The 57,671-nt window shown below is 33.5% G+C and carries 61 protein-coding genes, 2 tRNA genes and 3 riboswitches (1 of these 66 running past the window's edge); of the genes, 45 read left to right on the top strand and 18 right to left on the bottom strand.

The genetic code is table 11. The annotated features are described in order from the left end of the window. The 4 genes from CHB72_RS03940 to CHB72_RS03925 form a co-directional block, all read right to left on the bottom strand. Positions 1-544, bottom strand: the 5' portion of a protein-coding gene (locus CHB72_RS03940; protein ID WP_089281570.1) for an ABC transporter ATP-binding protein. It extends 167 nt beyond the left edge of the window; only the first 544 of its 711 coding nucleotides appear in the window; the start codon lies at positions 542-544; its stop codon lies off the left edge, out of view. A gap of 2 nt (positions 545-546) precedes the next feature. Beyond that, positions 547-1,236, bottom strand: a complete 690-nt coding sequence (locus tag CHB72_RS03935; protein ID WP_176431182.1) for an ABC transporter permease — start codon at positions 1,234-1,236, stop codon at positions 547-549. A gap of 15 nt (positions 1,237-1,251) precedes the next feature. Beyond that, entirely contained in the window at positions 1,252-2,157 is a 906-nt protein-coding gene (locus CHB72_RS03930) for a substrate-binding domain-containing protein (RefSeq protein WP_176431181.1), read from the bottom strand. Between the two features lie 185 nt (positions 2,158-2,342). Then, positions 2,343-2,466: riboswitch (molybdenum cofactor riboswitch) on the bottom strand. A gap of 86 nt (positions 2,467-2,552) precedes the next feature. Then, on the bottom strand, positions 2,553-3,035 hold the full coding sequence (locus CHB72_RS03925) for a metal-dependent transcriptional regulator (protein WP_089281569.1): 483 nt from the start codon (positions 3,033-3,035) through the stop codon (positions 2,553-2,555). 148 nt (positions 3,036-3,183) lie between these two features. Here CHB72_RS03925 and CHB72_RS03920 point away from each other — a divergent pair, with 148 nt between their 5' ends. Together CHB72_RS03920 and feoB are read left to right on the top strand one after the other, a co-directional pair. After that, a complete protein-coding gene (locus CHB72_RS03920; protein WP_089281568.1) occupies positions 3,184-3,432 on the top strand; it encodes a FeoA family protein in 249 nt (82 codons plus the stop codon). A 12-nt stretch (positions 3,433-3,444) separates the two neighbouring features. After that, positions 3,445-5,595, top strand: a complete 2,151-nt coding sequence (gene feoB, locus CHB72_RS03915; RefSeq protein ID WP_089281567.1) for a ferrous iron transport protein B — start codon at positions 3,445-3,447, stop codon at positions 5,593-5,595. A gap of 132 nt (positions 5,596-5,727) precedes the next feature. On the opposite strand, the gene CHB72_RS03910 is transcribed toward feoB, so the two are convergent. Genes CHB72_RS03910 through yedE form a run of 3 tightly spaced genes read right to left on the bottom strand, consistent with a single transcriptional unit; the run spans position 5,728 to position 7,312 of the window. Then, positions 5,728-6,012: a DUF3343 domain-containing protein gene (locus CHB72_RS03910; RefSeq protein ID WP_089281566.1), complete on the bottom strand. Its 285-nt coding sequence runs from the start codon at positions 6,010-6,012 to the stop codon at positions 5,728-5,730. After that, positions 6,013-6,225: a sulfurtransferase TusA family protein gene (locus CHB72_RS03905; RefSeq protein WP_089281565.1), complete on the bottom strand. Its 213-nt coding sequence runs from the start codon at positions 6,223-6,225 to the stop codon at positions 6,013-6,015. Then, positions 6,218-7,312, bottom strand: coding sequence for a YedE family putative selenium transporter (gene yedE / locus CHB72_RS03900; protein WP_089281564.1), 1,095 nt, complete (start codon positions 7,310-7,312; stop codon positions 6,218-6,220). Before yedE ends, CHB72_RS03905 begins: the two co-directional genes overlap by 8 nt. 564 nt (positions 7,313-7,876) lie before the next feature. Between yedE and CHB72_RS03895 the strand changes: the two genes are divergently transcribed. After that, positions 7,877-8,491, top strand: a complete 615-nt coding sequence (locus tag CHB72_RS03895) for a DNA-3-methyladenine glycosylase (protein ID WP_089281563.1) — start codon at positions 7,877-7,879, stop codon at positions 8,489-8,491. A 229-nt stretch (positions 8,492-8,720) separates the two neighbouring features. Here CHB72_RS03895 and CHB72_RS03890 read toward each other — a convergent pair whose 3' ends face one another. Together CHB72_RS03890 and CHB72_RS03885 are read right to left on the bottom strand one after the other, a co-directional pair. Then, positions 8,721-9,947: a sensor domain-containing diguanylate cyclase gene (locus CHB72_RS03890; protein ID WP_089281562.1), complete on the bottom strand. Its 1,227-nt coding sequence runs from the start codon at positions 9,945-9,947 to the stop codon at positions 8,721-8,723. Positions 9,948-10,025: 78 nt separating this feature from the next. Beyond that, positions 10,026-10,742, bottom strand: coding sequence for a lysophospholipid acyltransferase family protein (locus CHB72_RS03885; RefSeq protein WP_089281561.1), 717 nt, complete (start codon positions 10,740-10,742; stop codon positions 10,026-10,028). Between the two features lie 162 nt (positions 10,743-10,904). Between CHB72_RS03885 and CHB72_RS03880 the strand changes: the two genes are divergently transcribed. The 3 genes from CHB72_RS03880 (at position 10,905) to CHB72_RS26975 (ending at position 13,793) form a co-directional block, all read left to right on the top strand. Next, positions 10,905-11,729 carry a carbon-nitrogen hydrolase family protein gene (locus CHB72_RS03880; RefSeq protein WP_089281560.1) on the top strand — a complete coding sequence of 275 codons (825 nt, stop codon included), beginning with the start codon at positions 10,905-10,907 and terminating at the stop codon, positions 11,727-11,729. A 36-nt stretch (positions 11,730-11,765) separates the two neighbouring features. Next, entirely contained in the window at positions 11,766-12,788 is a 1,023-nt protein-coding gene (locus CHB72_RS03875; protein WP_176431179.1) for an alpha-hydroxy-acid oxidizing protein, read from the top strand. Positions 12,789-12,887: 99 nt separating this feature from the next. Next, positions 12,888-13,793 carry a cell wall hydrolase gene (locus CHB72_RS26975; RefSeq protein WP_207652491.1) on the top strand — a complete coding sequence of 302 codons (906 nt, stop codon included), beginning with the start codon at positions 12,888-12,890 and terminating at the stop codon, positions 13,791-13,793. Positions 13,794-14,026: 233 nt separating this feature from the next. Here CHB72_RS26975 and CHB72_RS03865 read toward each other — a convergent pair whose 3' ends face one another. Then, a complete protein-coding gene (locus CHB72_RS03865; protein WP_089281558.1) occupies positions 14,027-15,346 on the bottom strand; it encodes a bifunctional folylpolyglutamate synthase/dihydrofolate synthase in 1,320 nt (439 codons plus the stop codon). A 268-nt stretch (positions 15,347-15,614) separates the two neighbouring features. On the opposite strand from CHB72_RS03865, the gene CHB72_RS03860 reads away from it, so the two are divergent. The 15 genes from CHB72_RS03860 (at position 15,615) to CHB72_RS03790 (ending at position 29,865) form a co-directional block, all read left to right on the top strand. Beyond that, positions 15,615-15,983 carry a demethoxyubiquinone hydroxylase family protein gene (locus CHB72_RS03860; RefSeq protein ID WP_242975027.1) on the top strand — a complete coding sequence of 123 codons (369 nt, stop codon included), beginning with the start codon at positions 15,615-15,617 and terminating at the stop codon, positions 15,981-15,983. 18 nt (positions 15,984-16,001) lie between these two features. Beyond that, a complete protein-coding gene (locus CHB72_RS03855) occupies positions 16,002-16,838 on the top strand; it encodes a family 1 encapsulin nanocompartment shell protein (RefSeq protein WP_089281557.1) in 837 nt (278 codons plus the stop codon). 222 nt (positions 16,839-17,060) lie between these two features. Beyond that, positions 17,061-17,244: riboswitch (Lysine riboswitch) on the top strand. Between the two features lie 176 nt (positions 17,245-17,420). Beyond that, on the top strand, positions 17,421-18,419 hold the full coding sequence (locus CHB72_RS03850) for an aspartate-semialdehyde dehydrogenase (RefSeq protein ID WP_089281556.1): 999 nt from the start codon (positions 17,421-17,423) through the stop codon (positions 18,417-18,419). 55 nt (positions 18,420-18,474) lie between these two features. Beyond that, positions 18,475-19,347, top strand: coding sequence for a 4-hydroxy-tetrahydrodipicolinate synthase (gene dapA / locus CHB72_RS03845; protein ID WP_089281555.1), 873 nt, complete (start codon positions 18,475-18,477; stop codon positions 19,345-19,347). Between the two features lie 12 nt (positions 19,348-19,359). Next, positions 19,360-20,088 carry a 4-hydroxy-tetrahydrodipicolinate reductase gene (gene dapB / locus CHB72_RS03840; RefSeq protein WP_089281554.1) on the top strand — a complete coding sequence of 243 codons (729 nt, stop codon included), beginning with the start codon at positions 19,360-19,362 and terminating at the stop codon, positions 20,086-20,088. Positions 20,089-20,215: 127 nt separating this feature from the next. Then, positions 20,216-20,929 carry a 2,3,4,5-tetrahydropyridine-2,6-dicarboxylate N-acetyltransferase gene (gene dapD / locus CHB72_RS03835; protein WP_089281553.1) on the top strand — a complete coding sequence of 238 codons (714 nt, stop codon included), beginning with the start codon at positions 20,216-20,218 and terminating at the stop codon, positions 20,927-20,929. A gap of 6 nt (positions 20,930-20,935) precedes the next feature. Beyond that, complete coding sequence (locus tag CHB72_RS03830; RefSeq protein ID WP_089281552.1) at positions 20,936-22,156, top strand: aspartate kinase; 1,221 nt, start codon at positions 20,936-20,938, stop codon at positions 22,154-22,156. After that, positions 22,153-23,334 (top strand): aspartate aminotransferase family protein, encoded by a 1,182-nt coding sequence (locus CHB72_RS03825; protein WP_089281551.1) that lies wholly within the window; start codon positions 22,153-22,155, stop codon positions 23,332-23,334. Before CHB72_RS03830 ends, CHB72_RS03825 begins: the two co-directional genes overlap by 4 nt. A 135-nt stretch (positions 23,335-23,469) precedes the next feature. Then, positions 23,470-23,545, top strand: a tRNA-Val gene (locus CHB72_RS03820). A gap of 242 nt (positions 23,546-23,787) precedes the next feature. Further along, entirely contained in the window at positions 23,788-24,369 is a 582-nt protein-coding gene (locus tag CHB72_RS03815; RefSeq protein WP_089281550.1) for a response regulator, read from the top strand. 428 nt (positions 24,370-24,797) lie between these two features. Next, positions 24,798-25,613: a VanW family protein gene (locus tag CHB72_RS03810; RefSeq protein WP_089281549.1), complete on the top strand. Its 816-nt coding sequence runs from the start codon at positions 24,798-24,800 to the stop codon at positions 25,611-25,613. 40 nt (positions 25,614-25,653) lie between these two features. Beyond that, positions 25,654-26,508, top strand: a complete 855-nt coding sequence (locus CHB72_RS03805; RefSeq protein WP_089281548.1) for an MBL fold metallo-hydrolase — start codon at positions 25,654-25,656, stop codon at positions 26,506-26,508. Then, entirely contained in the window at positions 26,505-26,981 is a 477-nt protein-coding gene (ybaK, locus tag CHB72_RS03800) for a Cys-tRNA(Pro) deacylase (RefSeq protein ID WP_089281547.1), read from the top strand. Before CHB72_RS03805 ends, ybaK begins: the two co-directional genes overlap by 4 nt. A 232-nt stretch (positions 26,982-27,213) precedes the next feature. Continuing rightward, positions 27,214-27,711, top strand: coding sequence for a hypothetical protein (locus CHB72_RS03795; protein WP_089281546.1), 498 nt, complete (start codon positions 27,214-27,216; stop codon positions 27,709-27,711). 285 nt (positions 27,712-27,996) lie between these two features. Further along, on the top strand, positions 27,997-29,865 hold the full coding sequence (locus CHB72_RS03790; RefSeq protein ID WP_089281545.1) for an LTA synthase family protein: 1,869 nt from the start codon (positions 27,997-27,999) through the stop codon (positions 29,863-29,865). A 196-nt stretch (positions 29,866-30,061) separates the two neighbouring features. Here the strand turns inward: CHB72_RS03790 and CHB72_RS03785 are convergent, their stop codons facing one another. Then, complete coding sequence (locus CHB72_RS03785; RefSeq protein ID WP_089281544.1) at positions 30,062-31,348, bottom strand: [Fe-Fe] hydrogenase large subunit C-terminal domain-containing protein; 1,287 nt, start codon at positions 31,346-31,348, stop codon at positions 30,062-30,064. 298 nt (positions 31,349-31,646) lie between these two features. Here CHB72_RS03785 and CHB72_RS03780 point away from each other — a divergent pair, with 298 nt between their 5' ends. Continuing rightward, positions 31,647-32,792: a dicarboxylate/amino acid:cation symporter gene (locus CHB72_RS03780; RefSeq protein ID WP_089281543.1), complete on the top strand. Its 1,146-nt coding sequence runs from the start codon at positions 31,647-31,649 to the stop codon at positions 32,790-32,792. Positions 32,793-33,124: 332 nt separating this feature from the next. Next, positions 33,125-34,402: a dicarboxylate/amino acid:cation symporter gene (locus CHB72_RS03775; RefSeq protein ID WP_089281542.1), complete on the top strand. Its 1,278-nt coding sequence runs from the start codon at positions 33,125-33,127 to the stop codon at positions 34,400-34,402. Positions 34,403-34,458: 56 nt separating this feature from the next. On the opposite strand, the gene CHB72_RS03770 is transcribed toward CHB72_RS03775, so the two are convergent. Then, positions 34,459-35,262, bottom strand: a complete 804-nt coding sequence (locus CHB72_RS03770; protein ID WP_089281541.1) for an NAD(+)/NADH kinase — start codon at positions 35,260-35,262, stop codon at positions 34,459-34,461. Between the two features lie 552 nt (positions 35,263-35,814). Here CHB72_RS03770 and CHB72_RS03765 point away from each other — a divergent pair. The 5 genes from CHB72_RS03765 to CHB72_RS03745 all read left to right on the top strand — a co-directional run bounded on the left by CHB72_RS03765 (position 35,815) and on the right by CHB72_RS03745 (position 41,444). After that, a complete protein-coding gene (locus CHB72_RS03765) occupies positions 35,815-36,729 on the top strand; it encodes an RluA family pseudouridine synthase (RefSeq protein WP_089281779.1) in 915 nt (304 codons plus the stop codon). 267 nt (positions 36,730-36,996) lie between these two features. After that, the gene (gene pepV, locus CHB72_RS03760; RefSeq protein ID WP_089281540.1) at positions 36,997-38,364 is read left to right on the top strand and encodes a dipeptidase PepV; all 1,368 of its coding nucleotides are present in this window, start codon (positions 36,997-36,999) and stop codon (positions 38,362-38,364) included. A gap of 110 nt (positions 38,365-38,474) precedes the next feature. Next, positions 38,475-39,635 (top strand): DUF819 family protein, encoded by a 1,161-nt coding sequence (locus CHB72_RS03755; RefSeq protein ID WP_089281539.1) that lies wholly within the window; start codon positions 38,475-38,477, stop codon positions 39,633-39,635. Between the two features lie 199 nt (positions 39,636-39,834). After that, the gene (locus CHB72_RS03750) at positions 39,835-40,176 is read left to right on the top strand and encodes a DUF3870 domain-containing protein (RefSeq protein ID WP_242975026.1); all 342 of its coding nucleotides are present in this window, start codon (positions 39,835-39,837) and stop codon (positions 40,174-40,176) included. A gap of 179 nt (positions 40,177-40,355) precedes the next feature. After that, on the top strand, positions 40,356-41,444 hold the full coding sequence (locus CHB72_RS03745) for a dipeptide epimerase (RefSeq protein WP_089281538.1): 1,089 nt from the start codon (positions 40,356-40,358) through the stop codon (positions 41,442-41,444). 542 nt (positions 41,445-41,986) lie between these two features. Here CHB72_RS03745 and CHB72_RS26265 read toward each other — a convergent pair. Both CHB72_RS26265 and CHB72_RS03740 read right to left on the bottom strand, forming a co-directional pair. After that, positions 41,987-42,160 carry a hypothetical protein gene (locus tag CHB72_RS26265; RefSeq protein WP_176431178.1) on the bottom strand — a complete coding sequence of 58 codons (174 nt, stop codon included), beginning with the start codon at positions 42,158-42,160 and terminating at the stop codon, positions 41,987-41,989. Further along, entirely contained in the window at positions 42,150-42,392 is a 243-nt protein-coding gene (locus CHB72_RS03740; protein WP_089281537.1) for a helix-turn-helix domain-containing protein, read from the bottom strand. The genes CHB72_RS26265 and CHB72_RS03740 overlap by 11 nt, the downstream gene beginning before the upstream one ends. Before the next feature lie 238 nt (positions 42,393-42,630). Between CHB72_RS03740 and CHB72_RS26260 the strand changes: the two genes are divergently transcribed. The 9 genes from CHB72_RS26260 (at position 42,631) to CHB72_RS03705 (ending at position 48,805) form a co-directional block, all read left to right on the top strand. After that, on the top strand, positions 42,631-42,798 hold the full coding sequence (locus CHB72_RS26260) for a hypothetical protein (protein ID WP_176431177.1): 168 nt from the start codon (positions 42,631-42,633) through the stop codon (positions 42,796-42,798). Positions 42,799-42,815: 17 nt separating this feature from the next. Continuing rightward, on the top strand, positions 42,816-43,094 hold the full coding sequence (locus CHB72_RS03735) for a hypothetical protein (RefSeq protein WP_089281536.1): 279 nt from the start codon (positions 42,816-42,818) through the stop codon (positions 43,092-43,094). 28 nt (positions 43,095-43,122) lie between these two features. Next, the gene (locus CHB72_RS03730) at positions 43,123-43,347 is read left to right on the top strand and encodes a hypothetical protein (RefSeq protein ID WP_089281535.1); all 225 of its coding nucleotides are present in this window, start codon (positions 43,123-43,125) and stop codon (positions 43,345-43,347) included. Between the two features lie 263 nt (positions 43,348-43,610). Continuing rightward, entirely contained in the window at positions 43,611-43,763 is a 153-nt protein-coding gene (locus tag CHB72_RS26255; protein ID WP_176431176.1) for a hypothetical protein, read from the top strand. Positions 43,764-43,823: 60 nt separating this feature from the next. Further along, the gene (locus CHB72_RS03725; RefSeq protein ID WP_089281534.1) at positions 43,824-44,549 is read left to right on the top strand and encodes a zonular occludens toxin domain-containing protein; all 726 of its coding nucleotides are present in this window, start codon (positions 43,824-43,826) and stop codon (positions 44,547-44,549) included. Between the two features lie 43 nt (positions 44,550-44,592). Next, positions 44,593-45,990: a hypothetical protein gene (locus CHB72_RS03720; RefSeq protein ID WP_089281533.1), complete on the top strand. Its 1,398-nt coding sequence runs from the start codon at positions 44,593-44,595 to the stop codon at positions 45,988-45,990. Between the two features lie 19 nt (positions 45,991-46,009). Continuing rightward, positions 46,010-46,258 (top strand): hypothetical protein, encoded by a 249-nt coding sequence (locus CHB72_RS03715; protein ID WP_089281532.1) that lies wholly within the window; start codon positions 46,010-46,012, stop codon positions 46,256-46,258. Between the two features lie 631 nt (positions 46,259-46,889). Then, positions 46,890-47,870, top strand: coding sequence for a rolling circle replication-associated protein (locus CHB72_RS03710; protein ID WP_089281531.1), 981 nt, complete (start codon positions 46,890-46,892; stop codon positions 47,868-47,870). Beyond that, positions 47,867-48,805, top strand: coding sequence for a tyrosine-type recombinase/integrase (locus CHB72_RS03705; protein ID WP_089281530.1), 939 nt, complete (start codon positions 47,867-47,869; stop codon positions 48,803-48,805). The genes CHB72_RS03710 and CHB72_RS03705 overlap by 4 nt, the downstream gene beginning before the upstream one ends. Positions 48,806-48,899: 94 nt before the next feature. Here CHB72_RS03705 and CHB72_RS03700 read toward each other — a convergent pair. Beyond that, positions 48,900-48,975 (bottom strand) — tRNA-Ala (locus tag CHB72_RS03700). Between the two features lie 480 nt (positions 48,976-49,455). Between CHB72_RS03700 and CHB72_RS03695 the strand changes: the two genes are divergently transcribed. From CHB72_RS03695 to CHB72_RS03670, 6 genes are all read left to right on the top strand, one after another. Continuing rightward, positions 49,456-49,650: a hypothetical protein gene (locus CHB72_RS03695; protein WP_089281529.1), complete on the top strand. Its 195-nt coding sequence runs from the start codon at positions 49,456-49,458 to the stop codon at positions 49,648-49,650. A 59-nt stretch (positions 49,651-49,709) separates the two neighbouring features. Beyond that, positions 49,710-50,069, top strand: coding sequence for a hypothetical protein (locus tag CHB72_RS03690; protein WP_089281528.1), 360 nt, complete (start codon positions 49,710-49,712; stop codon positions 50,067-50,069). Positions 50,070-50,201: 132 nt separating this feature from the next. Then, on the top strand, positions 50,202-51,986 hold the full coding sequence (locus CHB72_RS03685) for an ATP-dependent metallopeptidase FtsH/Yme1/Tma family protein (protein ID WP_089281527.1): 1,785 nt from the start codon (positions 50,202-50,204) through the stop codon (positions 51,984-51,986). Positions 51,987-52,430: 444 nt separating this feature from the next. After that, positions 52,431-52,823 (top strand): hypothetical protein, encoded by a 393-nt coding sequence (locus tag CHB72_RS03680; RefSeq protein WP_242975025.1) that lies wholly within the window; start codon positions 52,431-52,433, stop codon positions 52,821-52,823. Between the two features lie 466 nt (positions 52,824-53,289). After that, complete coding sequence (locus CHB72_RS03675) at positions 53,290-53,538, top strand: type II toxin-antitoxin system Phd/YefM family antitoxin (RefSeq protein WP_089281526.1); 249 nt, start codon at positions 53,290-53,292, stop codon at positions 53,536-53,538. A 386-nt stretch (positions 53,539-53,924) separates the two neighbouring features. Then, complete coding sequence (locus tag CHB72_RS03670; RefSeq protein ID WP_242975024.1) at positions 53,925-54,302, top strand: reverse transcriptase domain-containing protein; 378 nt, start codon at positions 53,925-53,927, stop codon at positions 54,300-54,302. 76 nt (positions 54,303-54,378) lie between these two features. On the opposite strand, the gene CHB72_RS03665 is transcribed toward CHB72_RS03670, so the two are convergent. Together CHB72_RS03665 and CHB72_RS28070 are read right to left on the bottom strand one after the other, a co-directional pair. Next, positions 54,379-55,086 carry a B3/B4 domain-containing protein gene (locus CHB72_RS03665; protein ID WP_089281525.1) on the bottom strand — a complete coding sequence of 236 codons (708 nt, stop codon included), beginning with the start codon at positions 55,084-55,086 and terminating at the stop codon, positions 54,379-54,381. A 44-nt stretch (positions 55,087-55,130) separates the two neighbouring features. Next, a complete protein-coding gene (locus tag CHB72_RS28070) occupies positions 55,131-55,250 on the bottom strand; it encodes a DMT family transporter (protein WP_334293323.1) in 120 nt (39 codons plus the stop codon). Positions 55,251-55,373: 123 nt separating this feature from the next. Then, a riboswitch (guanidine-I (ykkC/yxkD leader) is annotated at positions 55,374-55,469 on the bottom strand. Positions 55,470-56,026: 557 nt separating this feature from the next. On the opposite strand from CHB72_RS28070, the gene CHB72_RS03655 reads away from it, so the two are divergent. Continuing rightward, positions 56,027-56,224, top strand: a complete 198-nt coding sequence (locus CHB72_RS03655; protein WP_089281524.1) for a type II toxin-antitoxin system HicA family toxin — start codon at positions 56,027-56,029, stop codon at positions 56,222-56,224. A 54-nt stretch (positions 56,225-56,278) separates the two neighbouring features. After that, positions 56,279-56,686 (top strand): type II toxin-antitoxin system HicB family antitoxin, encoded by a 408-nt coding sequence (locus CHB72_RS03650; RefSeq protein WP_089281523.1) that lies wholly within the window; start codon positions 56,279-56,281, stop codon positions 56,684-56,686. Between the two features lie 245 nt (positions 56,687-56,931). Here the strand turns inward: CHB72_RS03650 and CHB72_RS26970 are convergent, their stop codons facing one another. Beyond that, positions 56,932-57,138 carry a site-specific integrase gene (locus CHB72_RS26970; protein ID WP_207652490.1) on the bottom strand — a complete coding sequence of 69 codons (207 nt, stop codon included), beginning with the start codon at positions 57,136-57,138 and terminating at the stop codon, positions 56,932-56,934. Positions 57,139-57,671: the final 533 nt, after the last annotated feature.

The raw sequence follows: 57,671 nt of genomic DNA, 5'->3' as shown, positions 1-57,671 counted from the left end.
TAGCTTTACTTTCTTCATGGAAGTGTCTAACTGTTTTTTCCATCATAAAAATGGAAGCAGGATCAATATTTGCAGTAGGTTCATCTAAGATTAACAGGGAAGGTTGGAAAATAATAGCTCGAGCTAAAGCAACCTTTTGTGCCTCCCCACCAGAAAGAGTCCAGGCATTTTGGTTTTTGATATGCTGGATATCCATTTCTTCTAGTAGTTGATTGACCTTTTCCTCAATGCTTCTATGATCAACCTTTCTAATTTTCAATGGATATGCAATATTGTTAAAAACAGAGGTTCTAAGTAAATAGGGTTTTTGAAACACCATGGTCATTTTTTGATAAATACTGGTGTTAAGAGGGGTGCTATCATATTGGATCTCACCAGTGGTGGCTTGATCAAGCCCTGCAATGATCTTAACCAAAGTGCTTTTTCCTGCTCCGTTAGGACCGATAACACCTAAAAAGCAACCGCTATTAACATGGGAATCGTCTATTTTTAACACTAGTTTTTCTTTGTAGGATTTTGTTAAATTGCTTATCGTTATATTCATAATTATTCTCCCAGTTGAAAGTGATATAGCAAAGAGTTAATAATAAAGGACAAGAATAGCAGGACAATACCAATAGCAATTGCCATAGCATAATCCCCTTGGTTTCTAAGCATCGCTATAGCAGTGGTCATCACCCTTGTATGACCTTTAATATTGCCACCAACAATCATAACCGCCCCTACCTCTGAGATCGCTCTACCATAGCCTGAGACGATACCTGTAAAAATATTAATCCGAAGTTCTTTAATCATTAGGATTAATGTTTCGACTTTATTGGCTCCTAAGGTTTTAGCCAATTTTTTTATTTCTTCTCCTTTTTCTTTTGTACCATTGTAGACAATTCCTGTGATGATGGGAGTGACTAACAAAACCTGTGCAATAATCATAGCGGTGGGTGTAAAAACAATCCCTAGATAGCCTAAGGGTCCTCGTCTCGATATAAATAAGAATACCACTAAACCGACGATTACTGGAGGTAAACTCATCATAGTATAGATCAATCGCACCACCAATTTTTTAAAGGGAAAGCTTTTTGCTCCAATAACAACCCCTAAAGGTACTGCTAATATAGTTGAAATAAAGGTGGAGGCGAGGGAAACATAGATAGATAACAGTATGATTTCATATATTTCCTTGTCCAATGATACCAACAGTTCTATAGCCTTATGAAAGCCTTCTACAATCTCACTCACCTTAGTTCCTCCTATCTATTTTGCATTTGGAATAAATAGTGATTGTCCAAATTCAGCTTTGCCAAACTCTCCAATTAATTGCTGCCCCTGATCAGATAACATCCATTGAATAAATACTTCAGCAGCTGGTGCATTAATTTTGTCATTTTTATCTGGATTTACAGCTATTATACCATATTGATTGAATAGCTGAGTATCTCCTTCAGTAACAACAGTTAAATCTAGGTCACTCTGCATAGATAAATAAGTTGCCCTATCAGTTAGGGTATAACCTTGCATTTCATCCGTCATTTGGATAACGGCACCCATACCTTGTCCAGCCTCAACATACCAGTCGCCTGAAGGTTCAAGTCCTAATTCTTTCCAAAGAGTCAATTCCATTTTATGGGTACCAGAATCATCTCCTCTGGAAACAAAGGTTAGCTTTTTATCATGGATCAATTTGAAGGCTGCCAATATATCTTTTGGTGCATTGGCTAAAACATCTGCTGGATCTTCATCTGGCCCTAGCAGCACAAAATCATTGTACATCACTTCAAATCTTTCAAGACCATGACCTTCTGCAACAAATTCTTCTTCAGAAGCCTTTGCATGAACCAACAGTGCATCAGCATCTCCATCTTTGCCCATTTGGAGTGCTTGTCCAGTTCCTACTGCCACCACCTTTACTTTTATACCAGTCTCTCTAGTGAATATTGGTAGAATATAGTCTAATAATCCGCTATTTTCTGTACTGGTGGTGGTAGATAGAAGTAGGGTTTTGTTAGTGATTTCAGGTGCTGTATTTTCTTCAATAGATATGTCTTCAGCAGGTGTTTCTGGTGTAACTGTCTCCTGTGGCTTGGTACATCCGACAAATATTATCATTAATACTAACATAAAAATCATTATGGATAAAGTTTTACTTTTTTTAAAAATCATTTTTCATCCCCCGTTTCTAATTTATAGTTAATTTGATGCTATTCTTTTATGTAGCTACTAATTATTACCTATTCACCTCCTTATTCCTATAAATAAAAAAGACCTTCTAACTAGGGAAGGAGTCTGTGAATTATTATCACAAAAAAAGGCCTTAGGAAGGCATAGGCGCTATAGATAACAGCGACAACTGCTATCATAGAACTCCTTTCCACAATGGGAGGCGTAATTGTTTCCAAGTACACCCTATAGGCCTAATTTCCATAAAGTAATAAACTCTTTAGGAAGTTAGGCTCGGAGATATTTAGTTTTTATTTTATATATAGTTTAGTGTATTTTAAGAGGGTTGTCAATAAATTAACGGATATTTATTAGAATCATTGAAATATACTGTCAAATCACAAGTGATTGTGATTAATTTTATACTCTTTAAATTTCTCTTCTATGTCAGGATGACTCTTGAAAAATTGGTTTAATAAATCAATATACTTTAGCACATGAATATTTATTCCATGCTCTATCATTTCTGTATTGGTTAAAATCTTCTCCTCAACTCCTAAAAGCTTTAAAAATTCTAGAACAATGTTATGTCTATTGTAGAGGAAAGCACCAATTTCTTTACCTTTATCAGTTAAATGGACTATACCGTATTTTTTGTAGTCTACCAATCCAACACTCGCTAGCTTTTGCACCATTTTGGTAGCAGAGGAGACCTGTACGTTTAGTTGTTGTGCTAGTACGTTCATCCTCACATACCCCTCCTTCATAGAAGTACGGTAAATCATCTCGAGATAATCCTCCATACTATGGGTTAACAACTTTTGACCTCGTTTTTGCAATTCATAGCCTCTGACAGTATGATATTTTTCTTTATTATTCATGTAGAATCACACCTCTTTTATTATTATATTAAAATCTATACATCTTTTTACATTATATTCGTAACACATTTCATATATTTCTCATATATTGGTGGTAGGAAGATTTCTTTCCCATGAACAACATTATTCCTGTAAGGAGGTATTTTTTATGGATAAAAAACTAATTCCTTTACACCTACTGCCTATAGGTGGCTTTGGAAAGGTAAGGCAGCTGATATCAGAAGGAAATGCGAGAAGACGTATGCTGGATTTAGGACTAATCACAGACACAAAGGTGGAATCTCTAAGGAAAAGTCCTTCAGGAGATCCAATAGCTTATGAAATTAGAGGTACTGTTATTGCTCTACGATCAGAAGAAGCATCTAAAATACTAGTAGAGGCAATGATCAATGAATAGGAGGGATAAAGCGTGGGGCTTACACATCAATCAACTGGTAAACAGGTTCTTAATGAAATGTTTAATGTACAATTAGAGTCTCCAGATGAAGTAGTGATTGCTTTAGCAGGTAATCCTAATACTGGGAAAAGTACTGTATTTAACAGCTTGACAGGACTTAATCAACATACAGGAAATTGGCCAGGAAAAACTGTTACAAATGCACAGGGAAGATACAGCCATAAGGATAAAAAGTTTGTATTGGTTGACCTGCCAGGTACTTATTCTTTGTTGGCAAACTCTGTAGAAGAGGAGGTAGCGAGGGACTTTATATGCTTTGGCAAGCCACAGGCAACGATAGTGGTAACAGATGCCACCTGTTTAGAGAGAAACTTAATTTTGGTACTCCAGATATTAGAAATAACGGATAGGGTTGTCCTTTGTGTAAATTTGATGGATGAGGCCAAAAGAAAAGGAATTCAAGTGAACTTGCAAGCATTATCTAAGACTTTAGGGATTCCAGTGGTGGGAACTAATGCCAGAGATGGTGTAGGACTAGGAGAACTAAAAGATGCTATAGAAAGTGTAGCTTTAGGGGAGACTGTTGCAAAACCGATAAAACTGCAGTACAAAAAGGATATTGAAGAACTATTACAAACGGTTGAAGAAGAAGTAGATAAAGTAGTAGAGGGCAAGATTAATAGTCGGTGGGTGGCATTACAATTACTTAATGGAGATCATAGTATACGGCAGTCATTAAATACTTTTTTACAAGAACATATAGTTGATGCAAATGGTTTAGAGACTACTTTAAAAAGAATAGAAGACTTAATAAATGGAAAAAATCTACAACAACAGGAGATTCAAGATGAAATAGTAGCATCGATTGTGAAATTATCAGAAAAGGTATATGGAAAAATTGTCCTTGTTGAAAATGAAAAATATAATGAATTAGACAGAAAGATTGATAGTGTATTAACCTCTAGAATCTTTGGAATTCCTATTATGATAACATTATTAGGTGTAGTCTTTTGGCTTACGATACAAGGGGCCAATTATCCTTCGGAAGCTTTAGCTACTCTGTTTTTTACAATAGAAGGGCATTTAAGTAACTTTTTCTTAAACACGCAACTGCCTGAATGGGTTCATGGAATTTTAGTTCTTGGAGTTTATAGAACCTTAGCGTGGGTTGTATCAGTAATGCTACCTCCTATGGCAATTTTCTTCCCGTTATTTACCTTGCTGGAGGATTTAGGCTATTTACCTCGTGTAGCATTTAATTTAGATAATTTCTTTAAAAAGGCTTGCGCTCATGGCAAGCAGGCATTAACCATGTGTATGGGGTTTGGCTGTAACGCAGCAGGAATCATCGCCTGTAGAATTATTGACTCCCCTAGGGAAAGGCTAATAGCCATCATTACCAATAACTTTGTGCCATGTAATGGGAGATTTCCTATCTTGATATCTATGGCACTAATATTTATAGGGGGAGCAGCAGCAGGCATTACACAATCTATTGTTGCAACCATGATGGTACTGGGAGTAATTGTGTTAGGTGTTATTATGACATTAGTTACATCAAAGATATTATCCAAAACGGTCTTGAAGGGATTACCCTCCTCCTTTACATTGGAATTACCTCCCTATAGAAAACCGCAGATAGGAAGAATTATAGTTCGTTCTATACTAGATAGAACCTTATTTGTATTAGGTAGAGCGGTGATGGTGGCGGCTCCTGCAGGTGTAATCATTTGGATTATGGCAAATATAATGATTGGAGATGTAAGCATATTGGACCATGGTGCAGCATTGCTAGATCCCTTTGCTCAATTAATTGGCATGGATGGTTATATTGTTATGGCTTTCATTCTAGGGTTACCTGCTAATGAAATTGTCATTCCAATTATTGTTATGAGTTATATGTCAACAGGTGCTATGTTAGAGCTAGATAGCATAGAGGCTTTGAGAGAATTGCTGTTAACTAATGGATGGACCTGGTTAACAGTAGTATCGGTTATGATTTTTACACTAATGCATTTTCCATGTGGAACCACGCTTTTAACCATTAGGAGAGAAACTCAGAGCAAAAAATGGACCTTCGCTTCCTTTATGATTCCAACAGTAGCGGGAATTGTGGTTTGTTTCATTGTAGCTCAAACTGTAAGATTACTGGGATTGGTATAAAAAAACTTATGGCATAAAAACCTCTCTACGTTCTTCATTCCAAACTAGAGAGGTTTTAAATCGTGAAAGTGGCTTTACAGCATCTTAAAAGTATAGGAAAATGTAGAATCTTTCCTATACTTTTAGAGATAATTACTTATTCATGCTTATTAGCTTTGTAAACCAGTTGTTTTTGCTATCTTTTTCGATTTGATGAACATCATCAAATTCGATATGGTACTCCTTACAAAGCAATAAAATTTTTTCCTTTTCTTCACAGGGGAACTCCGCAGCTATACCACAGCTAGAACTAACCTGTCTTGGAACAGGCATTAATTTTACAGGCACGTTCCTTTCCTTTAATACTTTTTCAGTATTTAAGGCGTAATGGGTAGTATGAAAGGTTAGGACACAATAATAATTCTTCAAAACAATCACCTATTTCTTTATAAACAGAGAATACTCCTCATCTGTTTCTGATACTTCTACAAGAAAACCCTGATTTCCTGCAAAGCGCTTGATGTTTTCTACAGCGACCATTGTGTCTACTAATACCTGTATGGTTCCTCCTGAATAGGTTTCAATAGCTTTTCGTGTCATTACAACCGGTTCGGGACAAGATCTGCCTCTTGCATCAACAATATTAGACATTGGCGCCAACACCTCCTTTAGCTTTTATTTCAGCTGTAGCTTTTAGGACCCCGTAACCAATAGATAAAACGATAACTAAACCAATAACAACAGCTACTTTGCCATTCAGTCCAACCCCTTGAGGACTGGCTGCTAAACCAAAGTTATGGGCAAAGGCAGCACCTGCCATTAAACCGAAAATAGTTACAGTTGCATCGGTATCTCCTTCACCAGCTAAGATGGATTGTCTTAATGGGCATCCTCCCAATAATACTGCTGCAATACCAGCTAACGCCATTCCAAGAAAGTTCCAGAGATGATCATTGTGGGCAATGGGTTGACCCTCAAAGCCTATTTTAAAGGTTTCAAAATTGAAAATAAGATTTCCCAATAGTGCAAATATGAATATACCAATAAGTCCCCAAAGATAATGAAAATCTTTAATGAGCATAATATCTCTGATACCACCAGCTGTGCAAAGTCTAGTTCTTTGCAGCACAGCACCAACGGCTAATCCAGCTCCTAATGCTAAAACAACTGGTGCTGCCATAGAACCTGGGCCACTTTCGCTAAAGAAGATAAAAGCTGGTGCAGTTAATAATAAGATTAAAAGTGCTATTGCCACGAAAGGCATGGTATAACCAGAAACAGCAGCTTGTTTTGTGCTTTTTCCTAAGGTAAAGCCTTGCTTTAAGAATTGGATCCCTATCCAAATACCAGCTACATAGCCAAACAAACCCACAAGGGCATTGAGGTCACCATTAGCAAGACGCAAGATCATTCTTAAAGGACAACCTAGAAAAACTAAGGCACCAACCATTAAGAAAAATCCTAATATAAAGCGAAGTAATGGTGAAGATCCACCTCTAGATTTAAACTCTCCCTTAGCCTTTGCCATACCAAAGGAACCTAAGATAAAACCAGGAATTTCAGGTCTCAAATACTGTACCACAGCAGCCCTATGTAATCCTAATCCACCCGCGATATCCCTGAAAAAACATGCTACGCATATCCCCATGTTCACAGGGTTCCCAAATTTCACAAGAAGTGCTGCTAAAACTCCGATTAATCCACCGGATGCAACGATTTTAACTTTATCATCCTTCATGTTTCTACTACCTCCTATTTGAAATATATTCCAATTTAATTATAATAAGATAATTATATATTTAACAATTAAATTATTTAATGATACTTCAAGGTATAATAGAAAAATTCTATAGATATGATTATCTTATTATGTATATCATTGAACTAGAAACCGTATAAATTTAGGGCTTTCCTTTATAGATAAACCGCTATCTATAGATATAGGCCTTAGTGTATTAAGATATATAAGCATATATCTGTAGTAAAAACCCAAAAAGGAGGAATTGTATATAGTCATAAGTAAATGCAGTAATTTATCAAAGGACTTCGACGGAAAATGAAGGTGAATTTGTTGAAGAATAGCTGACAATAGTATAGGACAAACCCTACTGTTTCATACTATAATAAATAGGAGGTGATACTGTGACAAAGGCAATTGGCAAAAATAAACGTGAAGAAAATAGATCTGGTAAAATAGGAAAGGATATGCATCAAATTGATACAAAGGGAGCCACGGGGACAAAAAAAGCAAATAAATGATATAATCATAGAGGGAATATTTTTTGACGGGGGAGGCAAAGGAATGAAAAAGCTATCTAGAGATTTTTATGATAGAGATACATTAGAAGTTTCTAAAGATTTGCTGGGAAAATATCTAATTCATCATACAGACGGTGAAAGATTAGTTGCGAAAATTGTTGAGGTGGAAGCTTATATTGGGGATATAGATAAGGCTTGTCATGCCTATAATAATAGAGTCACCAATAGAACAAAAGTCTTGTATGGGTCTCCAGGGATAGCTTATGTCTATTTAATTTATGGTATGTACTATTGCTTCAATGTTGTTACAGAGAAAAATGGTAAGGCAGCAGCTGTATTGGTTAGAGCTATTGAGCCAATGGAAGGTATAGAAAAAATGGTGGGAAATAGATATGGGAAAAAGCTAGAAGAAATATCGAAAAAGCAGATTATTAACCTAACAGATGGACCGGGTAAGCTCTGTATTGCTATGGGGATTACAAAGGATCATAATGAAATGGATCTCTGTGGAGAAAAGCTATATATCGCTGAAGCTGAAGAAAAGATAAAGCATCCAATAGTCACCACAACCCGCATCAATATTGATTATGCTGAGGAAGCCATAGATTTTCCCTGGAGATACTATATTAAAGACAACCCCTATGTATCAAAAAAATAATCCATTGATTTATGGGGAATGGATCATTTTTTGTGAAACTTATATTTCTCCTTCGCCACATCCTGAAAGTAAATTCGGCTATAATTCAGAGGGAGCAAAACCTCTCTCTAGATAAACAAACTAAGTGACCAACACGAAAGTGACAAACCAAACTTTCGGTTGCCTACTTATAGATAAACAAACTAAGTGATCAACACGAAAGTTGAAAACCTAACTTCCGGTTGCCTACTTATGAATTAAGTCTCATTTTGTCTTTATGAAGATACATTCTGTCATCTGCAACCTTTAACAGTGTTTTCATATCGCCTCCATCGGAAGGAAAATGAGCTATACCATAGCTAAATTGTATAGATATACACATATTGTGAACACATAAAGGTTTTTCTAAAAAGTACTTATTAAGGTTATCAGTGATACGCTTAACATCGTCATGATCTGCATATAGATAAACTGCTACAAATTCATCGCCACCAAAACGGGCAAAAATATCGGTTTTTCTAGCGTTCATTTTAAGGCCTTCTGCGAACCGTTGGATAAGCTGGTCTCCTATCTGATGTCCAAAGGTATCGTTAGTCATTTTTAAATTATTTAAATCAAACATAACTAGGGAAAAAGATTCATTGTATCTCTCTGCCCTATTAAATGTGGACTCAAATAATTCTTCGAAATGATAGCGGTTGTAGATGTCTGTTAAATTGTCATGCCTTAACAAATACAGCATTTTCTCTAGTAGTTCATGATTTTTGATAACAGTACTTATTTGATTTGCAAAGTATTCTATAAAGGATATATCTATATCAGTAAAGCCATCGCATTTATCACTGTCTACATTGATCATGCCGTAAAATTTGTTATCTACTTTGATAGGAGCACTTATTGCTGCTTTCGTGATAAACGCATCTGCATTATGCAATTTCTCATAAGTTTCTTTATTTAAGTTCTTCTTGTCGAATTCCTCTACATTTCTTATGATACAAGCTTTTGTGGTATCACCATCATTATATTTGTATAGAAAACAATCTTCTAATTTTAGGTTTACCTTTCTAAACTTCTCAAAATCATATCCTACCATAGCTTTATATTTTAATTCATTATGATCATTTAATATCAACAGACTACCCATTTTTGCATCATCTATGCATTTTACAGCCTTTTCAAGAATCAACTGGAAAAGCTGTTGTGTATTTTCAATGGTTAGAACAGAATTGCTGATTTCATTAACGCTTTCTAAAATCTCTTTAGTTTTTGCATGATTCATATTTTGTATTCTTATGCTTAATGTTAAGTAACGATAGGTGCCGTAGCATATGCTTAATGTTACCAGTGTCATAAAAGAAATAATAAGAAGGCCATGTTCAAGCTTAAAGGAGGCTGACAAAAGAAAAACATATACAGCCAACATAATGAGGTATATAAATAGTGTACAGAAAATAAAAATAGAAATATTTCTTTTCATAAAAGCACCTCATAATTCACAAATGGATTTTCAAAGTAAGTTCAAGTGCTTATTATAATAACAGGTATAACTCTTTTGCTATAAATGACTTTGTATAACCTGAAAAACTTTAGTTGTTAAGTCACCAGAGTTGTCATTAGATACATCATTGACATCAATAGCAGGAGAAATGGTGATCCTTACATGAGCAGGTTTTAGATCCCGATCGTTATTTGCTTCTAATATTTTATAAGTATTTTCAATAGTTATCGGAATAATTGGAACATTTGCCCTTTGAGCAGGTTTTAAACTACCAGGTTTAAATGCACCTAATTCACTACTTTTACTTCTTGTGCCTTCAGGAAAAATTACGATGGACTGACCTGACTTTAATGTTTCCGTAGTAGCCTTAATGGCAGTTAAGGACTGACGTATGTCATTTCTATCAATAAACACGCCTTCAAGACAGAGAAGCCATTTCCCTATAACAGGCCATTTTTTGATTTCTATTTTAGCCAAAAATCCAAGAGGGTTTGGAAGATATTGTAACAAGATAGGTATATCAAAGTAACCTTGATGATTACTTACAAACAATACAGACCCTTCTTGAGGGATGTTTTCTAAACCAATTACTTCTACCGTACTTCCAGTAGCACCAATTAATATTTGCCCCCAACGTTTACTAATTTCGTCAGTATATTTTCTCTTTTCCTGGATAGCTCCTGCTTTATCTAAACGGTTAACCTTTGGTATCGCAACGACATAAACATATACACCATAAAGTATAAAATATATTATTCCTAACACTTTTCTCATAACTATTCCCTCCAATACAATAGGTTAGATGCTATTATACTATCATAAAATAATAGCTAATTAAAGAAAAGATTTTGCTTTTAGTTCTTTTAATGTTAAACAGGAAATATTTAATTTATGAAGAATAATATACTAAACTGTTTTCATGGAGGAGTGAAAAGAATGAAGAAGTTCAAAATAGCAGTGTGTCAAATACTTGTTACAGAAGACAAAGGAAGAAACTTAAAAAAGGCGGAAGCGATGATACGTGAAGCTAAATCCCAAGGAGGAGAAGTGATTGTTTTACCTGAGATATTTAATTCTCCATATAATAATGATTGTATGACTCAGATGGCGGAAGATTATCCAGGAGAATCAACAAACCTGCTTTCTAGTCTAGCTAAGGACTTGCAAGTGTATATTATAGGAGGATCAATACCGGAAAAAACAAAGGATAAGATTTATAATACTTCTTTTATCTTCAATAGAGAAGGAGAACTAATTGGTAGTCATCGGAAAATGCATTTGTTTGACATTGACGTTAAAGGGAAAATAACCTTTAAGGAATCAGATATTGTCGACTATGGTCAGCAAGTAACGGTGGTAGACACGGAGTATTGTAAAATCGGTGTTGCTATATGCTATGACATGAGATTCCCAGAGCTTATGCGATTAATGGCATTAAAAGGAGCTGAAGTAATTGTGGTGCCAGCTGCCTTTAATACTACAACAGGGCCTGCCCACTGGCATGAAACCATTAAAGTTAGAGCTATAGACAATCAAGTGTATTTTGTTGCGGCTTCACCTGCTAGAAATATGGAATCCAGCTATCATGCTTATGGATTTTCAACAATTATGAGTCCATGGGGAGAGGTGGTAGCCACTACGGAGGAAAAAGAGGACATCATTTATGGGGAAGTTGATTTAGACTATGTTGCAAAAGTAAGACAAGAGCTTCCTTTACTGAAACATAGAAGAACAGATATCTATTCTTTGGAAGAACAATAAAATATAGACAAATTTTGTAAGAATGGAGAGATGAAAATGAATTACACTGATGTTTTGAACAACGCAAGAGAAATTTTTGCAAAAAAATGCAGGGTATGTAAGGAATGTAATGGAATCGCCTGTAAAGGAGAGGTACCAGGGGTAGGGGGAAAGGGTACGGGAGCAGGTTTTATTCGCAATCGAGAAAAAATAAATGAAGTAAAAATCCACTTAGATACCATTGTACCAACAAAGGAGATAGATACTTCTATCGGTCTATTTGGTAAAACTCTCAAGTTTCCTATTTTGGCGGCTCCTATTGGAGGGTTAGATATGAATTATAACGACTATTTAAATGACCTAACCTACTCTCAAGCTATTATCGAAGGATGTATTAACGCTGGAGTTTTAGGCTGTACTGGAGATGGTGTAAAGGATGAATATTATGATGTTCCATTAGGAGTTATTGGTGATAATGAAGGGATGGGTATACCTACAATCAAGCCCTGGAAAAACGAAGAAATTATTAAAAAAATTAAAAAGGCTGAAGAAAAAGGAGCTCCTGCAGTTGCTATTGACATCGATGCAGCAGGATTAGTTGTATTAGCTATGCTTGGTAAACCTGTTGCAACAAAGTCTGTAGAAGAATTGAAGGAAATTACCTCCTCCACAAAGCTTCCGGTAATCTTAAAGGGAATTATGACGACTGGAGGCGTAGTGAAAGCCCTAGAATCGGGGGCTCATGGAATCGTGGTATCAAACCATGGTGGAAGAGTTCTAGATCATACTTTAAGTACAATAGAAGTGTTACCGGAGATCGTGAAAGCAGCGGGAGGAAAGTTAAAGATCTTTATTGACGGCGGTTTTAGAGATGGAATTGATGTATTTAAGGCATTGGCTATGGGAGCAGATGCAGTATTAATTGGAAGGCCTTATGCAATAGCTGCCTATGGTGGGGGACGAGAAGGGGTAGAGATTTATACCCAAAAAGTAGGACAGGAGTTAAAGGAAACCATGATTATGGCAGGATGTCATCAATTACAAGATATTGGTAAACAGCATGTAAGCCATAGCTTTTAAGGGGCTTCCCCCTTACCAAATCTTACAATCCCTTAAAACATATACACCCTATCTTACTTATGCTAAAATTTTAGGATGACATAAGAAAGGTTGGTGTATATGAAGATTCAATCGAGAAAAATAACTACTGGCTTGTTAGTCTTAGCCTTTATGGTCATGATAGTAGCTTCAATTCAGATAGCAAGTGCTCCTAATACAGATATAGAAGGAATCGTTACTGGAATTGAAGAGGATCTAACAGATCATGAAGAAATAGCTGAAGAGGAAGCAACTGAGGAAGAAATAGAGAAGGAAGAAAAATACTTAAGGGAGAAAGTGCAGGAGAATGCTTTATTGTCTACCTCAGATGACTCTGAGACAGAAAAGAGCATAGTCACTGGAGCTAATAAAAACAATAATGCTGTACCTATAGTAGATATGTCTCCAATCACTGGGGAACGTTATACTGTAAAAAATGGAGATACTTTGTTTCTGATCGCTCAAAGGGCCAATACTACCATTAACGAATTAATAAGTATGAACAGCTTAAAAAATGATATGATTCAAGTTGGACAAGTAATTCAAACGAAAAAAGCATCTCAAGTTTCAAATATAGCATCATCAGATACTAATCAGAGTGTTTCAAGAGGGAGTCAAAGAGATGATGATATCTATTGGCTAAGTCGAATTATTCATGCAGAAGCACAAGGGGAATCATATCAAGGAAAGATAGCTGTAGGGAATGTTATTTTAAACAGAGTACGTAGTGGTAATTTCCCTAACTCTATTTATGGGGTTGTCTTTGATAAGCAGAATGGATACACTCAATTTTCACCAGTAATAGATGGAACTATTTATAACACTCCTGGAAAGGATAGTGTACAGGCAGCTACGGAAGTGTTAAATGGGGCTAGACCTGTAGGAGAAGCCTTGTACTTTCTAAACCCTAGAAAAGCTACAAATTTTTGGATTGTTGCTAACAGGAAATATATGCAAACAATTGGAGATCATGATTTTTATTATTAAGCTAAAAACGCGAAGACTTTTCTTCGCGTTTTTACTATATCCTAATCTTATTAGCAAAAGCCACTGATCAGTAGCTTTAGATTGTTGAAAAACCTCCATCTTCTTCGTTGCTTTGAAAACCCAGCCCCCTTACGTATTTACCCGATGGCTAACAACTCTATTTATGTATACGCTTCGGTCGCTGGGTTTTCTTGCGTCTTGAATCTGAAGGCTTTTGAACAGTCTGTATTTTTTTAACTAGCTTCTTTTTCGTTATTCAGATAGTTCAATAAAATCGTTTTCACATCACCAATGAGATAGAGGGAACCAGTAAATATAGTTATTTCATCTATGGCAGTATTATGAAGTCCGTAGAGTACGGCTTCCTCTAAAGAAGGGATAATGGAAGTTTCCTTACCAAACAATCGACTATTGTTGTATAATTCTTCAGGTTCCATAGCTCTTGTACTATTGGGGCTGGTAAAAACTACTTTACTACATAAGGGAATTAAGGTATTTAATACACCTTCGACATCCTTATCCCTCAACATGCCAATAACCATATTTATTTTTTTATTACCAAAATATTCTTCGATTGCTTCTTTTAAAACTTCAGAACCCTGTAAATTATGGGCACCGTCGATAAATATATAAGGATTTTGAAGAAGTAATTCGAGGCGACCGGCCCAAAAGTTATTATAAAGTCCTCGATAAATATTTTCATCGGAGATTGATATAAGATCATTTTCTCTTAAAGCCAGCAATGTTAGAACAGCTAATGCAGCATTATTGACTTGATGCTTGCCTAACATTTTTATTTTAAGATTTTCATAATTTCCTAAGTAAGTATTTAAGTGAAATATTTGTTCTTTTATATCAGTTTGGATTAACTCTATGTCTTTCGCTTGAAGAGAATAAATCTTAGCATTTTTTTCTAAAGCGACCTCTTGAATGACTGTTTCAACATCAGCTTCTTGCCAATGATAAACTACCATACCTTTTGATTTGATAATTCCTGCCTTATGATAGGCAATTTTTGTAACATCATTACCTAGTACATCAATGTGATCTATGCCAATAGGCGTGATAACAGATGTTAGTGAAGTTTTAATAATATTGGTGGCATCATTTAAGCCGCCTAATCCTACTTCTAGAATCACATAGTCTACCTTTTCTTGTGCATAATAAACAAAGGCCATTAAAGTCATTATGTCGAATAGTGCAGGTGGATTAAGTCCTTTTTCGATTAAGGGCAATATTTTCTCTGAAATAATTTCAGCTATTGAAGCAAAATCCTCTTGAGAAATATTGATGCCATTAATTCTTATCCTGTCTGTATGGCACTGTAGGTGTGGCGAGGTAAAAAGCCCAACCTTATATCCTTCAGCAGTTAACATACTGTGAAGAAACGAAGAGGTGGATCCTTTGCCGTTTGTTCCAGCAACGTGAATAAATTTCAAATGTTCGTGGGGGTTCCCTAAAAGCTGTAGGATTTCTCCTATACTTTCTAGGTCTAATTTTGTACCATACGCATGATTTTTTTCAATAAACTGAATGGCCTCCCAGAAGTTCAACTAACACTCCTCCTAATCATTAATAATTCTTTTTATTATCTAATAATAGATTCATTATACAATCAAAAAACCTCCTATACAATAGGGAAAAATGCAGAAAAAAATGGTTAAAAAAAATAATTTTTCGACAAGGAAAAAACTAGAGAAATAAAGGATTTATACATATTTTTATAGAAGGTAAAATATATAAAAAGTGAGATATTGTGTTTTTTTTGGGTAAACTTAGGTTAGATAAATATTTACAATAATTATAAGGAGGTTTTATGTCATGCCAAATTTTGCTAATCCTTTTAGTGGAAATGTACCAAGAAAAATATCTAAGGAGGAGCTAATACAAGCTGTAAGGCTAGATATTGCTGGGGAGTTAGAGGCTATCTTTGTATACGATGCTCATGTCCAAGCGACAGACGATCCCAGAGCAAAAAAGATATTAGGGGATATTAGGGATGAAGAAAAGGCTCATGTAGGAGAATTGATGGAGCTGCTAAGAATTCTAGATCCAAAGGAAGGAGAATTTTTTGAAGAGGGTGTAGAGGAAGTAAAGGAATTAATGGAGGAATTAGCAGCGGAGGAAGGACAGATTCCTGAAGAAAAAAAAGATCATTTAAGAAAAACTGTAGGTAGTTTGTTAGAATAATAAAAGGGAGGGAAAAATATGGATTATTTACTTAGGGACGATGCTCCATTTAATCAGGAGGCGTGGAAAAAAATTGATGAGCAAGTGGTAAAGGTTGCTTCACAACAATTAATTGGCAGAAAAATATTGCATATGTATGGACCATTAGGAGCAGGCGTTCAAACGATTCATTTAGACACTTTAAATTTTGAGGAAAAGGGAGAAATTGATTTATTTGGTGATAGTGAAGTTTGTGAAATAGCTGCTGAAAAGAGAAAATTTGTTGCCATTCCTATGATCTATAAAGATCTTTCTATTTCATGGAGAGACGTAGAAACCAGTAAACAAATGGGACTGCCTTTAGATTTATCACCTGTAGCTGCAGCTGCGGCAGCATGCGCAAAAAAGGAAGACAGTTTAATATTTAACGGTAGTCCAGAGTTTGATTCTCCAGGGCTTTTAAATATAAAAGGAAGACAGATTGTCAAAAAACAAGACTGGTCTAAAGAAGATCATCCTTTTAACGATGTGGCAAAGGGAATAGAAAAGCTTATTGAAAAAGGAATTTATGGACCCTATGCACTGGTAACCAGTGCTGACTTGTATACTCAAATGCAGAGACTGCAGGAAGGAACTGGTGTATTAGAAATATCAAGGGTAAAGGAACTTATCGATGGAAAGGTGTATGTATCACCTGTTATTCCCCAAAATAAAGCTCTGCTGGTTGCTATAGCACCTCATAATATGGATTTAGTTGTAGGGCAAGATATGGTAACTGCATATGTTGGACCAGAACAGCTAAATCATAAAATGAGAGTATTAGAAACTGTTTTACTAAGAATTAAGCGACCAGATTCTATTGTTACTTTTGAGTAAAATGAGAACTAAAAAAACTAACCCTAAATTCTCAGGGTTAGTTTCATTTTTATAAAGAATTTCATACTATAGATAGAAAGTATAAAAGTTTACAAAGGATAAAATTAAAGTTGACAGAATCATCGAAAGTATGATACACTACCTACAATGTTAGTAAATGGATGTTTTATAGCATTGTTATTAATTTATTGGCCAGAACTAATATTGTAATTAAATATAGAATTAATAAATAGAGGTGCACTGAAGAAGAGTATATAGCAGGTGTTAAGAGGGAAACCCTCAATACTGGTATAAAAAGGCTGACGTGCCGAAGTTGTTGAACAGTTGTCGGTTGAACAGCTGGTGGTTTAGTGAATAACTAAATCACTGTCATGGGCAAACTAATCCATGGAGCGCTATTTGTTAATTGCAATGATTTTAGATAAGTAAACGGCTTATTTAATTTATTTTTGTGTAGGCTGTTCACATGTCTATATTACTATTGCATTAACAAACTCCTAGGATACTCCTAGGAGATTTTTAATATCTTCAGAAGATGATAATAATTAACTAAATAACAAGTTTATGGAAGGGGAATGAAGAATGGGATTATCAATTGGTGTAGTAGGAGCAACAGGTGCCGTAGGACGTAAAATGGTGGAAATTTTAAAGGAGAGAAATATACCTGTAGATTCATTAAGAGCATTTGCATCTGAAAGATCAGCAGGAGAAAAATTTGATTTCAACGGTAAGGAAATCACAGTGGAATTGCTAACGGAAGAAGTAATGAAGGAAAAATTCGATTATCTTTTATTTTCAGCAGGTGGAGGTGTATCAGAAAAATTCGCACCAATAGCAGCGGAAGCAGGAAATATCGTTGTAGATAATTCTTCCCAATGGAGAATGACAGAGGGTATTCCTTTGGTAGTACCAGAAGTCAATGCCCATGCGTTAGAGGGATACAAAGGAATTATTGCAAACCCCAACTGTTCAACAATTCAAATGATGGTGGCTTTAGCGCCACTACATAAACGATATGGCATAAATAAAATCGTTGTATCCACTTATCAGGCAGTATCAGGAAGTGGTCATAAGGCAATTGTGGAGTTAGAAGGTCAAATGAAGGATGAAAGTTATCCTAACAAAGTGTATCCAAGGCGAATTGCTGCCAATTGCATTCCACACATTGACGTATTTAATGATAATGGATTTACTAAAGAAGAATTAAAAATGGTGTATGAAACCCATAAAATATTAGAAGACAGCAATATTGAAGTAAATGCTACTACAGTAAGAATTCCAGTGTTCTATGGACATAGTGAGTCTATCTACCTTGAATTTAAAGAAGAACCAGATGTGAAGGAAGTGAAAGAAATACTTGCAAATGCACCAGGTGTTGTTGTAGTAGATAACCCAGAACAAAATGAATATCCAACTCCACTAGAAGTTGCTAATACAGATGACACTTATGTGGGAAGAATAAGAAAAGACCTATTCAATGCAAAAGCATTATCATTATGGGTAGTAGCTGATAATTTAAGAAAAGGCGCAGCAACCAATGCAGTTCAAATTGTAGAAGCAATGGAAAACATGAACAAGTAGAACAATTTTAGATATTATTATCTTTGCTCAGCATAATAAAAAAGGAGGCAAAATTATGTTTAATGGTTCAGGTGTTGCTATTATTACCCCTTTCAAAGGCGGCAAGGTAGACCTAGAGGCCTTTGGAAAATTAATTGATTTTCAATTGGAAAATGACACACAAGCTTTAGTAGTACTAGGTACCACTGGAGAAGCATCAACACAAAATTATGAAGAAAGAGAAGCAGTAATCAAAACTGCAGTTGCAAAGGCAAATAAGAAAGTTCCAGTTATTATTGGAACTGGTTCAAATGATACAGAAGCAGCAATAAAGTACACGAAACAAGCAGAAACACTTGGAGCTGATGGTGTATTACTAGTGACACCTTACTACAACAAATGTACACAAAAAGGATTAATTCAACACTACACGAAAATAGCAAAGTCTACTTCCTTACCAGCAATTTTATATAATGTTCCTGGCAGAACAGGAGTAAACATTGACCCACAAACTGTTGCTGAATTAGCAAAGGTAGACAATATCATTGGAATCAAAGAAGCTAGTGGTAATATGACACAGATATTAGAAATAAAAAGACTAGTATCAGAAGAGTTTAAGATTTGGTCTGGTAATGATGATAACATTTTACCAATCTATTCTTGTGGAGGTCATGGAGTAATATCCGTACTAGCTAACGTAGTACCAAAGGAAACACAGGCTATGTGCAAAGCATTTGAAACAGGAGATGTGAAGGAAGCTATTAGACTTCAGGTGGCTTATAAGAAATTTATCAGTTTATTATTTGTAGAAGTAAATCCTATCCCTACAAAGGCTGCTTTAAGTGTAATGGGCTATATTGATAATGAATTAAGACTTCCTTTGACAACGATGGAGGAAGTGAATATGAATAAGTTAGTGGACGAGATGAAACGGTTACTAATCGTATAAGGAGAGGGTTCGATGAATTTAGCAATTTGGGGTATAGATGGAAAAATGGGACAAATGATTGTTGACATAGCAAAGGATAATGACTATTGGACTTCAATAGAGGGAGTGAGTGAAAATATACCGGTAAGTGAGTTATCAAAGAAACCAGACATTGTTATAGACTTTTCCCATCCCACTGCAATAAATGAGGTGGTAGCTTATTGCAGAGAAAACAGTATACCTCTAGTAATTGGGACTACAGGGTTTACAGAAGAAGGGCTTAAGCTGATTGAAGATGCATCCTTGAAAATTCCAATTTTAAAAGCAACAAATATGTCAATAGGAATGAATATATTATTTTCATTGGTAGAGCAAGCAGCAAGAATACTAAAAAACAGATGTACTCTGGACATTGAAGTGATAGAGTCACATCATAATAGAAAAAAGGATGCCCCCTCAGGAAGCGCTAAAACGATTGTAGCATCAATAGAAAAGGGTTTAGGAGAAGAAAGAAAGCATGTCTTTGGCAGGTCAGGGCAGTGTCCTAGAGAAAAAGGAGAAATTGGCGTACACGCAATTCGTGGTGGAAACATCGTAGGAGTGCATGAAGTAGATTTTATTGGTGAAATGGAAACCATTAAAATAACCCACGAAGCCTATGATCGTTCTATTTATGCTCGAGGTGCGCTGCAGGCAGCCAAATTTTTGATTGATAAACCAAGTGGTATGTATAATATCAAGGATGTTTTAAATATACAATAAGTTAAAAATACTAACTGCCTTTTTTCTAAAGGCAGTTAGATATTCCATCCTGCCAAATAGATTGTAAGATTTATTGCTTAAAGGATGCTTAGGATAACAATAACAATAAACAGGAGGAAGAAAAGTTATGGATGCAAGAGAAATTATTCAATATATTAAGGATAGTGAGAAAAAAACACCAGTAAAGGTATATTTAAAAGGACAGCTGGATCAAATAGAATGGAACAAATGGCAAGTGAAGGACTTTATTACTGGTAATACAGGAGTTATTTTTGGAGAATGGAAGGAAATTTCAGTATTATTATCAGAATGTAAAGACAAAATTGAAGATTTTATTTTGGAAAATGACAGAAGGAATTCAGCGATTCCCCTATTAGATATGAAGGACATTCCTGCTAGAATTGAGCCAGGCGCGATTATTCGTGAAAAGGTAGAAATTCATAAAAATGCTGTTATTATGATGGGAGCAGTGATAAATATTGGTGCCATCATTGGTGAAGGAACCATGATTGATATGAATGTAGTCGTTGGAGGCAGAGGAATTATTGGTAAAAATTGCCATATTGGTGCCGGCACAGTAGTAGCAGGAGTAGTTGAACCGCCATCAGCAACACCAGTTATCATCGAAGATGATGTTGTTATAGGAGCCAATGCTGTTATATTAGAAGGCGTTAAGGTTGGCAAGGGTTCTGTTGTTGCAGCGGGAGCTGTTGTTACCCAAGATGTACCTGAAAATGTAGTAGTGGCAGGTACACCAGCTAAAGTAATCAAAGAAATTGATGATAAAACAAAATCAAAAACTGAAATAGTCCAAGAACTTCGAGACTTAATGGGGGCGTAAGAATAAATGAAGATTGTAGTACAAAAATATGGGGGCTCATCTGTAGCTACAACAGAGAAAATTAAAGAAGTTGCAAAAAAAGTTATTAGAAAAAAAGAAGAAGGATATCATGTGGTGGTCATTGTTTCAGCTATGGGAAAAACTACTGATGAACTAATTTCCTTGGCAAAAGGGATAACAGATCATCCGGTTCCAAGGGAAATGGATATGCTGTTGACAACAGGAGAACAGATTTCCATAGCCTTGTTATCTATGGCTCTAAACGCCAGTGGATATTCAGCAGTATCCTTTACTGGACCACAATTAAATATCCAAACTACTTCTATTCATCAAAAAGCACGCATTAAAGATATCGAAGCGTCTAAGCTTTTGAGAGCTCTAGAAGAGGACAAGATTGTGGTAGTAGCAGGTTTTCAAGGGGTAACTGAAGATAACGAAATTACAACGCTAGGACGTGGAGGCAGTGATACTTCAGCGGTTGCTTTAGCGGCAAAATTAGGGGCTAGCTGTGAAATATATACTGATGTAGATGGAATTTATACGATGGATCCTAGAAAGCTAAAAAGAGCAAGAAAAATAGAAAAAATTAACTATGAAGAAATGATGGAAATGGCTAGCTTAGGAGCGGGTGTAATGCATTACCGAGCTGTGGAGCTAGGACATAAATATCGGATACCAATTTATGTTGCTTCTACATTTTCAGAAGAAATAGGAACAATTATAACAAATGGGGGAGACGCTTCTATGGAAGAAACCTTAGTGACCGGAATGGCTTCAAGCTTAGATGATATACAAATTACATTATTAAATTTACCTTCTTCTACCAGTAGTCTATATAGATTATTTGGAGAACTCGGTGAACAAGAAGTAAACGTAGATATGATTTCTCAAATGTTAACAGAAGATCATAGAATGAATGTAAGTTTTACTATATCTAAAACCGATCTTCATGTAGCTGAGGAAATTGTTGAAAAATGGAGACAAGAAGATAAAAGTGTTCAATGGGAAGTGAATACAGATATTGCAAAAATCTCTGTAGTAGGTTTGGGGATGCGTTCTCATTCAGGTGTTGCTGCTAAAGTATTTGAGCTTATGGCTAATAATCATATTGAGATTAAAATGGTTACAACCTCTGAGATTATCATCACATGGGTAATAGACCAAAAGGATGAACTAAAGGCTATTGAATTAATAGGTAAAGGTTTTGGATTGGAGATGGAAGAATGATAAAAGATTGGATGATGCTGGATCAACAATATATTCTGCCAACCTATGGTAGAATGCCAATTGTGGTGAAGAAGGCAGAGGGGATGTATATTACTGATGAAAATAATGAAACCTATTTAGATTTATTTTCAGGATTAGCAGTTAATGCATTAGGTCATTGTCATCCTCAGCTTTTGGAGGAGATGCAGCGGCAAAGCAGTCAGTTTGGACATATTTCTAATTTCTTTTATAACAAACCTGCAATAGAATTAGCAGAAAGACTTGTAAATTCAACTTTCCCTGGAAAGATATATTTCGCTAACTCTGGAGCAGAAAGTACAGAAGCAGCTATAAAATATATCCATAAATATAGTAAGGATGTAGGGCAGGAGGGTGTTGTAGTATTTAAAAACAGTTTTCATGGCAGAACGCTAGGCGCCTTAAAATTGACAAGAATGGAGAAGGTTCAGCAGGATTTTCCTTCCATTAATATGCCGGTGTATGAACTGGAGAAGGAAGACTTACAATTACTAGAAATGATCTTTCTAAAGCATCAGCCAGCAGCATTATTATTTGAACCAATTTTCGGTTCAGGTGGAGTACAGGTGATTTCTAAGGAGTTCATTGAAGAAGCTAGAAAGCTTTGTGATAGATATAATGTATTATTATGTATGGATGAAATACAAACAGGAATGGGAAGGACTGGAGAACTCTTTACTTATCAACACACCAATATTACCCCTGATATCTTGCTCTTTGCTAAAGGGATAGGAGGAGGGCTTCCTCTAGGAGGTATTTTGGTTGCAGAAAAGATTGCCCACTATTTTAAAGGGGGAGATCATGGTACCACTTTTGCTCCAAATCCCATAGCAGCAGCATTAGGGAAAAGAACAATAGAAATCCTTCAAGAAAGCATATTATCTCAATCGAAGGAAATGGGAGTATACTTAAAAGAACAGTTGGAAGCATTAAAAAGCCAATATCCTGAGTTCATAGGAGAAATTCGTGGCAAAGGTCTGATGATTGGTGTAGAAATATTGAAAAATCATGATATATTGAACAAGCAATTTCATGATAGAAAAATATTGGTGAATGTAACCAATGTTAATATATTAAGATTACTTCCATCCTTAATCATAGAAAAGCAACATGTCGATACATTTATTAGTAATTTTTCTCAGATTGTAAGTGGATGGTAAGACAGCAATAAAAGGGCCTAAGGGCCTAAGGGCCCTTTTGGTGCTTAATCAAACTTGTCGTAATAAATCCTTTTAACTCATTAGTATAATATAGTTGCGAAAAGGGCAGAGGATGTGCTATAATTACATTTACACGGGCAATTAACTCAGCTGGTAGAGTGTCTCCTTGACGTGGAGGAAGTCAGGGGTTCGAGTCCCTTATTGCCCACCAATAATGGTAATTTGCGCGAATGTTGAACATTTCATAAAAAAATGATTGGATTATATCCAATCATTTTTTTGGTCAATAGGAAGTTATGTCCTATGTTTTTTAAAACTTCAAACTCATCTCTATTCTTTATCATTTTTTATCCTGTTTATTGGAGTTGATAAGATACAATTTTTATTTTGCCTCTGAAAATAGATTGAATGATCACAAGGTAGAATAAGTAGTTAAATAGAGGAGACGTTAAAATGAAAAAAGTACTAATAGCTGATGATACAAAAAACATCAGAAAATTACTAACTACATGGTTGCAGCATGAAGGATATGATGTTATCAGTGTAGAAAATGGCATAGCAGCTCTAGAAGCATTTCAAGCAATGTGCTTTGATTTAGCTTTTTTAGATATTAAAATGCCCCAAATGAGCGGGACTGAAGTTTTACGTCAAATTCGTACAATGGGTATAGAAACCCCTGTAATAATTATTACAGCATTTCCAACAGTAAAAAATGCAGTTGAATGTACACAAATGGGAGCTATTGCTTATTTGCAAAAACCTTTTACAACCAATAGAGTAAAGCAAGTGCTAATAGAAGTTATGAATACTAATGAACAATACAAATCTTTAGAAAGCTTATTAAAAGGTGCGCAGGATAAACTCTCTAATAACAATATTGACGAAGCTTTAGTGATTTTAAAAAATGCTTTGGCAATTGATCCTACCTATGGACACACTTATTATTTGTTATCAGCTGCATATGAAAAGAGCGGTGATATCAATGAGGCAGAACGTTTTCGTGAAATCTATGAACTATTCAATATAAAAAAGTAATAAATACCAGTTTAATAATAAGCAATATTATTGTAAGTTTCAATAAAAGATGACTAGAATATTTATTTTTGTCATCCTTTTTAATATAACATTTTTAACAGGAATTATAATAACCCGATGACGAAATATAAACAATTTTGGCGAAAAAAGTTGAAACTATATTTGATTAACTAGAGAAAGGTACTAATTGTGTCGGTAATTTCTATGCTAAATACTTTCTAAACATTCAGCAAAATAGATGAAATGTCGAATACTTAGATGAAAAGCACGAATGGTTTAAATGTAACAGAAACTTTCTATTGCATTGTTGATATATGTGAAAAATAATGGAATAAATTGAAGGGTTTTTAAAAGAAAAATTGAAATTATGATTAAATATCTATGGAGCAAGAAAAGAAAATTTGATATTGTGTGGAGAGAGGGAAACTATGCAACCGAAAAAGAGATCAAATTTACGCATAATTTTGGGTAAGAATTATTATACACTAAGGAGATATCTTGAATGGTGCTTTGGTAAAACAAAATTTGCTATGAGCGTAAATACTGAGTTAGAACCATATATTGTGTTTAAACATCAAACTCCCCTATTAAGGAAGCTAAAGGATATAGAGATGTGGTTACAATACAATAAAATGATTAATCTTAAGCTAGCTATTGAAAAAATAAATGGGGTTATCATTTACCCAGGAGAAACATTTTCTTTTTGGAGGTTAATAGGAAAAACAACACGAAACAAGGGTTATGTAGAGGGGATGATCCTTTCTCATGGGAAATATAGAACAGGAGTTGGAGGAGGTTTATGCCAATTATCAAATTTAATATACTGGATGACATTACATACCCCATTAACTGTTATAGAAAGACATCGGCATAGTTATGATGTTTTTCCTGATGTAAACAGAAAGTTACCATTTGGAAGCGGAGCAACTTGTTTCTACAATTATCTAGACTTAAGAATACTAAACGGAACAGATCAGCCTTATCAATTACATTTATATTTAACTGATCAAGATTTAGTTGGAGAATGGAGAACTACAATTGAACCAATGGATACATATGAAGTTTACGAAAAAGAGCATTGGATAAGCCATGAATATTGGGGCAGCTATGTTCGTCATAACACAATTTATCGAAAGATATATAACTATGAATCACAATTGATTGAAGATAAGTACATAACTGAAAATCATGCAATCATGATGTATGAACCATTGTTGACTGATAATATTGCCAGTGACAAATAACAGGAACAGCTAAAAAAATAAAAAAGAGAGAAGGATTAAAATGATATTGAAGGTTTTGGTAGATAACTATACATATATTGATGAATATTATTATGGTGAACCTGGGGTATGTTATTGGATCGAAGTAGACGGCAAAAAAATTCTATTTGATCTGGGTTATTCTGATATTTTTATAAAAAATGCAGAAAAGATGGGATTTAGCCTTTTAGATGTAGATACTATCGTATTCTCCCATGGTCATAATGATCATACATGGGGTATTAAGCATTTATTTAATCTATATTCAAAGTATAACATAAATGAAGAGCAGCTAAAAAAGAAAAAAATCATTGGACATCCTCTGGTATTTAATCAAAAGAAGGCAGAAGAGGGAGAGATAGGCTTTAGAGAAGTCGATAAAGTTATATTAAAGAATTTTCATCTTCATTTAAGTAAAGAACCAATTTGGATTACTGATAGCTTGGTTTTTCTTGGGGAAGTTGAGAGAACCAATGATTTTGAGAATAAAGAACCTATTGGTAAGACTGTGATTCATGGCAGGGAGGAAGATGATTACCTCTTAGATGATTCAGCGTTGGTCTATAAGGCTGAAGAGGGTTTGGTTATTATTACCAGCTGTTCCCACAGTGGTATTTGTAATATTGTAGAGTACGCTAAAAAAATCTGTAATCATAGTAAAGTGCTAGATATTGTTGGTGGATTTCATTTACTTAATCCTGATGAGCAAAAGCTAAAGAGAACACTGGATTACTTAGAGAATTTAGGACCAAGATATATTTATGCAGCCCACTGCACTGATTTTCAATCAAAATTGACGATAGCTCGTTTATTGCATGTAAAAGAAGTAGGGGTTGGATTGGAATTAAGGTATGATGAAAGGGATAATATAAGATGAAAAAAACAAATGCAGCAAGAATATTAGACAAATATAAAATTATCTATGAGTTAAGGGAATATGAAGTGGACAAGACTGATTTAAGTGCAGAAAATGCAGCTTTAAAGGTAGGTATACCATTAGAGCAGGTGTTTAAGACATTGGTAGCTCGAGGTGATAAAACTGGAGTCATTATAGCCTGTGTTCCTGGCGGAGCTGAGTTAAACCTTAAAAAAGCAGCCAGTATCAGTGGGAATAAAAAGGTGGAGTTAGTACCACTAAAGGAAGTACAGCAGTTGACTGGGTATATTCGTGGAGGGGTTTCACCTATAGGTATGAAGAAAAACTATCCCACTTATATTGATAGTAGTGCTTTGCAATTTCCTAATATAATGATTAGTGCAGGTGTAAGGGGTTGCCAAATTCTAATAAATCCTAATGATCTGTTGAAGGTAGTGGCTGGAACAATTGGAGAGTTCACAGATATAGATTAATATAACATAAATAATTAAAAATTATTGAATTGGACAGGATTTCCTGTTCTTTTTTTGTGCTAATACTTAAGATAGACAGTTATCTGCCAAATTATAATTATTGCAAATAATAATAGAAACAAAATTTTGAAAAAAATTTATATATAATGAAACTTTTCATGGAAAAAAATCGTCTAAATATATATGAAAGAAAAGGGTATAAATAGAAAAAATGATAAAGGAGTATAAGAAAATGAAAAAAATTCTGTTAATCCTTCTTATAAGTACATTATTGTTATTTGGATGTTCAACGACAATAAGTGATGAAAAGTTTACATATATTGATATGCCGGAGGAGATTAATTTTTATTATGGTGGAGACACAATGAACATTGGAAGAGAAATGGATCACTACCGTATAATTTACTCTCTTATTAATAAGGTTGTTGCTGATACTGTTAATCCAGGAATAATGAAGTATACTGAAAGACAGCTTAATGAAGAAGATATTAAAATGGCAGGATATGCCTTGGAATTAATTTATACAGACACAATAAAGAGTGAGTTGATGATTGATGGAAAAATCCAAAAACTTAGTTATGACAGGATTTTTATTCCATTGGATAATAACATTGTATTTTTAGGTAATGACAAAGAATACGCTAAAAAAGGTTTATCTATAACCTTTATACCTAAGGAATTTGTAGCTTCATTACTTAATTACGAAGAGATAGAAATAAATGATAAATAGTACTTTTTATTTGAAAATATATAGAACTATAAGAGTAGAAAATATTAAGTATTCTCTTCGCAATTTGAATACTTAATATTTTTGATTTTTGTTGTCACTTAGCATAAAATATATTATATTCTAATTATGATATTAGCTAAGGCATACGCCCCTAAATTTTAATATACTAAAGGTTATATTTGCAGTCCTCGGCTATGGTTTTCGGCCGAGGGCGAAACCGTAGACCGTGTATATTAAAATTTAAGTCTAAAGGCGTATATCTATAAGACACTAGGGGGACAAAAAATGGAAAAGAAATATTCACATACAAAAAATATATATATTCTTTCTTTATCTAGTCTAGGTATATTTATTAAGATTTTTATATTACATGCTTATATAGGCATTGAGAGCAATTATTTTATGATTACTATTAGTAATATTTTTTTAGTTACAGTAGCATTTTGTTTAACTTGTCTATGTAGAGAAAATAAAAGAGTAAATCTATGTTTGATAATCAATATGGGGCTATCTATATTACTTTTAATGGATATCATGTATTTTAGTCATTTTTTTACTTTGATACCTATTCATAGTATTTATCAAATAGGACAGATTGGACCTGTTTCTAATAGTATTGTTGCTTTAGTAAAACCTCAATATATTTTGTTTTTTATTGATACAATAATATTATGGGTCTTCTTTAGGAAAAAACAAATCGTTTTACCTGTGCTTAAGAAAAAACAAAAAAACGCTTTTGCTATGATGTTACTTCTTCTAATTACTTCGGCATCAATAATAACCTATAGAATAAATATGGATGCAGAGGACCATTATACTCCTTATAACTTAGGGGTAATCAACTATCATCTATATGACATAATGAACTTTTTTATAAAAAGTCCATTAGATATTGATAGGGTAGAGGCTGTTATGGATACCATTAACCAAGTAGACAGCAACCAAAAGGGATTTGGGTGGGCAAAGAATAGAAATGTTATTGTCATCCAGGCGGAATCTATACAAAATTTTGTTATTGATAGGGAAATTGATGGACAGAGCATTACTCCTGTATTAAACAATTTAATCAATAATGACAGTATATATTTTAGTCGTTATTATGAGCAGGTTGGCTGGGGTAACACTTCTGATGCGGAATTTATATCCCATAATAGTTTTTATCCTTCCACTAAAACCTTCAGCTATAAGGCTTTCGAAGATAATGAGTTTATTACTTTACCCTCATTATTAAAGGAGGCGGGTTATAGTACTATTGCTTTTCACGGTAACGAAGGGAGTTTTTGGAATAGAGAAAGTATTTATTCTTCTCAAGGAATAGATACCTTCATAAGCTTAGAAGCATTGCAGCAGGATGAGCTTATAGGTATAGGGTTAAGTGATGGATCTTTATTCAAGCAGTCAGTGGATTTTCTAAAAAAACAATCACAACCCTTTTATTCTTTTTATATAACTTTAACTTCTCATCATCCTTTTATGATGGAGGATCAATATAAAGGTTTGAAATTTCAAGATACTTATAAAGATACACTGCTGGAGGATTATTTACAAACAGTACATTATCTAGACAATGAACTGGGAAATTTTATTGAACTGTTGAAAAAGGAAGGATTATATGATAATTCTATTATAGTAATATATGGAGATCATGAAGGACTCAATATGCGTAATGAAGAAGCAAATCATCTACTAACCTCCTTTTTAGGTAAACCCTATGAAGAGGATGAGATGTTTAGAGTGCCATTCATTGTGCATATTCCCAACAGCGGATTAAATGAGGAAATTGGAACAGTAGGTGGACAAATAGACTTTTTTCCAACAATGGCGAACCTATTGGGATTGGAGATGGAACCTAACAAAACCTTGGGAAAAGACTTGTTGAACATTACAGATGGATTTGTAGCAAAACAAGTGCATGTGGCGAGGGGATCTTTTATAGATGATGAGAAAATCTTTATCATGTCTAATGATGGTATTTTCGAAAACAGTAAAGCTTGGAATATTCATACGAGAGAGCCTGTTGATTTACAAGAATGTCGTGAAGGCTATGAAAGAGCATTAGCGGAGATTAATTTATCGGAATACATTTTACAAAACAATTTAATACCAACGGTTAAGGAAGAAGGATTAGAATCTATTTTACAGTTGCATCCGTAAATCTGGATGTAGCTAAGAACTATAAATATAGATTCTTAGTGTATTAAAAATAAGATTGATGAGCATATCGAACCAAAGATTCTTTTAAACCTATAAAAGAAATGAGGAAGATATATGGAAGAAAGACTATCAAAGGTAATAGGTGACTTATTAATAGGATAAGGATAACAGAGGTTAGTAGAAACTATGATTTCTACTAACCTTCTGTTGTAGGAAGGTTTTCAGCTTCGGTAGGATCGGTTTCCAAGATAGAATACAATTTTTTAAAGTTGACCATACAATCCCCTTCTTTTGCATAGCCTAGAACAATATCTTCAGCTAATGCACGACAGGAGGGGGAACCACAAGCTCCACAATCTATTTGAGGGAGCTTTCTTATAACTTCCTCAATTTTCATAAGCTTTTCTATAGCCTTGGATAAATCTGTATCTAATTTATCTGAGTATAACGGATCGATAGGTTCTGTAAAAACAAATTTCTTAGCAGAAATATCCATGTTACCGGGAGTATAAGGATAATGATTTTCAGCTAATCGACGAATACGATTTCTGGCTACAAAGGAATTTTCCACTGTAAGGCTTCCTCCCACACATCCGTTGGTACAAGCTTGGCATTCTAAAAAAATCAAATCATTTATTTTATGATCTTCAATTTCCTCTAATACTTCGATAACGTTTTCAATTCCATCAATTGCAAGATATTCCTTTATTCCTAAGGCCTTACTTTGCCCTTCAACCCTGGACCAATCTATGCCTTTACCGGAAGGATAATAATTATTTGATGCTTCAGTAGAACTCATATTTTTACTAACCATTAAGAATATTGATTTAATGGAAAGGGAACCATTAATATAAGTATTTTTTGTACCTATAGGTTTTTTAAAGCTAAAAATACGTGCGGTGCATGGAGAAATATAAAATATGCCGATTTCTTCTTTTGGAATCTTTTTTTCCTCTATAGCTTTATTACGAGCCATAAAAGCTGCGATTTCAATAGGCGAATCAATGGGTAATATGTGACTGATTAGATTATGAAAACGAAGCTGGATTAATCGGATGATAGCTGGACAGGATGAAGATATAATGGGAAATTTGGTAGTACTAGAGATGTGTGTTTTTGTGAAATTCGTAACAAGGTCTGCCCCGTGGGAAACCTCATATATATCATTAAAACCAAATTGTTTTATACTTTCAATGATTTGTGGAGGTGTAACACTTTCGTTAAATTGACTATATAAAACTGGATCGATTAGAGCGATTCTATAGGGATAATGAAAAATATAATCTAAATCAGGGGTGATACCAGCAAAGGCGTTAAAGGGACATATGTGTATGCAGGTACCACAATTAATACACTTGCTATCGATAATTTTAGCTTTACCATTTTTCACACGAATTGCATCAGTAGGACACCGTTTTATACAATTGGTACATCCTGTGCACTTTGAAGGATCTAAAGATATTGCGTGTATCAAAGAACGCATAACAATTCCTCCTAAGGATATAATAAATATTAGTTATTTGTAAAAATTGTTATTTAATTATATTTACATATAAATATTATACAATGAAAACAAGGAAATTAAAATGTTTTTGAACTTTATATAAAATATGAAGACGTTGTGTGAAATAATTCAAAATATTTAATATTACAACTACTTTTCAATATATTGAGAACTATAGGAATATAAGGTATTATAAATTTTGGGTGTAAAAGGAATCATAACAAGAAAACAACTAAATATGAAACAAGAGAAAAACTACAAGAAAAGGAGTGTTATAATGAAAAAACTAGGTTTACTACCCAAACTCATTATTGGTATTATTATTGGTATTATTATTGGCACCACAAGAATTGAATTTCTTACAAGGTTATTAATAACCTTCAGTGGAATTTTTGGAAACTTCTTAAATTATATTGTTCCACTACTTATTATCGGATTTGTTGCTCCAGGAATTGCAGAGCTTGGTAACAAAGCTGGTAAATTATTGGGTCTAACTGCTGGTATTGCTTATTTATCTACAGTAGTGGCAGGTGTACTAGCTTTTTTGGCAGCAACAACTATACTGCCAGCTATTATTACTGCTGGAAGAGAAACAGCGGCAGAAGCCTTAATTGCTTCTCCATATTTTGAAATTCAAATCCCGCCCATCATGGGGGTTATGGCAGCTCTAGTAACTGCTTTCATATTAGGATTAGGGATCGCAGCTATTAAAGGTGATACAATGCTTCACTTTATGCAAGAGTTTCAACAGATCATACAAAAAGTTATTGAGAATATTATTATTCCATTATTGCCAATACATATAGCTGGAATATTTGCTAGAATGGCTTATGCAGGAGAGGTGGCTGAAACCTTTGCTGTATTTGGAAGAGTATTCGTTTTAGTTATAGCACTGCATATAGCTTATATTATTATTCAGTATTTAATAGCAGGTTCTATGACAAAAGTAAATCCATTTACAGCTATTAAAAACATGCTACCTGCTTATTTTACTGCGATTGGTACACAATCTTCAGCGGCAACTATTCCTGTTACCGTAAGAAGTACAAAAAACAATCATGTTGCTGATGAAGTGGCAGAATTTGCGGTACCTTTATGTGCTACTATTCACTTAGCAGGAAGTACGATCACCCTAACGATATGTGCTATAGCAGTAATGGCCTTGGAAGGGATGACATTAGGCTTTGGACAGGTATTTCCTTTTATTTTAATGCTAGGGGTCACAATGGTGGCGGCTCCTGGAGTACCAGGGGGAGCTATTATGGCAGCACTAGGTTTACTAGAAACTATGCTGGGCTTTACTGATGGACAATTGGCATTAATGATGGCATTGTATATTGCTCAAGACAGCTTTGGAACTGCAGCAAATGTAACTGGTGATGGTGCTATTGCATTAATTGTTAATAGACTTGCACGTAGCTAAGTTAAATAAAATTAAATATTTAATATAGAGATATAAGGAGAAGATGAAACTTTTCTCCTTATATTTTTTTGAAGTTAAACATAAAGAAAAATCATTTAAGTTGTAAAATTGAGAAACTAGAAACAAAAATACTTATTGGAAGAAATTACATCAAAAAATAGAACGAAGTAAACTCAATAGATGTATGAATAGTATAAAATTTCACAAGGTGTTGGTAAATTCTAAAACTTGTGTCAATTTATGTTTGAAAGTATAATAATAACAAGCGTTTAAAATACAGGAAAACAGCTGATTATTTTAAACTTTAGACATCTAAAAAGGAGGAGAAGTAAATGACGAAAAAACCGTTAGGTGTAACAACAAAAATCCTTATCGGACTTATCTTAGGTATAATTACAGGTATTATACTTTATATGCTACCTGCAAGTGGGTTTAAAAGTGATGTGATTATTAACGGGGCATTTCTTCTAGTGGGACAGGTGTTTTTAAGAGCTATTATGATGATGGTTGTACCATTAGTATTTATCTCTCTAGTAAATGGTTCTGCAGGTATGGGAGATGTTAAAAAGCTAGGAAGAATAGGTATTAGGACAGTACTATTTTATCTAGTAACAACGGCTGTTGCTATTTCTATTGCTTTATCCTTAGCATCCATTGTAGATCCTGGAGTAGGGCTAGATCTTTCTAATATTGTAACAAAGGAGCCTACTATCAATGAAGGCGTACCACTAGTAGAAGTGTTGATTGATATGATACCAAGAAACCCAATAGCAGCAATGTCAGATGGAAGTATGCTTCAGATTATTGTGTTTGCTGTATTTATGGGAGTAGGCTTATCAGCAATGGGAGAAAAGGCTAAACCTATTGTTAATACCTTCGAGCTATTAAATGATTTAATGATGAAAATGGTTGGTTATGTAATGCTATTGGCTCCCTATGGAGTATTTGCATTAATCGCTAGAACCTTCGCTACTGAGGGGTTTGATGTAATGGTGCCATTAGCGAAATATATGTTAACAGTAATTGCAGCACTTATAATTCATGCAATTGTTACCTACGGTGGTATGTTGAAAGGTTTTACAGGCTTAAGTCCTATTAAATTCTTGAAAAACTTCGTACCGGCTATATCAGTAGCCTTTTCTACAGCCAGTAGTGGTGCTACACTACCAGTAACAATGGAGATTGCGGAAGAGAGACTTGGCGTGTCAAAAAATATCGGTTCCTTTACTTTACCACTAGGAGCAACCATTAACATGGATGGAACTGCCATCATGCAGGGGGTTGCCACTATATTTATTGCTCAAGTATACGGGGTAGATTTAAGCTTTTCCGCTATCTTAACAGTAATCTTGACTGCTACCTTAGCATCTATTGGTACAGCTGGTGTACCAGGAGTAGGCTTAATCATGCTATCTATGGTATTGCAATCAGTAGGGTTACCAGTAGAAGGTATTGCATTAATCATGGGTATTGATAGAATTCTAGATATGTCTAGAACTGCTATTAATATTACTGGAGATGCAGTCTGTACTTTGATTATTGCTAAAGCAGAAGGAGAATTTGATCAAGAAGTTTTTGATGCAGATAATAGAGAAACTACTGTAGCGTAACCCACTAAAACATAAAAACCCCCTCCAGAACTTGGAGGGGGTTTTTATGAGACATTCTATAAAAATTTGCTGATGACTTTGCCCCAAAAATTAAAATCTTTTAAACGTAGCATCTTAACCTTCAATTCAGAAAGCTGTAGACTAACCTCAGTGATACCTGCAAATCGATATTCAGTACCATCACTAACGATAACAATAGAATTTTCAAACCGATATTCAGGATTAACTTTAATAATTGTATCTGATGGGAGAATTACACTGGATGTAAAGGAACGGTATGCATTGGTGTTAATGGGTGCTAAGGGTGCCACTTGAAGCACATTAAGCTTTGGATCAACTAAACTGCCACCGATAGAGTAATTATAGGCAGTACTACCACTAGAAGTAGAAACCAGTATACCGTCACCACTAAATTTCTGTATTAGATCATTATTAACGGAAATACTAAGATGAACTGTTCTTGACTTGTCTCCTTTTATAACAATTTCATTAATAGCTCTAGTTTCAATACAATTATTTCTTGTGCATATGGTGGCTTTCATAGTGTGAACTTCTTCTAAAAAATAGTCACCTGATATATATTTTTCAAGGAAGGTATCTATTTCATCAGGAGTAATTTCAGTAAAAAAACCTAAATGACCAGTATTGATACCTATAATTGGCACATCCGGGAAATCATATTTATGTAATGTCCATAAAAAAGAACCATCACCACCAATAGAAATAATCAATTCTGCATCTTCGTTAAAGTTGTTAAAAACTTCATAACCCAATTTGTAAAGCTGCTTTTTTAAATATTCAGCAGTTTCTACAGAAAAATCTTTATCATTATGTAAAATATTTATAATTTTTCTAGTCATTTCAAACGCGCTCCTTTTTATTAATAGTATTAACATCAGATAGTGTTAAAAGAAAATTAAGAAAAGTACAATTTTGTTTAATATATCAAAAAAGACAATCAGTTTCAACACTAAACTTGAAATAATACTTGATATAATATTATATTAAGTATTATTTCAAGAATTTACAATACTAAATATGTTTAAAGTACATAACAATTATGGGTAACCAACTACAGAACTTAAGCAGATGACTGAAATCTATGATTTCATGTCAGTCGCTTATACAAGGTGAAATTTTGATATACTAAGGGCTACATTTGCAGCCCATGGTTTTGGGCGAAACCGTAGACCGTGTATATCAAAAGTAGATGACCCAAATCTTTGATTTGCTGTCAGTCACTTTCACAGAGTGCAATTAAAGTTTAAAATTGGTTATCTATAATTATAGGATACCCATACTTTAATGTATGTATTGCTCTTGCTAGAAATAGTTGTTAAATACACTTGATACATAATACAATTAACCATATAATAGTCATGGCGAAGGAAAAAAGAGAAGTGGGTGAAAAAATGATTTTAGAAGGTAAACAAAAGGAAGATGTCATTGTCTATGAAGCTAGTAAAGATGATGATCAATGTAGTATAAAAGATGTTCTTAGAAAAAAACTAAATATTTCAAGTAGGTTACTAACAAAATTAAAGAAAAACAAATCTATATTTATAAACAATTCTTATGTTAAATATCATCAATTAGTTAGTAACGGAGACATCATTAAAGTTGTCATGACGGAGAAACCTAGTCAATTTGAAGCTGAAGATATACCTTTCAACATTGTTTATGAAGATGTGGATGTTATTATAGTTGACAAACAACCTGGTATTGTCACACATCCAACCAAAAGTCATTTTACTGGAACAATTGCAAATGCTGCCCAGTATTACTTAGATAAAAAGGCAATGAATTGTAGAATTCGTTTTGTTAATAGATTAGATATGGATACATCAGGGCTTTTGATTATTGCTAAAAATCCATATACTCACCATGTGTTATCAGAGCAAATGAAGGAAGATCAAGTAGAAAAAAGATATATTGCTTTTGTTGAAGGCGTGATAGAGAATGACTGGGATACAATAAATGAGGCTATCTATAGACCTACAGATGATGCTGTTAAGAGGGTTGTAGACCCTAGGGGGCAGCAATCTATTACAAAATATAAAGTATTAGAGAGATATAGAAATGCTACTTTAATTGAAGTGCAGCTATTAACTGGAAGGACTCACCAAATACGGGTTCACATGCACCATTTAGGGCATCCTTTGATAGGAGATCATTTATATGGACAAACCTCTGATCTAATAAATCGACAAGCTCTACATGCCAACTATTTAAAATTCTTACAGCCTAGATATAGAGAAGCTGTTGAAGTGAAAGCAAGCTTACCTAAGGACCTAATAGAGCTGCAGGAGAAGTTAAGAAAGTCGTAAATTAAGAGGGGATACGCTGAAGGGAATATATTCATAAAAACTTTTTTAAAATAATAGAAAAGTATTGTATTCAGTAATTTTTTAATATATAATGATAGTTAGAAAATTCAAATTAAAACATCAATTAAAAATTTAATATGAAAGCATGTTGTATAAACAATTACTGCTTGTTTATTTAGGTGTCTCAAAACATCATCCGTAAGCAAAGCTCAGTAAATGATCTATCATTTATTGAGCTTTTTTGTGTTCAAAGGGAGGGATTAATTTATGCTAGATAAAAAAATATTAGATATGAAAGATGAAATTTTAGAAGCTGTAAGACAAAGCATAATGATAAGAAGTGTTGAAAGTGAAAAAAAAGAAGGTGCTCCCTTTGGAGAAGGGGTTCAAAAGGCGTTAGAGCATGCGTTAAAGCTAGCAGATGATATGGGGTTTAGGACGGTTAGCTTAGATAATATGATAGGCTATGCTGAATATGGCTCAGGAGAAGAGATGATAGCTGTATTAGGACATTTAGACGTAGTCCCAGAAGGTGATGGATGGACCTATCCCCCTTTTGCGGCAGAAATTCACGAAAATAGAATATATGGCAGAGGTATTTTAGATGACAAGGGACCAACAATAGGAGCATTATTTGCTTTAAAGGCAATAAAGGTTATGGGTATTCCTTTATCAAAGCGGGTGAGGATAATATTTGGAACTAATGAGGAACGTGGCAGCAAGGGAATCAAGTATTATGTAGAAAGAGATGAGATGCCAGTAGCGGGATTTACTCCTGATGCACAGTATCCCATCATAAATGCAGAAAAGGGAATTTTCACCTGTACATTAATAAAACCTTTATCCAAGCAAGGAAAACTCAGGCTTACTAGAATTAGTGGAGGAACTGCTCCTAATGTAGTACCCTCCTATGCTGAAGCATCAATCGAAACGGGCCAAGAACAAAAGAACAAGATAAAAGAAATATTGAAGAATATAGATTTTATAGAATTCCAAGATAATGAAAGCTTAATACTCAAGTCCCACGGTATATCAGCTCATGGTAGTACGCCAGAGTTAGGAAGAAATGCAATAACTCAGTTAGTAGAGTTTTTGAACATGTTAGATTTTGCAGGAGATGTTAAACAATTGTTTGAATTCATCACCACTTATATCGACAAGGAAACAGATGGAAAAAACTTAGGAATCAACTTAAAGGATGAGGTTTCCGGAAAACTCACTTTAAATATAGGTACCATCCAGGGAGATCACACTAAAGTTAGCCTTGAATTAAACATTCGCTATCCGGTAACAACCACTATAGATGATTTTATAAACAAACTAGAATGGTATACCAGGAAGTTTGGCATACAAATAAGTAATATTCGTCATAAAAAGCCTCTGTATGTAGAGCCAAATACTGATTTGATTAAAAAATTGCAAAAAGTATATTTTGAAAAAACAGGTGATGAACCTGAATTAATAGCTATAGGTGGAGGGACCTATGCAAAATCTATGGATAATATAGTAGCCTTTGGACCATTGTTTAAAGGGGAACTTGACCTTACCCATCAACCAGATGAATATATGACCATTGATAGTTTGATTAAAAATATTCAAATTATAGCAGCTGCCATTCACGAATTAGCTAAATAATGACTTAACTCAACAAAAGACTTTTGAATAAGAAAGAGGTGGTGGTGATTTAAAAAATTTAGGTGATTTTAACGAGTAACAATAAAACACAAAAAAAGGAGGAAAAATTTATGATTACTAACGGTTTTACGTACTTAGCATTTATAGTATTTTTTGGTGCAGTAATTGTTTGGACAGAAAAGTCCCATAAAGGAAAGTTTTTTAAATATGTTCCAGCGGTTGTCCTTATTTATCTTATTTCTATGCTGCTCTCAACCTTCAATGTATGGCAGCATACAGACGATGTAAAACAGTATTATAGTATATTTAGAGGGATTTTACTTCCATCAATGATTTTCTTAATGCTCCTTAGATGTGATTTAAGAAAGATCATGAAGCTTGGCCCTAAAATGCTTCTAGGGTTTTTTGCAGCATCAATCAGCATTATGTTAGCCTTTATAGTAACTTATGCAATTTTTAAGGGTATGTACGAAGCACATACATGGAAGGCATTTGCAGCTTTAGCAGGTAGTTGGCTTGGTGGTACAGGAAACATGGTGGCCATTCAAGGTGCTCTAAACCTTCCTGAGTCACAAATGGGATATACTTTGCTTATTGATTCTATAAACTATTCAATTTGGGTGATGCTTTTATTAGCTTTAGTTCCATATGCTCATTTATTTAATAAATGGACTAAATCGGATACAAGTGCAATTGATGAAGTGGGTGCTCAGCTTGCTGCTACTAATGAAGATGTTAGAAAGAATATTGAGTTTTCAGATATGATGATATTACTAGGCTCAAGCTTACTAATTGCATCAGTTGCAACACATCTTTCTCAAGTATTACCTCAAACAGAATTTATCTCTGGGTCAACCTGGACTGTTCTGATAGTTACTGCTGCAGGAATCTTATGTGCTATGACACCACTGGCGAAGCTTCCAGGTTCGTCTCAAATAGCTAATGTTATGTTATATACATTAGTTGGGTTAATTGCTTCTAAAGCAAATTTCTCCGAGCTTACACAAGCACCATTATATATAATTTCTGGATTTGTTATTTTAGGACTACATGCCTTAATTCTCTCAGCAATAGCTAAAATATTTAAATTAGACCTATTTACCTGTGGAGTTGCAAGTTTAGCAAATATAGGTGGAGTTGCATCTGCACCAATTCTTGCGGCATCGTATGGCGAAGCTTTGGTGCCAATAGGTGTTCTAATGGCAATGATGGGGTATGTTATTGGAACTGGTGGCGGATTATTTGTTGCTAAGATATTATCGCTGCTATAATTTTTACTACATTATTGGAGTTATTATATAAATAAGTTTTGATTATTTTAGCTAAACAAGCATAACTAATTTTAAAATGTCTTAATTATATATCCAGTTTAATCTTATGCCAAATAACTCTATAGTATTGTTATACAATGTGTTTAATAGTATTGTATAATATACTTATTATTTAACTAAGATTAGAGAGGTGATTTAATTGAACCATCATATTAGTGAATACTATGATAAAAATACTATATATGTCATAGGCAATGCAAAAACCAACAGTGATAATGCAATTACTCAAAAATTCAATTCCTTTTTTATAGGATTTGTGATTAATGGAGATACAAGTGAGATCATTGATTTAAGTTGTTCTGCTACAATTAGGACTACAGAACATTTTATCGCCAGTCTTTTTATTGGTAAAAAATTTGGTAAATTCGATAAGGATATAGAAGAAGAGGTGAAAAGAAGATACTTAGGTTCTTCTCAGAAAGCTATAATAGTCGCCTATAAGGATGCAGTAAAAAAATATAGTGAATTAAAACAAAAATAATAATAACTGCTTTATTCAATAGATATATTATATTACATAATGTACCTTCCTGAATGAAATCCAGTGAAAGCTCCATATAGTTATAGGCTTACACTGGATTTTATTTGGTTAGAGTCATCTGATAGTTAGAGTATATTAATCTAATATCTTGTCTTTATAAAGAAGAGGAGGGCATCTCAATGAAAATTACGGACATTCAACTAGGACATATTTCTATTCCCTTAAAAAAGCCATTTAAGACAGCACTAAGAACTGTAAATAGTGTAGAAGATGTTGTAGTAAAGATTATCACAGATACAGGGCATATAGGCTATGGTGAGGCTCCACCTACTGGAGTAATTACTGGAGATACTACTGGATCAATTATAGGAGCTATAGAAGAACCTATCAAAAAGCATTTGATAGGTTTAGAAATTGAAAGCTTTGAAGAGATAATGCTAAAATTACAGAAGTCTCTTGTCAAGAATACAAGTGCAAAAGCAGCGATAGACATTGCTCTATATGATTTATTCGGACAGTTATATCAAGCACCCCTTTACAAGCTTTTAGGTGGGTATAGAAAGGAAATAATTACTGACATTACTATAAGCGTAAATGATCCTGAACAGATGGCTAAGGATAGCCTAGAAGCAATGAATTTGGGATATAAGACACTTAAGATTAAAGTAGGTAAAGATGCTAACATAGACATAATAAGAATGAAAGCCATTAGGGAAGCAGTTGGATATGATATAGATCTAAGAATAGATGCTAATCAAGGCTGGAAGCCCAAAGAAGCTGTATATTTCTTAAGGAAGATGGAGGATGCAGGTATTAATATAGAATTCGTGGAACAACCTGTAGCGGCCTATGACTTTGAAGGACTAAAATTTGTAACAGATAATATTTCCATACCAGTGCTGGCAGATGAAAGTATATTTAGTCCCATGGATGCAGCAAAAATTATTCAAATGCGTGCTGCTGATCTTATAAATATTAAACTCATGAAGACTGGAGGGATTTATAATGCCCTCAAAATATGTGCACTAGCTGAAACCTATGGTGTAGAATGTATGATTGGATGCATGCTAGAAAGTAAGATAAGTGTGACAGCGGCTGTTCATTTGGCGGCAGCTAAGAGTATTATTACTAAAATTGATCTCGACGGGCCTATATTATGTAGCGAAGATCCAATTGAAGGTGGAGCTAGATTTGATGAATATAAGATTACACTATCTGATGAACCTGGACTAGGATTTAAGAAAATACAAGGAGTGGTTTTTAAATAATATAGAAATTAGCCGAAATGTTATTAAAAATGAGTTTTAGCTAAATCTTGTACTGTGAATAATTTTAGAAGTTTATCGACACTCGATAGGTCAATAGGACAAAACGTAAGATTATAGCGATACCTTGACGGTGGAGAAAATGCTAAAAATAGAAATTTCCAAAAAATAATAAAACAGTTGAAATCAATAGTTTCAACTGTTTCTATTTTTTGGTGGAGATAAGGGGACTTGAACCCCTGACCTCTTGACTGCCAGTTATGCCGAACGTATGTTCTGTTTTTTACAATCCCTTTATTTTGTAGTGATATATTTACACGAGTAATACCAAACAAAGGTTAATGAGGCAAAAATTATAAATAAAGACATAAAAAAATAACACCTTAATTGGTGTTGTTTTTATTTAACAAATTTTAATAATGCAATATCAGTCATATTTTCACCTGTAACAGTTTCTATAGCCATCTGCGACCCATGAAGTTATAAAAAGCAAAAAAACACGAACGTTTTTTATTCAGGAAGAATTATAATTGGGAAATTTATTTTCAACTTGTTTGATTGTCAAGTTTTCGGATACCACTCCATATGTAGTGTAATTCTTTCTTTATGTATATGATATTCGATTTGATTTCCTGAACTTCGGTTTCTAGTCTTGTTTGATCTTGCTCTAGTTTGTCAACAGCTTCCATCATTGATAGTATTTTTTCTTCATTGTTCATGGGTATCTTCCTTTCTATGTATTATAGGGTCATCCGACAGCCCTAGTAGATAGTCGGCGGAGACGTTGAAGTAATGACAGAGCTTGAAAAGGGTTTCGTAATTAGGTTCACGTTTTCCGTATTCGTAATGTTGGTATGAAGTTTCTTTTATGTTTAGAAATTCAGCTACAGCTTTTTGTGTGATTTTCTGGGAAACTCTGATTTCCTTTAATCTTTGAGCAAATAAAACCATTATAAACACTCCAAAAAAAAATTTTTCTAAAAAGTATTGACACATGCAAAATGATAGTGTATCATGAGTATAACACTAGCTAATTGATAGTGTTGAATCTGAAAAGCAAGATACAAAATAGGTATATAAAATTATATCACAAATGCGATGGGATTAAAAGGAAGTCCGATATATTGCCGATAGTCTGCCTGTATTTCATGAGGACACAATCTATAATTAATATTAGGAGGTCAATAAAATGAAACGAAGAACTGCTAGAGGAATTACACATGTTTGTGATGATTGTGGTTGTCAAGGATATGAAAGAGAACCAAATGAAAATGAAATTAACGAAGGAAATTTATCATTTTGGCATTGTCCTAATTGTGGCAAAGATTTTGTTGATTATATATCTTTTTTAGATTAATAAAGGAGGTCAATAAAATGTTAACCGAATATAACCAAAAGTTAATCACATTAGACCAACTAAAGCAAGAAAAGAAAATCACAATTAACCTACATAAATTAAAAGAAGTATGCCTTAGAAATGTATATGTTAAAGGAGTTGACAGTATAGAAATTAAGCATATTGAAATTGAAGAGGAACAATTTATGTTTGTTAGATTTTTAAAAGATACACAAGAGATTGCAGGTTCACCCCTTGGGTTAGTATCACAAGTTGAAGTTAGAGAATTTGAGTTTACAGTGTATTTAGAGTATTAAATATAAAATTACAAGGAGGTTTTTAAAAATGGAATTTATTAAAAAAGGATTGGTATTTGTAGAGAAAAACATATTAGAAAGAGAAGGAAAGAAAACCCTGCGATTCGTTGAACTAGCAGACCCTAAGACATACAAAAACGAACAATTTATGTTAGATGATGATTCAAAAGCAGATTTTTCACAAGGTGAAATGGTAGATGCAATATTGATAGTAAAAAACAGATTTACTAGCATCAAGCTACAGAAAGCATAATGGAAGAAAATTATCATTTTTTAATAGGAGAAGTTCAACGTATTTATGGAGCGATTCTATATGTAGGTGGTTTTATATCAGGGATTTTGATTGCACATGGTGTTGTAAGTAGGTGGTCTGATGGGTACAAATGATTTTATTCATGGGATTGAACATGGTTTTTTAATCGGTTTCGTATTATATTTTAGTGCTTTAGGATTAGCAATTTTTCTTAAGATTTTACGGAACCGTTAAAATAATAAAAAAATAAGGAGGTTATATTTATGCCAGAAGGAATGAGTTCTGCTATTACTGCTTTGCAAGGTGACATGTTAGATGTTATTGCGGCTGGTGGTGCCGCTGCTTTAGTAGTTGCTGGTGCTTACATGCTTTGGAAGAATGGTCTTAGCATTTTCAAAGGTTTGGTTAAAAAGTAACATCTTGTTAAAGGGGTAGGGATAATGTCCCTATCCTCTTTAAATAGGAGGAGATTCTAATTGATTTATTTTTATTCAGGAACCCCTGGTAGCGGGAAATCTTTAAAAGTCTCTCAAGAGATTATATTTAAACTTGTTAAACGTCAAAAAAATGTAATTGCTTGTAATTTTCAAGCCAATTACGATTATATTCGTAAAAATCCTAAGATTGTTAAATGGAATAAAATAAGAAAAAAAATAGGTTTCAAATTGAAAAATGAAAACTATAAAAATATTGGAAAACTATATACATTTTCCTTAAAACATACAAAACCAGAGTATTTTATAAATTATGCCTTAAAATTTCATAAAGTGGGTATAGAAAGTCAGACCCTTATTGTTATAGATGAAGCACAGTCAATCCTTTCTCCTACTGTTGTAAAACTGAAATGTCAAGAAGATAGACTATATAGAGAAAAATGGATTGACTTTTTTACGCAACATAGGCATTTAGGTTTTGATGTTATTCTTGTTAGTCAATTTGATAGATTAATAGACCCGCAAATTCGTTGTTTATTTGAATATGATTATGCTCATCGTAAATGTAACAATTATGGACTGTTTGGAGTAATTTTAGAAGCATTAGGCATATCATTATTTGTTCAAGTTCAGAAATGGTACGGTATTAGAGAAAAAATGGGTCATGAGTTTTTTGTTTATAAAAAGAAATATGCTGAAATCTATAATTCATATAAAAAATTCTCTGATTTAAAACAGAAAAATTCTATAAAGAAAAAAATAGCGTAGCGTGCAATTTTTTTCTTTATAGAATTTAGAAGAGGTGAATATATTGAAAAAAAAATTTATATGGCTTTTAATATTTACAATTTTATTTACGACTAGTATTGCAGGGTTTCAAACAGTAGAAACATATGCAGATGGAGGATTAACTTTAGCTACATTTTTAGCAATAGTAAAATATGTAGGAGGTTCAGCTTTATTAATGGGCGGTGCTTATGAATTACAAAGAAATTGGGAGTCTATTGCAGATAGTGCACTGGTTCAAGAATTAAGAAATATTAAGGAATATGGTACTATGGGCTATGTTGCCATTTCATCTGCTTTGTATAGTTCGATTTATAATTATGTGCAAGGATTAGGAGAAGGTGTTCATCAAGGATATATGCCCCAGCTTGTAACTCAATCGGACAATGGTTTTAAAATAGGGGAAAATACAATATCTGTTGATGATCCTACAGCACTTACGCATTTAAGATATTTTAACGATGAATCGCCTTATCCATATATTTCTGCTTGGGGTTTTGATGCATTAACAAATTCACAGAATTTTAATGTTATAGTTCGTTCTGGTACTTCGACAGCATTGAGGAATTATTTTGACCATGGTTCGCCTAGCGTTAGCATATCTTGGAATGGTAAACATTATGTATCTGATTTGACTGTAAGGACGTATAATGGGGGTTATCAAACAAAAACAGTTAATCATCCTGTGGCATCAAATGATGATTTTTTGGGAGCTGGATATTTAGGCTTAGAAAATTATGTTAATGTTTCATCTACATCTATACCTTTGGATTCTCCTTGGTGGGATGGTAAGACTGTAGATGAACCAGATAATCCAGATGAAGGTAAATATCTTGTACCACCTATTCCTACAGGTTGGGTTAATAATCCATTACATGAACCTATGCCCACACCTTATTTAGATAATCCTATACAAGATTATAATCCTTCTGTTGATACTCCTAGTGACGTATGGAATGGTACAACTAGTATACCAATAGACCCACCTATAGATAACCCTATAGATAATCCTGTAGATAATCCGCCTTTAAATCCACCTATTGATTATCCTTATAATCCAGAATTTCCAGATATTCCTGCAACACCAGATTTAACAGGGATAACAGGTTTGTTATCTTCTATATGGGCATTTTTTACAGGTCTTTTAGTTCAACCGGATAATTTAGTTCAATTGAATTTTGAACCTTTACGGACTGTTGGGCTTTTAAATAAATTTCCTTTTAGTATTCCATGGGATTTATATTCTTCTGTACAAGGTCTTATTGGTTCAACTTCGGCTCCCGTATATTCTTTTGAAATTTTAGGAGAAACGGTTACGTGGGATTTTTCAAAGTTTAATACATTAGCTACTATAATGCGTTGGTCTATCCTTATGATTTTTAATGTTGGACTTATATCTGTTACTAGAGAATATATTATTTAACTTCTTAGGGGGAAATTTTATGTTATTTAATTTTTTTCTTCATCTTATTAATTTAATAATAAAAGCTTTGGGTGGTGTTTTGAGTTTGGTTGTTTCTATACTTCCAGATTCTCCATTTTCTGCTATTTCTAGTATGGGAATAGATTTGTCTGTAATAAATTGGATTGTGCCTGTTGGTCAAATACTTGCTATATTACAAGCTTGGTTGGTTGCTATTGCTATTTATTATGGTTATATGGTAGTTATGCGATGGATAAAGATTATTTAGTTTAAGAAAATCATATACATTAATGCGTATATATATACATAGATCAACCTATTAGACCCTTGAACCTATTGCAATTACTTTTTGCTAGGAGGCTTTAGAAATAGGTCATAATCGTGCATAAATGATTTTATTGACCCATAGCACCATAGGTTAAAATATCCAATATAACCATCATAATTACCTTAAATCAAGCCTTAAAGCTAGATAAAAGCCATAAAATCGTTGAAAATCATGGTTTATAAAGTTCAATATACATTCTATACATGACATGATTCGACAAGCTACCTGTGAACCTAGAACCTAGAGCAACTACATACAGAAATAGATAAATATAAAAGAGTGTTTTTATGTGCTATGCTGACAAGAGAAGGGAGAAAAAAAGCAAGATTTCTACCTCCTCCCCTGTCACCCTTCGCAAGGAAAATTCAGCACATAAAATTTAATATATCAATAGAATCGTGGAATACCGGAGACAGTGTTTTTCTGTTGAGGATATGCCGCGAAAGTCTATTGATATGTTAAAAGCGAATGGAGATAGAAACGAGTCCTTCGGGGCAAGTGGTTTTCTTCACTCGACTACAGGGACACTTAATGCGAAGTGTCCTCTTTAATGCCAAAGGGGGTTTTAAAGGTGTTGGATTTACTATCTACTAACCTACATTTGAAAATCGCAGGGAAAAAGATTATTCTTAAAAAATACTCTAGGTCTATGCAGTTTAATTATGGCGTAAAGCCTAGATTGAAAAGTCCCAGGGGGGAAAGTTCTCATAGTAGAGATAACTTTAATAAAGCCATCTCTAGGGCTAGAAACAAGATATTTGATATTGTATCCTGTAACGTCAATGCCATTCCAGATTTTGAGGGAAATATACAGCTACCTAAATTCCTAACCCTAACCTTTGCAGAAAACATAACCGACTTAAAAACTGCCAATGCAGAGTTTACAAAGTTCAATAAAAGACTATCTTATCAGCTTTATAAAGTGAATCGTAATGTTTTAAAATACATCTGCATTCCCGAATTTCAAAAACGTGGTGCTGTGCATTATCATGTACTTTATTTCAATATGCCTTATGTAGATTTCAAGGAATTGTCTAAAATTTGGGGTCAAGGTTATGTATTTGTAGAAGGAATCACAGAAAAACAAAACATTGAGGATTTTGCAAAATACACATGTAAATATATGTCTAAGGAAAACTCAAAAGGTGAAGATAACTATAAAATTTACCAAGATAAAGAAATGCTTAATACAAAACGCTATTTTACTTCTAGGGGCTTAAATAAGCCAGAAAACTATAAACTAGATATTGATAAAGGAATCTATGATAGTTTCTTAATATTTTTAAAGGACTATCATAAAGATAATTTAGAGTACTCTAATGAATTTATTGGTCATGTTGAAATAAATACTTATGAAATAGATAAACAATCAATATTAGAATCTATAAAGAATGCAGTTAATTCAATTATTGATGCTATGAAATATACCTATAGTAAAAAAGAAAAGTTAACAAAATATGGTGATAAAAACTTCTTAAGCAGATTACAAGACAATTATTATGAAAATCTATACATACAAACCCAGTGGAAAAGGAAAGGGGCAGTTGCATGATTACTTTAGATAAAGCAATAGAGTTATTTAACATTGAGCAACAATTGAAGGGAAATAGTAAAATAACCATTATGAATTATAATAGGATGCTAAGATATTTTATGGATTTCATAGGAAATGTTTTGGTTATTGATATTGAAATCAGTGACATAAAAGCATATCAAATATTTTTATCCAGTAAACAAGTGGATAACCATTTTAATAACAATATTGAAAAGCAAATATCCAAAAAAACAATACAAACTTATATAAAGCATGTTAGGGTTTTTATGAACTGGTTATATGCAGAAAGTTATATACAGGAGGACATTGGTAGTAAAATAAAACTGCCCAAAGCACCTAATAAAGTTATTGAAATTTTGAGCGAAGATGAAATATCAATACTTTATAAAGCTATAAACGATAATACGGAGTTTGGACTTCGTAACAAGTGTATGATTTCCTTAATGCTTGATAGTGGATTAAGACGTGACGAAGTACTAACCCTTGGAATAGATAATGTTCATTTCACTCAAAATGTCATAAAAGTGAAAGGAAAAGGAGAAAAGGACAGAATTGTTCCTATGGGGCTTTATACTAAAAAGCTATTATTTAAGTATCTAAATGGATATAGACCAATGCCAGATTACCCAACAAATTTAATTTTTATGTCTCAGGAGAAAACTCCAGTATCAAAAGATGTTGTAAAGATGCTTTTTGCACGACTAAAAAAGAAAACTGGTATTAAAAGATTAGGACCCCATTTGTTTAGACATACCTTTGCAACTAGGTATTTAATGAATGGTGGTGATTCCTTCGGTTTGCAAATGATTCTAGGACATTCAACTTTAGAAATGACACGAAGATATTCACATTTAGCCAGTGCTTACACTGTGAATAATTTTAGAAGTTTATCAACATTAGACAAATTACGAGGACAAAATGTAAAATTGTAGTGATACCTTGACGGTATGAAAAAGGCAAAAAAATAGAAATTTCCAAAAAATAACAAAACAGTTAAAACCAATAGTTTCAACTGTTTCTATTTTTTGGTGGAGATAAGGGGACTTGAACCCCTGACCTCTTGACTGCCAGTCAAGCGCGCTCCCAACTGCGCCATACCCCCATGCAAAATAAGTATACTATAAAAGTCTGTATTTGTAAATAATTTTTGTCCTTAGGAAACGAGATAGATTGTAAAATAAACAGAACATTCGATACAATTAAAATTTTATTGCAAAATGTCTAAAAATTCCGAAATATAACTAACGATTTCTAAAAATTTTTAAAGGATTTCCATTTAATTTATAGAATATAGATATTGAAAAGATTAATAGAAATTATTAGACTGTAGTTGTCATATATATTTATTATATTGAGTAGTGTTACTCTTAGCCTAGTTTTAATGAGTTGTTAGATTACATTAGACTTTATTATTGTTACATACCTATAGATATATGCTTATAAATTTTAATATATTAAGGGTTACGTTTGCAGTCCTTGGCTATGTCTTTTGATTAAGGACGAAACCATAGATCGTATATATTAAAAATTGCGTCTAAAGGCATATGTTTATACAGTAGTACAAATCGGGAGGCGATAGTAAGTGAATAAGGGAACACATTACAAAAAGGAAGATTTAAGGGATATAGAATTTGACTTGAAGGACTTATCTATACAATTTATTAGTCTATTACAGAAATATAAAGATCAAGGTATTATTGATGATGAACAGTATCAACAACATGCAAAGACAAAGCTAAACTTTTTACAGTATTTAAAAAATAAAAAAGAAAGTTAGCAGTTGAGAATCAACAAAACCCGAGGATATCATATTGTTATAAGTAAAGGGGGAAGAATATGGTATCTGAGGGATTTGATTTAATTACTGGGGACTTTCTGATGACTTTTACTGGCGCGGTTTTAGCTACAAATATTATTACTCATTTTATTAAAGACTATACTCCAGATTATCTAGATAAGAAAATAATTACGCTATTGGTAGTCGTATCTATTATGTTTACAAGTGAGCTTGTTTTCGGTAGTATTACAATGAAATCCGTCTATCTAGATTTTCTAAATTCTTTTATGGTAGCGGCAGCTGCTATGGGCAACTATGAAATATTGACTAGCAAGACAAAAATAAGGATGATGAAGGAATTAGAAAAGGAAATATCTCAGAAAACTGAGGATGAAATAAAGAAAAATTTTGAAATGTAGAAGGGTACTGGCAAACTGTTAGTATCTTTTTTTGCGCCAGATACTTTTCTTTTTTTTACATGTATGTTATAATATTATGTAAACCTCCCGTTACATACAATTTTTTTAGTATATAAATAGGAGGTTATCATTATGAAAAAATTAATGAATAGAAAAATTGTATTAGTTATAAGCTTAATCATTTTAGTTGTGTCTATTGCAACGATAGGGATTTATAGACAATACTTCTACTCAGAAAAGCCAATTGAATTATCCTATGGAGAGTTTTTAGAAAGCATTGAAGCGAAACAAATCCATAAGGTATTTTTGTCTGATGATGCAAAATTAAAGGGAGAGTTTGAAAATGGACAAAGCTTCATTACAGACCATCCAAGAACAGATAATCTGAAAGAAACATTATTAATGGAAAATATCGAAGTTAATGAAGTAGGAGAACAACAATCAGTTGGACAAATTATCATTTTTATAGTTCTTATTGCAGCATTTGCAGGAGGAGCCTACTATCTTTCAAAGCAGACTTCAAGACAAGCTTCTAAAGAATACGATAAGATGTCTACTGTAGAGTTTTCTACTCAAAAACAATCAAGCATTACTTTTTCCAATATTGCTGGTAATGAAGAGGCAAAGGAAAATGTAATGGAGCTGGTGGACTTTCTTAAAAATCCAGAAAAGTATCAGCGATATGGAGCAAGAATGCCAAAGGGTGTTATTTTATACGGACCTCCTGGTACTGGTAAAACCTTAATGGCTAAGGCTTTAGCAAGTGAAGCAGGTGTAGATTTTCTAGCGGTTTCCGGTTCGGATTTCGTTCAGGTTTATGCAGGCTTAGGGGCCGGTAGAATTAGAAATCTATTTAAAAAAGCTGGAGAAAAGGGTAAATGCGTTATTTTTATCGATGAAATAGATGCAATAGGAAAAAAACGTGACAGAGGTGGTTTCGGAGGTAGTGATGAATCTGATAGAACATTAAATGCATTACTAACAGAAATGTCAGGCTTTAAAGGAAGCGAAGGTATTGTAGTAATGGCAGCCACGAATAGATTGGACATATTAGATGAAGCCCTATTAAGACCTGGTCGTTTTGATAGGCAAATAGAGGTAGGCTTGCCTGATTTAAAGGCTAGACAAGATATTTTGAAGCTGTATACAAAGAATAGACCTATGGCAAGTGCTATTAGTATAGAAAGAATAGCCCATCAAACTGTGTACTTTAGTGGAGCTAAGCTAGAAAACCTAATGAATGAAGCGGCTATCTATGCTGCTAGAGAAAATGCACAGTATATTTCAGAAAAACATATAGATAAAGCCTTCTATACCGTGATTGCTGGAGAAGAGAAAAAAGATAGAAGTAATATTAAAGAAATAGATAAGAAGGTTACAGCATATCATGAGGCCGGACATGCTATAGCAACCAAGTTACTATGTCCTGAAAATAGGGTTACAAAGGTAACGATTATACCAAGTACTAAAGGGACAGGAGGATTTAGTATGAATATTCCTCCAGATAGCATGTACCATAGAAAGAAGGGCATGTTAAACAATATAAAGGTTGCTCTAGCTGGTAGAGTAGTTGAAGAGCTTGTGTTTGGAGAAGAAAACATAACAACTGGAGCGAGTAATGATATTCAAAAAGCTACTGAAATTATGATGGCGATGACAAAACAATTTGGTATGAGTGAAGAAGTAGGAATGATTAACTATGATATACTACTAGGTCAATCTGGTGGTATTGATCAGAAATTAGCAGAAATTTGTAATGTAGAAATGAAAAAATTGTATGTGGAAACAAAAGAGCTAATGAATCAACACATCGAGTTAATAGAAGCAATTGCTGAAAAGCTTATTGAAAAAGAAACATTAAATGAAATAGATATTAATAATATATTGGAAATGTATACGTCAAAATCCTATATATAAAATAAAACAAAGCTATCTGGTTAAAGGTAGCTTTGTTTTTTATTAATTATAACCAATAGGAAATTATAGACTATTTTAACTTTACATCTATAATAGTGCAAAAAAGCTTCGAAAATTTTACAGTTGAATAAAACAAAAAAACATTTATACAAAATCCTGTTATAATTAAGTTCTCACACAAAAACATAACAAGGAGATATGCATAAATGTTTCAGAACTCAATTATATCAAATGAACTGTCCATATACAATTTTTTTAAAAAGTTAAAATTTGATCTATATCTAATCCAAACCTCAACTCAAACACCGAGAAAATACCATGAATGCCATGATTTTAAAAGGATACAACGGGAAAATATCTGACATAGCAGAACTTACTTCTCCTAGGCATAGAACTAGTATTTCAAGGTTTTTCTCCCAAAGCAAATGGAAGGAAGAACTATTGATGAACTCTTTAGAATCAGCAACTATAGAGCTTATTTGGAACAAATCAAAGAAAACGAATAAACCTATATACATGATTATTGATGATACAATCTCTGAAAAAACTAAGCTCTCGTCAAAGGCTAAAAATATTATTGAAAAATGTTCTTTTCATAATTCACATTTAAAAAGAAAGACTGTATATGGTCATCAATTAGTTGTAGCTTTGCTTTCATGTGATGGTTTAGTTTTACCTTATGCTATAAAAATCTATGATAAAGAGAAAATGAGTAAGATAGATATTGCTACAAATTTAATTTCTTCTTTATCTAAATCTATTAATAGGGGTTTTGTATTATGTGATAGTTGGTATAGTTGCAAAGCCATTTTTATGGCCTCAAAGGAGGCTGGTTAGAGTTATATTGGAGCACTTAGAACCAACAGAGTTATTATCCAAAAGGTCATGAAAGATTAGGGATTAAACTTCATAAATTGGCTACTAGTTTAGATAAAGAATCCTTTGACCTAGGGTAATGTTCGGTATACAAAAAGAACTTAAAAAAAAGAAAGAAAAAAATCAAATACATCAGTAAGTTTTCATGATCGAAGATTGAATTTAGTAATACTAACTTCCCAGTATCCATATTTTATAAAGCAGCAAAGAACAGGCAATATTGCTTTTTCTTTGCTGCTTTTCCTTAGTGAATTTATCATTTTATAAGGGAATGTGAGCATCCCATCATCTTAAAGTATAGAAAATAAGAATTTCATAATTTGGGGTCTCACCAACATTGACAAATCACACGTTAAGAATATTAAATAATATAGGTATAATTTCTCCTATTTTTATGCTATAATATAGAATATAGGAGGTGTTAAAAATGTTAATCAATCCCAAAAGACAAGTTAGTATTACAGAAGCTAATCAAAACTTCTCAAAAGTTGCTAAAATTGTTGACGAAGAAAAAATGGTTATTATTTTAAAACAAAATAAACCAAAGTATCTTGTTATAGATTTTGAGGAAATTGCCCAAACAGAAGAAAATAATGAAGAAGAAACAGCTTGGGAAGAAGTAAGTAAAAAAATGTTGTTAAAAAACTTTGAAGCTTATAAGGAGCTTGCGAAATGATTTATCCGTCTTTAGAGCAAATTATAAGTGACCAAGCTATGATCATACAGTATACCGGAGGGTAAAGTATAGGTGACACATCGCATAGTCGATGTGGCTATCTTAGGTCAAAAGCCTAAGGTAGATGCGAAGGGCGGAAGAGATTTCAAAGTGTGTCTATAGGGGTTTTAATCAAGGGTGAAGGTGTTAAAAGAAGGCTGGAATGTCCAAAGGTACGAATGGCTGGCATAAAATAACTTGCGAGCTATCTCGACGACACGAATATGAAGTAATTAGGAAAGTGAAGATAAGATTGCCATAGAGCTAGAAACGTCAAGCAACCCTAAGGAAGAATATATAGCCTAAGAAAGAAATACTGGAGGATGCAGCAACAAAGGAGGAAAGTCATGAAGAAATGGTACAGCTTTATCGATAAAATCTATCGAAAAGAAAATTTAGAGTTAGCTTTTAAGCGGGTAAAGAGAAACAATGGAGCTCCTGGAATAGATGGAGAGACTGTCTCGAATTTTGCCTACAAGCTAGAAATGAATATTGAGTTTCTTCATGAAAGACTGAAGACTAACACGTATAAGCCTAGTCCTGTAAGAAGAACGGAAATAGAGAAGCCTGATGGTGGTATTAGACTTCTTGGAATTCCTACGGTAAAGGATAGGGTAGTTCAGCAAGCCATTGTGAATGTCATTGAGCCAATTTTTGATAAAACCTTTCATCCATCAAGCTATGGATATCGACCCAATCATTCACAGCAACCGGAAGTATATTAACTTCCAGCACCCTTCTTCCATCTTCAATATAAATATCTTTATAAGTGAAACTACTCATCACCTTATCCTCCTCAAATTATTTTATTGATACTACTTTATTATTAATATCAAGAATTGATATCTTATGTGTTCCACCTAGATTATCCTGTACTGTTTTTGCTAAATCTCTTAAAGCATTCTCAAACTCTTTTAATCTTCTTTCATCGATTAATTCAATGCACAAAAAAGCATTCTTTGTATTTTTAGTGAGCATTGTTCTTACTGATTCGCGCCAATTCCAACACCTGCAAATTGCTCCTGCATTATCTTTATATACTATTTCACCTTCATATGGTGGTGCATTTTCATTCGTTCCTAATGTAACAAAATTCTCATTTCCAACGGCCTTCGTCAATCTAATATCGCCAACAAATTTATCTATATCCTCACCACCGCAAGGCAATGCATATCTTAACGAAATAGAATTATAAATATCTACCAGAGGGTTAATAGTTCCTATATGATTTCCATTATAAACTCGTTTTAGTAATGCTTCAATTGAAGACCTTGCACCTTTTTTTGTTTTAAATTTTTGAAATGCTTCTCTCCATGTTTTTATTACCTCATTATTGCTAAATTCTGAATCCTGTAAATAATTTAACGCTTCTTGTTCTGCCTTTAAAAGCATTTCATTATATTGTTCTTTATCTTTTATTGAATTATCTATACTATGACAAATAACAACTCCAATCTTTGCATTAGGGAATACGCTCCAAAAATCATCCTCAATAATAAAGTTTTTCATTAAAATACCTCCTAAATTAGTTATTTTTTAATTAGCATCAATGATTACTCAATTGATATTAATTTCAAACCAATGATTCCACTAACTATGGATACTATACAAACTATACGCATGATATTAATAGGTTCTTTAAACAAAATAATACCTAGCAATACTGTACCAATAGTGCCTATTCCTGTCCAAATTGCATATGCAGTACCTATTGGTAAGACAATGATAAAAAATAAAAACTTGCAATCATTCCTATTAAATAAAATAAAAAAAGCCTAAAGAAATATTATAAAAATATCTCCCAGGCTTTTATCCTTCCGTGTACACAGTCTGCTGTGTGTTTTCTCTCGGACCTGCCAGTTATAAACTGCGGAACCCTAGAAAACTAAATTATATAAACTTTTTCGTAATTTACAAGTTGCAACTTACATATCCATTCTAGCATAGTAGTAGATTTAAATCAACTTAATATTTTTTCTTCGCAAAATCCTACAAATGAGAATTACTTTATTTTATTATATCATATCATCTACTTTACCTAATATGTAAATTATGCTATTTTCTAAGGACTAAAAACAAACATTAATAGGCATGAAAATAGAAGTGGAGAAAGTATTTCCATTCTACCTATTTTCTAGTCCCAATAATTTTCCCAAAACATTACTTCCACTTTTACCCGTTTATGTTGAAAGTAGTTACCTATAAAAATATAAACATCCACATTGTTTATATATAAATAACGTGAATGCTATTGGAAATACTGTAAATATTCTCTTAGAGTATAGATAATGACAGCTTCTACCCCTTTTAGCAGAAATATAATGAAGACACAGTGGAAGTTACATGAATATCAATTGAAGAACAGGTAGAAATAATTTAAGATTTTTTATAAAAACGCTTTACACGTATAATTACACGTATTATAATATAATTAAGAGAGGAGATAATAATGAAATCTTATTCATCAAGAGAAATAATCAAGATACTTGAACACAATGGTTGGTATATAGCGAGAGTAAAGGATGACCATCATCAGTTTAAACATAATAGTAAAAAAGGAGCAATAACAGTTCCACACCCAAAGAAGAATATACCAGTTAAAACTGTTAAAAGTATATTTAAACAAGCAGGAATTGAAATTGAATAGATTCCTGCACCTCCCTAGATCTATAAATCATTAATTGGAAAGGAGAATAATTTCATGAAAAAAGATCGCTATATTTATCCAGCTATTTTCACCTATGATAATGATGGAATTTCTGTAGAGTTCCCTGATATTCCAGGATGTTTAACTTGTGGAAATACTACCGAAGAAGCTTTGAAAAATGCAAAGGAAGCCCTAGAGTTGAATATGTATGGTCTTGAAGAAGATGGCGAAGATATTCCAATAGCAAGTGAAATTAGAAATATAAAGCTTGAGCAGACTCAAACTATTGTCCTTGTTGATATTTGGATGATTCCTGTCAGAGATTATATGATGAATAAGGCTGTTAAGAAAACACTGACCATCCCTAAATGGTTGAACGATGTGGCAGAAGAAAATAAAGTAAATTTTTCACATATTCTTCAAAACGCATTGAAGGAATATCTAGGTATTGAAAAGCAATAAGGAGCATACTAAAAAATGTATGCTCCTTTTCCATTCAAACTGTAATTCTTTGAAGAAGTCTTGAAATTTATATAGGAAACTGATTAATGACCTTTTCATATTCTTTTATCATGACCAGAGTAAGGTTGAATTAAAGCATCATCAATGCCTTGCTTTTTAAGCCAGGTAAATAGAAAATGTCGGAACTTATGAGGCGATATGGTTTACTTTAATCCTGCTTGCTCAGAATATCTTGCAAGAATCTTCTAGATTCCCTGTTCTGTGTATTTTTTCTTCCTGGAAGATTCAAATAGATATACTGCGTGTATTTTTTTCATGTTGTCACAGTGCATGGTCAACATCTCTTTAAATTTCACTGGGAATGGAACCATACGATCCTTATCTCCCTTACCTTCTTCAACCCTGATTTGACAGTATTGAAAATCTACATCTGTTAGGGGTACCGCCAACATTGACGTCTTATCCCACATTAAGGAGCCAATTGTAAATAAATATTACTTTTCCCCCACGTTAAGCAGTAGGAGAATATTTTATTTGCTTGCTTACTCATTTTACTTACTGACCATGGTCCGTCGGATTGTTTATAATGTCACAAGCTACGATTAAACTATGTTTACTATCGACTGCCGTTTGAACATTGTAGCATACATCCACTCTATTGTTGTTTACTCCCATTACCCTAAATTCATATGAGAGTACCCGTCGTCATGATTAGTATTTTTTCAAATATTATTTTACATTTACTACATTTTTTTACATTTTTCTCATTATATTACATGTATAATGGATAAGAGGTTAGTATATTTTATTATATTAAAACAAGGAGGACAAAATTATATTGAAAACATTTAGAAAAAGTAGTTTGTGCATGATACTTATTTTAGCAATGCTGGTTCCGAGTTTTGCATTTGCTCAAGAAAATAACGAGATTGACGAGGTTTTGAATGAGGTTAATTCGTTTAGCGAAAAGTATGGCATGACATTT

The sequence above is a fragment of the Anaerovirgula multivorans genome (assembly GCF_900188145.1).
In the GTDB taxonomy this organism is placed as follows: domain Bacteria; phylum Bacillota; class Clostridia; order Peptostreptococcales; family Natronincolaceae; genus Anaerovirgula; species Anaerovirgula multivorans.
This window is presented reverse-complemented; position numbering and strand designations above follow the sequence as displayed.

Bases quoted from the DNA above. Each gene is read 5' to 3' on its own strand.
- dapB (WP_089281554.1), top strand. From the start codon at position 19,360: ATGAATTTAGCAATTTGGGGTATAGATGGAAAAATGGGACAAATGATT.
- CHB72_RS03830 (WP_089281552.1), top strand. From the start codon at position 20,936: ATGAAGATTGTAGTACAAAAATATGGGGGCTCATCTGTAGCTACAACA.
- CHB72_RS03890 (WP_089281562.1), bottom strand. From the start codon at position 9,947: ATGAAAAGAAATATTTCTATTTTTATTTTCTGTACACTATTTATATAC.
- CHB72_RS03730 (WP_089281535.1), top strand. From the start codon at position 43,123: ATGGAATTTATTAAAAAAGGATTGGTATTTGTAGAGAAAAACATATTA.
- CHB72_RS03805 (WP_089281548.1), top strand. From the start codon at position 25,654: ATGATATTGAAGGTTTTGGTAGATAACTATACATATATTGATGAATAT.
- CHB72_RS03795 (WP_089281546.1), top strand. From the start codon at position 27,214: ATGAAAAAAATTCTGTTAATCCTTCTTATAAGTACATTATTGTTATTT.
- CHB72_RS03705 (WP_089281530.1), top strand. From the start codon at position 47,867: ATGATTACTTTAGATAAAGCAATAGAGTTATTTAACATTGAGCAACAA.
- CHB72_RS03685 (WP_089281527.1), top strand. From the start codon at position 50,202: ATGAAAAAATTAATGAATAGAAAAATTGTATTAGTTATAAGCTTAATC.
- CHB72_RS03780 (WP_089281543.1), top strand. From the start codon at position 31,647: ATGAAAAAACTAGGTTTACTACCCAAACTCATTATTGGTATTATTATT.
- CHB72_RS03790 (WP_089281545.1), top strand. From the start codon at position 27,997: ATGGAAAAGAAATATTCACATACAAAAAATATATATATTCTTTCTTTA.
- dapD (WP_089281553.1), top strand. From the start codon at position 20,216: ATGGATGCAAGAGAAATTATTCAATATATTAAGGATAGTGAGAAAAAA.
- CHB72_RS03880 (WP_089281560.1), top strand. From the start codon at position 10,905: ATGAAGAAGTTCAAAATAGCAGTGTGTCAAATACTTGTTACAGAAGAC.
- ybaK (WP_089281547.1), top strand. From the start codon at position 26,505: ATGAAAAAAACAAATGCAGCAAGAATATTAGACAAATATAAAATTATC.
- CHB72_RS03765 (WP_089281779.1), top strand. From the start codon at position 35,815: ATGATTTTAGAAGGTAAACAAAAGGAAGATGTCATTGTCTATGAAGCT.
- CHB72_RS03715 (WP_089281532.1), top strand. From the start codon at position 46,010: ATGTTATTTAATTTTTTTCTTCATCTTATTAATTTAATAATAAAAGCT.
- CHB72_RS03885 (WP_089281561.1), bottom strand. From the start codon at position 10,742: ATGAGAAAAGTGTTAGGAATAATATATTTTATACTTTATGGTGTATAT.
- CHB72_RS03650 (WP_089281523.1), top strand. From the start codon at position 56,279: ATGAAAAAAGATCGCTATATTTATCCAGCTATTTTCACCTATGATAAT.
- CHB72_RS26260 (WP_176431177.1), top strand. From the start codon at position 42,631: ATGAAACGAAGAACTGCTAGAGGAATTACACATGTTTGTGATGATTGT.
- CHB72_RS03810 (WP_089281549.1), top strand. From the start codon at position 24,798: ATGCAACCGAAAAAGAGATCAAATTTACGCATAATTTTGGGTAAGAAT.
- CHB72_RS03785 (WP_089281544.1), bottom strand. From the start codon at position 31,348: ATGCGTTCTTTGATACACGCAATATCTTTAGATCCTTCAAAGTGCACA.
- CHB72_RS26255 (WP_176431176.1), top strand. From the start codon at position 43,611: ATGCCAGAAGGAATGAGTTCTGCTATTACTGCTTTGCAAGGTGACATG.
- CHB72_RS03930 (WP_176431181.1), bottom strand. From the start codon at position 2,157: ATGATTTTTAAAAAAAGTAAAACTTTATCCATAATGATTTTTATGTTA.
- CHB72_RS03655 (WP_089281524.1), top strand. From the start codon at position 56,027: ATGAAATCTTATTCATCAAGAGAAATAATCAAGATACTTGAACACAAT.
- CHB72_RS03740 (WP_089281537.1), bottom strand. From the start codon at position 42,392: ATGGTTTTATTTGCTCAAAGATTAAAGGAAATCAGAGTTTCCCAGAAA.
- CHB72_RS03815 (WP_089281550.1), top strand. From the start codon at position 23,788: ATGAAAAAAGTACTAATAGCTGATGATACAAAAAACATCAGAAAATTA.
- CHB72_RS03770 (WP_089281541.1), bottom strand. From the start codon at position 35,262: ATGACTAGAAAAATTATAAATATTTTACATAATGATAAAGATTTTTCT.
- pepV (WP_089281540.1), top strand. From the start codon at position 36,997: ATGCTAGATAAAAAAATATTAGATATGAAAGATGAAATTTTAGAAGCT.
- CHB72_RS03875 (WP_176431179.1), top strand. From the start codon at position 11,766: ATGAATTACACTGATGTTTTGAACAACGCAAGAGAAATTTTTGCAAAA.
- CHB72_RS03855 (WP_089281557.1), top strand. From the start codon at position 16,002: ATGGATTATTTACTTAGGGACGATGCTCCATTTAATCAGGAGGCGTGG.
- CHB72_RS03665 (WP_089281525.1), bottom strand. From the start codon at position 55,086: ATGAAAAACTTTATTATTGAGGATGATTTTTGGAGCGTATTCCCTAAT.
- CHB72_RS03745 (WP_089281538.1), top strand. From the start codon at position 40,356: ATGAAAATTACGGACATTCAACTAGGACATATTTCTATTCCCTTAAAA.
- dapA (WP_089281555.1), top strand. From the start codon at position 18,475: ATGTTTAATGGTTCAGGTGTTGCTATTATTACCCCTTTCAAAGGCGGC.
- CHB72_RS03675 (WP_089281526.1), top strand. From the start codon at position 53,290: ATGTTAATCAATCCCAAAAGACAAGTTAGTATTACAGAAGCTAATCAA.
- CHB72_RS03755 (WP_089281539.1), top strand. From the start codon at position 38,475: ATGATTACTAACGGTTTTACGTACTTAGCATTTATAGTATTTTTTGGT.
- CHB72_RS03775 (WP_089281542.1), top strand. From the start codon at position 33,125: ATGACGAAAAAACCGTTAGGTGTAACAACAAAAATCCTTATCGGACTT.
- CHB72_RS03825 (WP_089281551.1), top strand. From the start codon at position 22,153: ATGATAAAAGATTGGATGATGCTGGATCAACAATATATTCTGCCAACC.
- CHB72_RS03735 (WP_089281536.1), top strand. From the start codon at position 42,816: ATGTTAACCGAATATAACCAAAAGTTAATCACATTAGACCAACTAAAG.
- CHB72_RS03860 (WP_242975027.1), top strand. From the start codon at position 15,615: ATGCCAAATTTTGCTAATCCTTTTAGTGGAAATGTACCAAGAAAAATA.
- CHB72_RS03925 (WP_089281569.1), bottom strand. From the start codon at position 3,035: ATGAATAATAAAGAAAAATATCATACTGTCAGAGGCTATGAATTGCAA.
- CHB72_RS03895 (WP_089281563.1), top strand. From the start codon at position 7,877: ATGAAAAAGCTATCTAGAGATTTTTATGATAGAGATACATTAGAAGTT.
- CHB72_RS03680 (WP_242975025.1), top strand. From the start codon at position 52,431: ATGAACTCTTTAGAATCAGCAACTATAGAGCTTATTTGGAACAAATCA.
- CHB72_RS26975 (WP_207652491.1), top strand. From the start codon at position 12,888: ATGAAGATTCAATCGAGAAAAATAACTACTGGCTTGTTAGTCTTAGCC.
- CHB72_RS26265 (WP_176431178.1), bottom strand. From the start codon at position 42,160: ATGAACAATGAAGAAAAAATACTATCAATGATGGAAGCTGTTGACAAA.
- CHB72_RS03920 (WP_089281568.1), top strand. From the start codon at position 3,184: ATGGATAAAAAACTAATTCCTTTACACCTACTGCCTATAGGTGGCTTT.
- CHB72_RS03850 (WP_089281556.1), top strand. From the start codon at position 17,421: ATGGGATTATCAATTGGTGTAGTAGGAGCAACAGGTGCCGTAGGACGT.
- CHB72_RS03670 (WP_242975024.1), top strand. From the start codon at position 53,925: ATGAAGAAATGGTACAGCTTTATCGATAAAATCTATCGAAAAGAAAAT.
- CHB72_RS03690 (WP_089281528.1), top strand. From the start codon at position 49,710: ATGGTATCTGAGGGATTTGATTTAATTACTGGGGACTTTCTGATGACT.
- CHB72_RS03905 (WP_089281565.1), bottom strand. From the start codon at position 6,225: ATGTCTAATATTGTTGATGCAAGAGGCAGATCTTGTCCCGAACCGGTT.
- CHB72_RS26970 (WP_207652490.1), bottom strand. From the start codon at position 57,138: ATGTTGGCGGTACCCCTAACAGATGTAGATTTTCAATACTGTCAAATC.
- yedE (WP_089281564.1), bottom strand. From the start codon at position 7,312: ATGAAGGATGATAAAGTTAAAATCGTTGCATCCGGTGGATTAATCGGA.